Here is a 57,671-nt window from a genome sequence, read left to right as displayed (position 1 = left end):
TGGGGTTTTGAACACGGCATAGAATGTGTAATGCCCAGTAATTCGTTCACCTAACACGCCTAACACTAACTCTCCACTACCAAGCTGAGTAATCAATTCTGAGCTTCCCATATGCAGCAGAACAGCCTTGTAGTCTGCGGGAGAAACGTTTTGGAAAGGCCCTTCTTTGCAGAGCAGGTTGTACAACTGATCCGCTCTAACGCCTCCCCACTGTGCAATTACCGCGAGGATTTGATGTAGTAGTGTCGAAAAGTGATAGAGCGATGTATCGGCCGGCTCATACCACTTACTGCTGATAAGCAGCCTTATCATTGCAAGAGACTGTATTAACTCTAAACGCAACTTATCAATAGGGTTTGAATCTTTAGTCAGCTCGTCTTCAGCAATCAACATCCTGAGAATTGAGGCGCCACCTCGGCGTCCTGAGCGCCCCATTCTTTGGCGAAGACTCGAAACAGAGTGAGGGGCAGTAACTTGGATAACGGAATGCACTTTCCCTATATCAATACCGAGTTCCAAGGTCATGGTGCATACCGCGGTTGTTGGATATTGTTCTTGCTGAAGACGCTTTTCGAGGCTTTCTCTAAGTTCTTTGGAGAGCGAACCATGGTGAGGGAAAAATTCATTCGGTACATATTGTTGGTCACACATGTCGCTTAACGTCGCCGCTATGCTTTCCGTTCTATTGCGGCTGTTGGCAAAGACAAGGTGGTTTCCACCGCGGCAAAATTTTAAGAGATCCTGGCAAATTTTGTATTCAGCATTGGTGGGATCTTCTACATCTACCTGCGTAGGATTAATGTAGCCTTTGACCTGGACTTTAAGTGTCGAGACAGAATTTGAGTCTCTAATAATTTTGCACGGTAACGATTGGTTTGGGCGCAGAGCCAAAGGGACTTTCTCTATTTCACCAAGCGTAGCGCTTAACGCCACCCTTGGAATGGGGGACTTTAATCTTCCTAAAAGATGTTCAAGCCTGTGGAGCAATGAGAGCAAATGGTGCCCACGCTCCGAGCCTAAAAAGGCATGGAACTCGTCAATGACAACGTATTTTAGATGAGAAAAAGCCGATTTAACCCAGCCGGCATCACGAATGAGTAGCGACTCAAGTGACTCAGGGGTGATTAAAACAATACCAGCAGGAGAGGTTTTCAGCCTATTTTTTTTGCTTTGTGGACTATCTCCATGCCAAGGTGTTACCGGCATATCAAGTAAGTCTGATAAGCTTTCCAAACGCCGGTCTTGGTCGTTTATTAGGGCTTTGAGTGGGCTGATATATAGAATACCAACCCCTTCCTGTTGTTCTGCAATAGCACTTATTGCAGGGAGAAAAAACGCCTCGGTCTTCCCCGCAGCAGTTGATGCACTGATTAAGACATCCGTTTTTGCAGATAAAATAGGCTCAATAGCAAGGCTTTGAATTTCTCTGAGGCCGGACCAGCCTTGCTGAAAAATCCAACGTTGAACTCTGACATCAAGCCTCTCATGGTCATCCCTCATAGCTTAAAGTCAGCCAGATCATCCTCAGTGTCTTCGATATCGAGCTCAACATCAGAAGGTTTTTCTTCTTCAATAGATACAGACGCGACGAGGCTATTCCAAGCTATGCTCGGATTCTGATCGATGACCGCAATCATATCTAAAAATGCCTTAATTGTGTTTCTGGGCGTTCTGAAATATGCATCACCGATAGTTTGGCTACAGTGTTTCAGAAACGCCTTTAACGATTCATCAGGAACAAGATACTTACTTTCATCACCTTCAGCGTAAACGTGACGCAAGTTCTTCAGCAGGATATAGAGCTCTTCTGGTGTTAAACTCGCCAGATGTAATGCAGGGGAAGAGTAATCGATAACACCGGCTTGTTTAGCAAAGGTGTTGCCAGCAAGCCTGGACTGTAAAGCCTCATAGCTATAGAGGCCTTTCCTGGGATCAAGAAGGAATTCGGGAGTACCACCAAGCAAGAAACCTAAATGCTCCGCAGTTCCTTGAAGACAGTCATTCAGGATACGTAAAATCTGTTCGTAGTTCGATGTTCTTGCTGTGGTGTTGTTAAGTTTGTACAGGTTTACCATCTCGTCAAGGTTTACTAATAATCCCTGATAGCCGGCTTGTAGAACAAACAAACTCATCAACTTGAGCGAGTCATAAAATGATGCATCAGAGATGATGGTTCTTACACCGAGGTCGTTGCGAGCATCGGTTTTAGTGGAGTATTCGGCGCGAAGCCATTTAATTGCATTTGATTTAAGGGTCTCGTTATCCGCTTCATGACCGGTCCAATAGGCCTCGATAACCTTGGCAAAATCATAGCCACCTACAAGCTCTGATAAAGACGCTAACTTTTCATGAATGACGGTATTGATGCTCTTACCTGTGCTATCGGCTTCCATCCGGGCTTCAGTAATAAACTTCTCGACGACACTTGTAAGAGCATTACCGTCAGGCTTATTACGCGTAGACATATTACGCATCAGCTCTGAATAAAGGTTTCTTGCCTGGCCGGCCGAGGCGTGGATCCGCCTGTCAGGTGATAGGTCTGCGTTTACGGTAACCAGCTTTCTTTCCAGCGCAATAGCTCTGACAACGCTCAAGAAAAAAGTTTTACCAGATCCATATTCCCCAATGATAAGCCTGAAGGCAGAACCTCCATCGGATATCCGTTCAATATCTTGGATCATGGCTTTGAGTTCATTAACCCGGCCCACCTGAATATGTTGGATCCCGACTTTGGGTGTCACACCTGATTTCAGTGACTGGATAATTGCGTCTCTTTCTTTTGCTCTAATTTTCTTAGCAATCATCATTTATCCTTTTAACTCTTCAACAATTTCGAGATCAACATAGATGTCACCATCGTCATCTAACACCGGTGCATCAACTTTTTCATACGCCCAATTGTTGATAGTTTCGATTGCACCATCAACCATTAAATTAAATTTGCTACATAGCTCGTGCACTTCTTTACGCGGCCAAATCGTTTTAGTTATCAATTCATCAAACAACGCTTTATGAGACATATCAAGGCTATCTTGCTGAGAGGATGAAGCAATTATTTGCTCTGATTCAGGCTCATCATCCACTGCAAAAATACTTTCTAACATTAATTTTGCGTCACTGGTATCACTCTCATGCATTGCCAAAATGTCTTCATCCAACTGAAACACATCTTTGGTTTTGCTTATATCTTGCTGCGGTGATAGCGGGCCATTTTGGGTCGTGGTCAGGTGATGAATATCGCTCGCTACGAGTGATTTATCCAACCCCAAGGATGTGTAAAGCTTTTCAATTTGTTTTATTTCGTGAGCATCTACCTTACCGTCTGCAAGGGCAATTGATATGATAAATTTCTTTAGGAACTGAATCTGAGTCTCGTTTAATTGCTCTATTCTAGCGCTCAATCCCGCTGTGTTAGCAGGGCTATTTAAGCGCCACGTCAGATAAGCAGATAATGAATTCTTTTCAGTTGGTGACAACTTATCATCATGCTCGATAATTCTTCGTAGTGCTCGCTCTTCGTCAAGTGCTATAACACCATCAATAGCAGCCACCATTGCGCCGAGTCTTAAGGCAAGCATTACCTCATGGAACGCAGGAGTAGACTCAAAGAACGCTCCATGGCCCAGTGAAAACAATACGATATTTCCGTCAGATTTGAATTTGGTCAGGTGAAAACGTTGGTCTGGTGCAATACCTATATCCGCCTTCGCAGCGAGATTAGTAAGCAGATCAATCTCCTTTTTGTTGAGGTTTTTTGGTAACGGCATACCAGTGTGAGACCAAAATTCTTTAACAGTTGTCAGCCCTTTTTGATCAGCAATAATTTGCTCAGCCCATTGCTTGAAAGAACCAATTACGGGAGAGCCAGACTCGTTCGCCAGCTCTTTGGGCAACAGCATTAATGCAGCGATATCATGCTTGGAAGTATCGGCTTTGCCTAAGTATCGGCTATAGCTATTTAACTCTTCAGTGCATTGCTCAGCGATTGGTATGAGTTTGTTCAGGGGCGCTTTAAGTACGCTGGGATCGGGTAAATCTTCTAAATTCAAGTCAACACTATGTATGCCGTTGCTTGCAGCATGGTAGGACAGCGTGAGTTTAGTTTTGTTGGGTTTTACCAGTATTCCGTCACCAAATTTGTCTCTAAACCTTATTTTAAATAGTCTCCTGAACTCGTCTTCGCACCTTCTAGCAGGCGTTTTCAGAGAGTATTCGAGTGTGTTTTTCAGCCAGTCTAGTGCCAGATCAGCGTTAACAGGTTGGCTATTAGCAATGGCGGTTGCCAGCTTAACTTTGAATGACAATCCATTGTTCGTCTCTGGAATATCTTTTGCCCTATGCTCAAGTAAAGCCGGCCTTAATAGAGTCATCAACTCCAGAAAGTTTGCCGAATATCCCCTGAAAGAACGGTTAGCATTGAACACGCTATTAAGGCGTAAAACCTCGTCAAATATGCCGAGGAACTCATGATCTGAGACCGTGTTATTTGTTTTGTTCTCAATAATGCGTCTTTCGAACCCATAAAAGTATATGAATACATAGCCAACAGGTGTCGTTGGGTCAGAACGGTCCGACGCTAAAAAATCAAGGTAGGCCCCTCTGCAACCTTTTGAAAGGGTTGCATAACTTGGCCAGTAACCGAGTGACTCATCAGTGTATAAATCTGAGCCGGATTTGAATGATTTAGTTAATGCCTGGCGCTTCTCATCGACGAGTGAAGGCTCAACACCATAGCCCGAGAGGGAGTTCAACACCCCACCGAAATAAAACAGACCTCTCGGCATTTGTCTTCCACTAATGGTTAGATGTTCATCATCTGCAACCCAACGACCTTTTTGTGTGTTAGATGATTTCTCCGCTTCTCTTCCATAACTTGAGTAGACCGTGAATGTTGCGAATTCATCATCTCGTGCACTGTCAGACTCAGAATTGACTGACGAACGAGCATTAGTTGAATAGTTATTGTTGCTATATGTTTTGACTGGTTTTCTGGTGTTGGTGCGAACGGAAGACTTTGATGTTGGTTTTCCAGCCCCGAGTTTATAGAGAAAATAAATAACAATTGCACCTATAATGAATTCCATTTTCTTGTCCTTATGGTGGCCGTGAATTTTTGTTGTGTCCAAATTAGGGCTTAAATTCCCTAAGAAAACAACTAAAAAAGATCTAAATCTTCTATCAGATTTTACCTTAACTGGCAATTTGACAACCTGGATGCAATAGCTGCCTGTAGAGACATTTGAACAAGTTGTACATTCTTGCTACCCAAGGTATTTTCGCTATAAAAGCGAGTAGAATGGACTTTTTGAATTACACCGTTCTCGATTAGTGTCTATTCATTTATAAGTTAGTGGACACCCAGAATCCCTCCTTCTAAACTGTCTATTAAATCGTTAAAAGCCTATATACGAGACATATTGTCTACATATCGATTTAGGAGACAGATTATGCGCCTTTTCGGTTATGCTCGCGTATCAACCAGCCAACAATCCCTCGACAACCAGGTGAATACCTTGTTGGAAAATGGTGTAGAGCCACATCGAGTCTTCGTGGACAAAGCCTCTGGCAGTCATCTCGAGCGGGATGGACTGAAGACGTTAATGATTAAAGTGGAAAAAGGTGATGTGGTTCTGGTCAAGAAGCTAGACCGACTGGGCCGGGACACATCAGACATGATTCAACTGGTTAAAGAGTTTGATAAAAATGGAGTCGCGATCCGTTTCTTGGATGACGGGATTAGTACCGAAGGTGAGATGGGGAAAATGGTTGTTACAATACTGTCAGCCGTTGCTCAAGCTGAACGCCATCGTATTTTGGAGCGCACTAATGAAGGCCGTCAGGAAGCTAAAGCAAAAGGGGTTAAGTTTGGCAGGAAGCCAAAAATTGACTCAATGAAGGTTCTACAGATGAGGGCGGAAGGCAAATCTGCGATTGAAATATCACGTGAGCTTTTAATTGGTCGCTCCACCGTTTACAAAATATGTAAGTGATTATTAAATCTTACTTTTATCCTCACTCTGACAAGTATTCAGTCAATTGCAATGTGTGAACAGGGTTAGCATACAGCTTGCTAGCAACATACCCAAAATAAGAACTAGACAAATGTAATGAAATAGTTGATTTTATTCAATCATCTCCAGCATGCATTTAATGGTCAGACAGACCGTGTGCGGATGCGAGTTAAATGGAATTGCCAAGCTAATAATAGGGATAAGAAATGGGCGAATACGGAGTTCCAGTCTATTGTCGTAATTCAGATATATTATCTGCTGAAAGCCTAAAATGTTGTTATCGGAGAGTAAGTTCCGGTAACGGCTATTATTCTTCGTCATTCACCTCGCAGCGGGATTGAACTGATGACAGGAAAAAACACTGATAAATTTTCAGCTGGCGAACAAGGCTTAGGGTACATTTATCAAATACGTCTCGCGCTATTACAATTGCTTCAATATCCAGAGGATACTGCGGTACATCTGGAGAAGGATGACGACCTCGACTTCATCGATGATAAAGGTGGTAAGTCGTTAGCATCATTAAAACATAAAGCGATCAACGATAGACTAACTGACCTCTCAACTGACTTCTGGAAGTCAGTCAATATTTGGTTGGCTCGGTACAAACGGGATGGGTGTGCTAAATCGAATCTACGATTCTTTTTATTCACTACGGGCTTAGTGTCATCTGACTCGTTTCTCACTCGATTTCTTCCCCATCAGGCGGTTACCACAGATGATATCAGGACGCTGACTGAGCTGGCGGATGCAGCGCTTGTCACTTCTGCATCAAAATTAATCACGCCGATTGCAGAGGCTTTCAATGAGCTTAACAGTCTCGAAAAACAGGACTTCCTCGAACGTATCCTGATCCTTGATAGTAGCCCACGCATCAGTGACATACCTGCACTTATAAAAGACAAACACATGAGGAGCATCCGCAGGGAGCATCGACCGTTTGTTTTCGAGCGACTGGAAGGATGGTGGACCGATGCAGTGATCCATCAATTGACTGGTGCCAATCCGGAAGGAATCTTCGGTTATGAGTTGTCGGATAAGCTTTCAAACATCGCAGAGGAATATAAGACTGATAATTTACCAATTACCTTCCGAGGAACGGCTCCTTCAGAAGAAATCAATACTGATACTGACCCCCGTCTGTTTGTCGCGCAATTACGCGAAATAGGAATCACTCCAAAGCGGATTAAGAATGCGATTTTGGACTACTACCGAGCGTTCTCACAACGATCGGCTTGGGCTAGAGAGAACTTGTTGGCATTGGGTGAAGTTGCAGAGTACGAGGATCGCTTAGTTGATGAATGGGAACGTTTCAAGGATTTTGCATATGAAAAGCTAGAAAACGATAGCCCTGAAGAAGCTCTGCGTGAAGCGGGTTCGAATCTCTATGCATGGGCTGAATTCGAGGCCGGTAACATTGAATCCCTGCGTATCCGTGCCCGGGTGACAGAGCCATATGTACTTCGAGGTAGTTTCCATATATTAGCTGATGGTTCGCCGAGCCCAAGAGTCTACTGGCATCCAAAATTCCTTGACCGTCTGAGCACGGTGCTAGGAGTTGAGTCATGAAGAGATGGGATCAGCGCCCGATTGAGATTCGCAACCTTTTCAACCCTGCATTCTGTGGATTGGTTTTGTTCCGCGCGCTGCACGGCTACGAGGAAGAGGATACCCGAGGTATGCCTTTCTCCCTAACACTGCTGATACTCCCGCTTTGTCTGCACAAGGACTCAAGGGAGGTTTTTGGCAGCAATCCTCGGAGCTATCTGCTCAAGACTGTGGAGAGAAACCAACAAATGATGGTTGGTTTAGCCGATCGAGTGACACAAATGATGCCCTTTGCTTTCGAAGCGTTTGGGCTGTTGATGGAAAAGAAGTGCATCATTGTCACAGAAGACGGCCGTATTAAAACGGTACCCAAGATGGTGCGTAAGACCGTCGACGGGACTGCTGAGAGTGTCGCTTGTCAGAAAGTGGCACGCATCATCGGAAAAGAATTCGCACGTATCGCTGACCGAGCAACTGTTTATACAACTTTTGGAATTCGACCATGAAGATTCGCTCTATCCATGTATACAGCCATGATGGCCAACGTCGTGACCTTAATTTTAAGGTAGATGGACTTAATGTTATAACTGGTCGCTCTTCCACAGGTAAATCAGCGCTTTCTGAGATCATAGAGTATTGCATGGGGCGCTCATCGTTTAACGTTCCGGAAGGCATTATCCGAGACAAGGTGGCCTGGTTTAGTGTGATCTATCAGTTCGATAGAGAACAGGTGCTAATTGCTAAGCCAACACCATACAGTGGAGGTGCAAGTTGCAGTACAGCAATGATTCGACGGGGTATTAAATTGCAGGTGCCTGCATTCGATGAGTTGATGGTAAATACTGATGACGATGGTGTCGTCGAACTGTTATCTAGGCTACTGGGCATTCCCGAGAACCGAACTCAGGTTGCGGTTGAACACAGCCGTAATAGTTTCGAGGCGAACATTAAACACACCCTCTATTACCTGTTTCAAAAGCAAGGGCTTGTTGCGAATAAAGATCAACTTTTCTACCGGCAGAGCGAGCAATATCAGCCACAGACAATCCGAGACACTCTGCCGATATTGCTAGGCGTGTCTTCGAGCAATCGTTATGAGTTGGAATCTAGGTTACGGATAGCCCAACGTGACCTGAGAATAAGTAACAAAAAGTTGGAGAAAGCCAACGACTTAGTCGATTCGTCGCATGAGCAAGTACTGAGCCTATACTCGGAAGCTAAGGCAGTAGGGATTATCAGGAGCTCCTTCGTGAGTTCTAATATTGATGACATTATCGAGGCATTCAGGTCTGCTCTTAACTGGATACCCGAAATAGTGCCGGGCGATGATAGCAGTCGTATTTCAATTTTGGAGGAGGAACTTGTTCAGTTGCGTCAAGATCGCAGAAATATTCAGGCGCGAACCGACGCCGCTCAGATATTTGCCAAAAGAGCAGGTGGTTATGAGAATGAAGCCGCTGAACAAATAAACCGACTTACCTCGATCAAGGCACTACCAAGGAACTCTGACAGTGGGGATTGGCAATGGCCTTTCAGTGAACAAAACTTAGCGCTTGAGTCCCCAATCGCAGTAGTTCTGCTCGCTGAGCTGGAATCCCTCGACAAAGAATTGCAAGTTGCAATTGGCCAACGTCCCAAACTCGAGGCCTATTTGACGGAGTTAAGAGTTAAGGTAGACGAGATAGTCAGCCTTATCCAGCTGAAAGAATCAGAGCTATGCGCGGCTATTGCCGCCAACGAAGTTATAGCCCAGATGGGTAGTCGGAACAATGCTGCGGCGCGAGTTGTCGGCCGTATCAGTCTGTTTTTAGAGACACTGTTGCCAAATGAGGATATAGCAAAACTAGAAGCCGAAAACCGCCGCCTCAACAATAAAGTCAAACAGCTCGAGGAGGAGATTGGCGCTGACGACAGTAATGAACGCCTCGACTCGATCCTTAACAGCATCTCAACTCAAGTCTCGCAGTACATTAAGAAATTCAACGCTGAGTTTGCTCCTTATCCGGCAAGATTTAACCTATCTCAGTTAACGATTATCTTTGATCGGCCTGAGCGCCCAGTGCCAATGAGCAGAACTGGGGGCGGTGAAAACCATCTTGCCTACCATTTGTCGGCTTTGCTGGCCATGCATGTATTTGCTGCGCAGAACAATTGCCCAATTCCACGCTTTATGCTGATCGACCAACCAACTCAAGTCTACTTTCCGTCTGAACAGGTATACAAAGATGCCGACGGTTCAGTACTGAACACAGAGAGGGATGCCGATCTAAATGCGGTGCGTCGGTTGTTCGAATTGTTACTTAAATATACGCAGGAGGACGTTCCAGGCTTCCAACTAATCATTACTGAGCATGCGAATCTGCGTGAGCAATGGTTCCAAGATTCTCTGGTTGAAGAACCATGGACGAAGCCACCAGCACTGGTTCCTGCTGATTGGCGAGACATGTAACTCCTATTCAGAAAACATAAAGAAGGTGTCGAAAATGTCTGAACTAGAATATCTAATTGAGCAGGAGCAAGCTCATGCAGCACTACACGCAAACCATTGTTCTGATTTAATTAAAAAAGAGGGGCTCGCTTCTGCTTTACTGTACTGTCAGCTGCAAGGTATCGATCCGCCTCAATGCTCTCTGAAAGCTGAATCAAGTAATGCCAGGATGTTGAGGGAAAAAGCAGCAAGAATGCTAAGTGATATTAGGTGGTGGGAAAGACGATTAGGCACTAAAGCCGGGCGCGATTTTGAATATCAACAAATATTAAATGGAAAAGTAACTAACATTATTTCAGATGAATCGTTGGAATACGATTTAACTAAAAAGCGTCGTTAATTTTCGGCGCACCTGCGCCCATAAACATAATCAGGTGTACTGTGATATGACTAATCGAACTTTGTTTGAAATGTGGGGACCATTTCGGCAATCCATAATACGCAGTCACAAATTTTATGTTGAACAAGCCCACAGACGATTGCTCTCTCAGTTCGATAATATTAATAAGGATGCTGATCAAGCTGCTGAGGATTGGTTAGAAGCTCAGTCGTGTAATTTTGACCCTGAAAGACACGATCCTGCGGATTTCTACGAGCGTGCCAATGATGTTGGAATTGAATTTTACCAATTACTTGTCGACATGCATGAGAGAACTCGTCTCAGCGTAGTCGCTGGCATTTATCATGAGTGGGACAAGCAATTTCGTAAGTGGGTTTATGACGAAATTAGCCATTGGTATCGAGGTGAAATTGTTTTGGCAAAAATATGGACTGTCGACGTTGGGAAGCTATTTGAACTATTTTCTGCTCTCGGGTGGGAGATCCGTGACAAAAGTTACTTCCAGAAACTAAATACTTGTCGCTTAGTGGTGAATGTTTTTAAACACGGTGATGGAACATCTCTTGCCGAGCTTCAGCAGCACTATCCTGAATATTTGCACAACCCCTTTGACAGCTTTGGTGGACAACTCTCTGATGTAACACATCTTGATCACACAAATTTAAGAGTTAGTGATGAACATATTGATGAATTCTCTGAAGCAATGATTGAGTTTTGGTTAGATTTGCCAGAGCGAATTGTGAATTCGCCCTCAGCCTCACTACCAAAGTGGTTTGAGAGTGCAATCTTAATCGATCAAAAGAATGAAAATAACAACAAATAAATCTCAACAGTACATGAAGCAGTACTTGTTTGCGTGATTATTGAAGTTGCAACTGTCTAGAGCGTGTCGAGGGGTAATTATGGCAAGAATAAGAAAAATTGAGATCGCTAACTTCAGAGGTATTAAACAGCTTGTTTGGTTTCCATCACCAGGAATTAATTGCCTTATCGGAACAGGTGATAGCGGCAAATCCACAGTGCTCGATGCTATAGACCTATGTTTAGGGGCTCGCCGCAACATCCAAATATCAGATGCTGACTTTTTCGGTTTGGATATTACCAGCCCAATCAGCATAACTCTGACTCTGGGAGGGTTGGAAGATAACCTGATGTCACTAGAGAGTTACGGTTTATTTTTACATGGGTATAACTTAGCTACCGGGAATATTGAAGCGGAACCGTCGGTTGATTCAGAAGTTGTCATTTGCCTAAATCTCACTATTGGCAGTGACCTGGAACCGTCATGGAGTTTACTTTCAGAGCGCGCTGCCAAACAAGAAATTGTAAAGTCCCTTACCTGGAAGGATCGTGTGGCGCTAGCTCCGACCCGGATCGGTGCACTTGCGGATTATAATCTGGCGTGGCAACGCGGTTCGGTTTTGAATCGAATTTCGGAAGAGCGAGCGGATGCATCTTTAGCTCTGGTGAAAGCGGCTCGGGATGCCCGTAGTACTTTTGGAGACCAAGCAGAGAAACAATTGGCTGAAGCTCTAGGGGTGGTTTTCACAACGGCTCAGGAGCTGGGGGTTGGCATTGGTGCCAAAGCAAGAGCTCTGCTCGATTCTCATTCAGTGTCATTTAGCGGAGGAACTATTTCTCTTCACAGCGAAAGCGGAGTTCCGCTTCGCAGTCTGGGTATCGGGTCCACACGATTACTTGTTGCCGGTTTGCAGCGTAAAGCAGCTAATCGTGCGTCGATAGTGCTATCTGACGAGCTGGAGTATGGACTGGAGCCGCATCGCATCAATCGTTTCCTCAGTTCTCTCGGGGCAAAAGAAGATGCGCCACTTCAAGCATTTCTGACAACCCACTCTCCCGTTGCACTTAGAGAACTTTCGGGTAAACAGCTCTTTGTGCTTCGTCGTGGTCCTAACGGACATGAAATACGAACAGTAGGAGTTGATAACGATACTCAAAGTACAATTAGACTTTTTCCTGAAGCATTTTTGGCATCTTCAGTGATCATCTGTGAGGGCGCCAGTGAAATTGGCCTCTTACGTGGACTGGATTTGAATCGGCTGGAGCAAGGTGCGGTTTCTATGGCAGCGCAAAGCGTTGCATTGATAGATAGCGGGGGTGGTGAGGCCGATCGTCCCTATGCTCGTGCGGCCGTTTTTCAGTCTCTAGGATACAGAGTTATGGTTTTCCGTGATGATGACGTTAAACCTACACATGCTATAGAACAAGCCTTCCTACAAAAAGGAGGGACTGTTGTTAAGTATCGAGAAGGTCGTGCATTGGAAGACGAATTGTTTGGAAGCCTCTCTCCAGAAGCGTGCCAGCAACTTATCGTTTACGCTGACGAGCTTCATGGCGATGTAATTCACGAGCATTTGCGCACGGCGTCCAATAACTCAATTACAGTACAATCAGTCTGGGATGAGGTTCAGAGTTCAAAAGCGCTTTCCGCAGCATCTAGAGGTTATTTAGGAAAGGCGGCTCGAATCCGAAGGGCTGGCTGGTTTAAGTCAATTTCTTGGATGGAACATGTCGCGCGGACGATTGTTGCGAAGGACCTCAACAAGTGTGACCCAAATTTTTCATGGATGGTGAATCAAGTCTTCACATGGGCGGCCAATGGAAAGCAGTGAAGTAAACTTACTTACCGTTACACGTGGAGCGATTGCCGCCCCCGCTGGATGTGGCAAAACTCAGTTGATTGCTAAAGCTTTGGCAAATCACCGCGGCAATAAACCTATTCTAGTTCTCACCCACACAAATGCAGGTGTGGCAGCTCTACGTGGGCGGCTTGAGCGTGCGAGAGTGCCTACCGGCGCCTATAGACTCTACACGATTGACGGTTGGGCAATGCGGTTGATTGCCAATTTCCCAGCTCGCAGTGCTCATGACCCAGATATTCTCAGACTCTCCATACCTGCTCGCGATTACCCGTCAATTAGAGATGCAGCATGGGCACTACTACAGACTGGCCATGTGAATGGAGTTGTAAAAGCTTCTTATGCACAGCTCATTGTCGATGAGTATCAAGATTGCTCGGTGCCTCAGCATAATATTGTCTACTTTCTTTCTCTTATTCTGCCAACCTGCGTACTGGGCGACCCAATGCAGGCAATTTTCGGTTTTCGTGGCAATACATTGGTGGATTGGAATTTACAAGTTTGTGCGCATTTCCCTGTCGTTACTGAACTTACCACACCTTGGCGCTGGCGAAATGCCGGCGCTGAATCGTTTGGGCAATGGCTTCTGGAGTGTCGACGACGCTTGATGGCAAGTGAGTCAATTGATTTACTAACTGGGCCTCCTGAACATGTCACGTGGATTAAGACTACATCATCGGACGAGCACTCTCTTCGGTTGGCTGCTGCCCGAACGGCATCGCCAATTGCTGACGGGCGTGTGCTTATTATTGCTGATAGTCGTAACCGTGCAATTCAGCAGAACTTTGCCAGCCAAACGCCTGGTGCTTCTACAGTTGAAGCTGTCGACCTTCAAGATATGATTTCGTTCGGAAACAGTTTTGATGCCTTATCACCAAATGCTTTAGGGCAGTTACTGATGTTCGCTCAAAGCGTTATGACTAATGTCGGTGTCTCGGAATTAACTCGGCGTTTAGACTCATTGAGTCGTGGAACCGCGAAGAACCCACCCTCTATCGTGGAGAGTAATGCTTTGTCATTCCAGCGCATTCCATCGGTTAAGGCTGCAATTTTATTACTCTCGTCGTTACTCGAAACGGCTGGTGTTCGGGTTCATCGCCCAGCCATTCTTTACGGTGTACTCAAAGCTTTGCGAATTGCCGAGGCTGGCAACATACCACTTGCTGAAGCTGTATTACGAGTGAGGGAAGACAATCGTTTACTAGGCCGGCCGTTACCAAATCGCGCAGTTGGCAGCACATTACTACTCAAGGGATTGGAGGCTGAAGTTGCGGTGGTATTGCATACTGATGGGATGAGTGCACAGCATTTATATGTAGCGATGACGCGTGGTTCGATGAAACTCATTGTGTGTAGCGCCACTCATTTGCTGGGTTAGGCAGTCAGGAGATAATTTCAAAGGGTTCACGAGATGAAAAGAAATTCATTTCTTTGCCCAACTCACGCAATTGCATTAGTATATTTAACTGAATCCAAAGGATAAATTTAGGCGTACTGTTAAAGTGTAAAGTTTTCAGCTGCTTTTAATCAGTATCTTGACACTTTTTCTGCTGGAGTGATGTTAATGCGATTTTTGTCTAATGACAGGCGGTATGATTGTATGGTGCTCAATTTAATTAGATTTCACAGCCAAGCATGTCACACACACACTGAATCTTTACACAGAAGTTCCGGCACTTCCGTTCTAATCAAAGCTCCGCTTAAAGAAGCTAAAAATAAAGCTCTGTTGTTACAGGGCTTTTTTATTGCCACTTAGGTCACCCTTGAAACCGCTGCCGCTAACCCCCACTACCGCTGTAGTTGTATACCACTTGGTATGTAATTGCCTTATTCACAGCATAGCGGAGAGTTGATGATCCCTTTATCCATTTTAGACTTAGCCCCGGTGTCGGCCGGCAGCACGGTGGCCGACAGCTTTGCCGCCAGCAAAGCTCTGGCACAACATGCCGAACAGTTAGGGTATCACCGCTACTGGCTGGCCGAGCATCACAATATGCCGGGCATTGCCAGCGCTGCTACGTCGTTATTAATCAGCCATTTAGCTGCTGCCACCTCGCGTATCCGCTTAGGTGCCGGTGGCATTATGCTGCCGAACCACTCGCCGCTGGTTATTGCAGAGCAATTCGGCACTTTGGCAACCTTGTACCCCAACCGCATCGACTTAGGCTTGGGCCGCGCGCCTGGCAGTGATCAGGCCACAGCACGGGCGTTGCGCCGGCATAAAGTGGAAACTGAAGCACAATTTCCGGCCGATATCGCCGAGTTGCAGCAATATTTTGCTGCCGCCAGGCCGAATCAGTTAGTGCAGGCCGTGCCGGGGCAAGGCCTTAATGTGCCGTTATGGATCTTAGGCTCCAGCCTGTATGGCGCCCAATTAGCCGCACAGCTGGGGCTGCCCTATGCATTTGCGTCGCATTTTGCTCCGGGCATGATGCAGCAGGCAGCAGAACTGTACCGGCGTGAGTTTAAACCGTCGGCGCAACTGGATAAACCCTACCTGATGCTGGCACTGAATGTGTTTGCCGCAGACACTGCAACTGAAGCCAAACGGCTGTTTAGCTCGTTGCAACAGCAGTTTGTTAACCTCGCGCGCGGTACCCCCGGCTTACTGCCGGCGCCGGTGGACAGCATGGACACTATCTGGCAGCCGCATGAAAGAGCCTATGTGCAAAGTGCGCTGGCCTGCTCTGTAGTCGGCGATGCCACCGCGGTGCAGCAAGGCATCAAGGATTTTATCGCCAAACATAACCCGGACGAGCTGATGCTAACCGGCATGATGCACGATCCGATAGCACGGCAACACAGTTACCGGATAGCCGCAGAGCTTATTCGCAGTTAAGGCTGCTAAGCAATTGCGCTAATTTGCGCTGATCGACGGCGAATTTACGAATACCTTCGGCCAGTTTGTCACTGGCCATGGCGTCTTCATTCAGTTGCCAGAAGAATTCCGCTGCGCTTAGCGGTTTTGCGGCTGCTGTAGCATGCTGCAACGGCATTTGCAGCGCTGCCACTAACGGGGCATCGGTGGCGGCTAATTCTTGCAGCAGGTTAGGTGCTATGGTGAGCAGATCGCAACCGGCCAACCGGCGGATCTGCTCAACGTTACGAAAGCTGGCACCCATGATCACAGTGTTGATGCCATGCTGTTTATAGTACTGATAAATGCGCTGTACCGATTGCACCCCGGGATCATTGGCGCCGGAAAAGTCCTGCTCCGGCTGGTGCTGTTTATACCAGTCGAGAATACGGCCGACAAAGGGCGAGATCAGCGTTACGCCGGCGTCGGCGCAGGCTTTGGCCTGGGTAAGGCTGAACAGCAGTGTCAGGTTGCAGTGAATACCTTGTTTTTCTAACTGCGCCGCGGCCTGTATGCCTTGCCAGGTGGCGGCCAGTTTAATCAGCACCCGCTGCGGCGCTATGCCGGCGGCCTGATAACGCTCGATAATCCGCAGTGCACTGTCGACGCTGGCGCTGGTATCAAAAGACAGATGGGCATCTATTTCGGTGGACACCCGGCCCGGGATATAACGCAGAATGTCGACGCCAAAATTTACCGTAACCTGCTCGCAGGCCGCGCTGATATCGTCGCGGTGCTGCTGCAGCGCAGCATTAAGCAAGGGACGGTATTGCGCTTGCATACCGGCTTGTAAAATCAGCGACGGGTTAGTGGTGGCATCTGTCGGTTGCAGGCGGCGGATGGCGTCGATATCGCCGCTGTCGGCTACCACTGTTGTCAGCTGGCGTAGTTGTTCAAGTTGGTTCATTGCCGGTTCCTGTTGCTAAAGTGCGTTGTGGCTGGTTTAGGGTAAGCGCGGGCTTTGTGGCGGGCCCAGATAGCTGGGCTGTAAGCCGCCGGTATCAATCAGCAGCTTTTGTAACACCAGGGCCGGGTCGCGCAGATACAGCCTTAACTTGTGCTGGCCCGGGCTGTCTACCCTTAGTGTGCTGCGTACTACCCGCACACCGTCCAGCACTTCTTGTTGCCAGAGTTGTTGGTTGTGGCCGTCCAGGCTGTCCAGCCATTGCGGTGCGGCATCATTCATTGCCACACCAAAACGCAGGCCGCGGCCCGGTACCAGATCCAGCGTGGGGGCAACAATGCTGTGCAGGGTAAAATTGCCGCTGCTGTGAAAATACAGCGGATACTCCAGATAAGGTGCCTGCGTTACATCGCTGAGCTGATAATCCAGCTTAGTCATCGCTACCATGGCCGCGCCGGTACGGCCAAGGCCCGGAACTTTCTGCCACCAGGCGGCGCTGTTATTGCCAACAACCTTTGCACTGGCCGCGTCCAGCGCAATATAACCATCGGCTTCAACAAAGCCGCCTTGTGGTGTCGTTGGCGGTTTTACTGCTGTTACCTGCACCCTGGCGCCGCCCCAACCGGTGCCCTGAATATGCACTTCGGCCTGGTTTAGCCCGGTTTGGGCTTTGCTCCAATCAATGGATACGGCAATGTTTTGCTCAACAGTAATTTGGCCGCTACTGTGGCTTAGTTGTATCCAGTCGGCCGAAGCCTTGGCGCTGAAGTCAAAAGGCTCTGTGCCTTTGTTAAATACCTCTATAACCCGCTGTGGCTGGCCGTGCGGATAGAAGCTGTCCAGCATGAGTTGCCGGCCGGCGTACTCACTGATCGGCCACGACAGCGCCGAGCCTTCGGCGGCTACGCCCATATCGGCCACCGGCAGCGGTGTTGCTACCGAGACCACCGGCATTAAGTTGGCCGGTGGGTTACGCCAATAGGTAAAACCGATATGCGGTTGCGACATCATATGGTTCCAGCGGCCATCGCCGAGGCTGTGATACAGCTGTGTCAGGCGGGCATCTTCGGCAAACCAGAACTGTACCTGCTCTGCCCAATAATTGCTGCTGGCACGGCCCTGGTCGCCATGCAGCTGGTTCATCGCCACAGCGCGGTTCAGCTCAAACACCGCCCGGCTGGCTTTGAGCGGGTGTGCCACCAGCTGAATATAGGCATCCTGCAGCGCAGGGGCTAATTGCTGCTGTACGCGGTCAGATTTTTCCACCAGTTGCGCCAACTCTGCGCTGATGCGCTGTGCTTCGCCATAATGAAAAATACTGTAGGTGTCAGGCTCTACCGCTTCCGGTTTACGCCGGCCGTTATGCAGCGTGTAGCCTTGCAACAGTTGTGCAATAGCAGCCGCATGCTGTGGCCCAAACTGCTGTGTGGCCCAGTCGATAGCAAATTGCTGCAGGTTATCGACATTAAAGGCGGCGGGGTTCCACGCCATGCGCAGGAAAAAATCGATGGGAAACTCCATCGGTTTTAAATCGCCGACATTGGCTATCCAGATGCGGTCGGCTTGATACTGCCACGCCAGTTGCATTTGCTGCCAAATCTTCGCCAGCGGTACGGTATTAATCCAGCGGTAAGAGCGTGGCTCACCCACATAATCAAAGTGGTAGTACACCCCGGCGCCACCGGCGCGGTTACGCTCTTCGGCAGTAGGCAGGCGGCGGATATTACCAAAGTTATCGTCGGCCCATAGCAGGGTAACGTCGTCCGGCACCCGCATGCCGCGCTCGTAAAAGCCCTGCACTTCTTTATACAGCGCCCACACCTGGGGCACGGTTTCAATTGGCCTGTCGTTGAAGGTTTCGCGCAGAATTTGCCGTTGATCGGCGACAATTTGCTGCAACAGTTCAATATTGTCGCCTTCGCTCATCGGTTCATCTTCCTGGCCGCGCATGCCCAGGGTAAAAATGCTTTCCAGGTTTTTATGCCGCTGTGCGCCTTGTTGCCAGAACTTATAGATATTGTCGCGGTTGGTAGAATACTCCCAGGGCCCTTCGCCGTAGCGGTTCCACTCTTTGTCGGCGCGCAGCATCGGCTCATGATGGCTGTTGCTCATTACTATGCCCATTTCATCGGCCAGTACGGCATTTTGCCAGTCATCATCGGCAAAGGCGTTATTCCACATCGCCGGCCAGAGAAAATTGGCTTTTAAGCGTTGCAGCAGTTCAAACACCTGCAAATAGAATTGGCTGTTATAGCCGCCGTATTTTTCTGTTACCCAGTTGGTCAGTGCCGGGTGTTCGTCGTTAAGAAAAATACCGCGGTACTTTACTTTGGGCGCATCGCTTACCAGGGTGCCGGCTTTAATGTGCAACTGCGCACGTTTGGCCGGTGGCACATCGGCCCACCAGTACCAGGGCGACACACCGATAGTTTCGGCCAGGTCGTATACACCATAAATAGCGCCGCGTTTATCACTGCCGGCGATGACCAGGGCTTGCTGTACGCCGGGCAGTGGCTGTTGCAGCAGCTGGATCTGATAGGCATCCCACTTACCCTTAATGGTGCTGATATCCAGCTTACCGCTGGCTACCAGTTTATCCAGCAGCGGGTTATTACCCAAGCTGCCGATAATCAGCATCTGCTCTGCGTCTGCGCTGTGGCTGGTGCGCAGTTGCTTGCCGCTCACGGCTTTTATATCAGCCAGCAGGCTGCTTACTGCCCGCTGCACACCTTTATGCTCTGTTGCACTTAGCTGAATTACCGCCCGGCTGTTGCTGCCCACCAGCGCAAAGTCATCTTTACCCGGCGTTGCCGCCAGATAATTGCCGGCCAGGGCAACGGCGCTGTGGTTTAGCAATAGCGCCGTTAGCAGTGCAAACACTCTCATTGGTCGGCTCCGGTTTCCAACCGGCTATGCAGCCCCAGCATAGTACCGACAAAACCGGTAGCCACTTGCGTACTTAGCAGCATAGCGTCTTGCGGCGCGGTTAATGGTTGCCAGTCGTTGTTACCTTGCGCATAGTAAAAGGCGATTTCGCCGGCATCGCCACTGATTTTTAAGCGGATATCGGTCGCGGTGCCGGCCAGCTGCTGCACGGCGATTTGCTGCGCCTTAGCGCCGTTGGCCTGCTCTAAAAACAACTCTGTGCCGGCGGCCTTGTTGCGCACGCCAAAATAGTAGTGATATTGCTCATTCTGAAATGCCACTATACCGGCAGAGAGCTGACCCTGCGGCAGCGTCAGACTGGTGCTGGCATCAAAATGCATATGCTGCTGGCGCCGGCTGATAAATGCCGGTTGCGGCAGGGTGTCCAGGCCTTCGGTTTTGGCTTGCAAGCTAAGCTGTTGGCCGTTCAGGCTAAGCCAGCTTTGGTCAAATCTGCGCAGGCTGTTCCAGTGTAAATTCAACCTTGTGCTGTCAAACTCATCGCGCCAGCTAACGTTGCCGGTTAACGGCTCTGCTACCGGCGCGGCTTGCAGGGCCGGTGCCGCCGGGCGGTACGGAATGCTCTGGCCGGCCGGCAAAATATGCGGCCAGCCATCCTGCCAGCTTACCGGCAATAAAAAGGTTTCGCGGCCGGTATTGTAGTAGCGCTGCTGATAAGCGCGGCTGGCCAGAAACACCGCCCACCAGCTGCCGTCGGGCAGTTGCACAAAATCGGCGTGGCCGGCGGTGGTGATGGGATCCGGCCGGTCAGGTGCCAGGTCGCGCTGGGTTAAAATCGGGTTGCCGCTGTAGGGCACAAAAGGCTCGCTCAGGCTGCGGCTACGGAAAATTACCGCCGAATGCTGATCAGCGGTACCGCCCTCAGCGCAGAGCAAATAGTACCAGCCGTCATGTTTATATAAATGCGGCGCTTCAATCCAAATCGGCTTGGTGCTTAAGTCCACCCCGCCATTGACCAACAGCCGCTGTGAATCCGGCACGATTTTCTGGCTGTGCGGATCGTACTGCCACAACCAGATGGCCTTATGACCCTCGTACAGTGATTCGACGGGGTCGCCATTATGGGCAATATACACCTTGCCATCGTCATCAAAGAAAATATCCGGGTCGATACCTTCCACTTCAGGCAGCCAGATTGGGTCGGACCAGGGGCCGGCCGGGTCGCTGGCGGTAAGGATAAAATTGCCGCCGCGGTCTACTACAGTCGTGATCAGATAATAAGTGCCGTCATGGTAGCGCAGCGTGGGCGCGAAAATGCCGCGTGATACCTGCAGGCCGGCCATATCCAGTTGCGAGGGCCGGGTGAGGGCATAGCTGAGCAACTGCCAGTGCACCAGATCGCGGCTGTGTAATATCGGTAAACCCGGCGTATAGGTAAAAGACGACGCCACCATGTAATAGTCATCGCCGTTACGGGTAATGCTGGGGTCGGGGAAAAAACCGGCAGCCACCGGGTTTTGGTAGCTGTCCGGCGGTAATGGCGCGTTAAACAGCGGATCACGGCCCTGATAGTCAAACCAGTCAAATTGCGCTGCGGCAACCGGTACCACCGGCTTAGCGGGTTGTGCGTTGTTGGCTGGCTGACACGCGTTGAGGCAAAGCATCAGCCCCAGTGGCAATAACAGCGCCGGATAGTTGTTTGTCATCTGATGTCACTCCTGTGGTCAGCGCCCGGCAAAGCAGTAACGGCGGCCCGGCAGCGAAAAGGTAGTGACATTAAAAGGAAAAAGGCCATATTCATCAATGGCCTTGTTGTTATGAAAATACATCTGCAGTGTGCGTTTTTTACGCAATCCCGCAGTTCAGTCGTTCACTGCCATGCGGTTTACGCTTTCACTGCGGGCGCAGCGGTATTCTTTCGGCGTTTGGCCAAAATGACGCTGAAACACGGCATACATATATTGCAGTGACGGATAACCACATATTTTGGCAATCTCTGTCGGGTTGGCCTGAGTTTCTTTCAGCATCTTGCAGGCTTTAGTCAGCTTCTGGTTATGCAGCTCGGTATGAATAGAATGGCCGCGTTCAGAGCGAAAACGCTGCTCCAGATTCGAGCGCGAGATGCCGACAAAATCGGTCACCTGTTCTACCTTGGCGCCGCGGGTAGCGTTGCGGCGGATATAGTTCATTGCCTGAATTACATAAGGGTCACGCAGCGCTTTAAAGTCGGTAGACTGGCGCGAGGCCACGCCAACCGGTGGCACCAGCAGGCGCTTTTGGCCAACGTCGATATTGTTCAGTTGAGTATGCAGCAGCTTGGCCGCCTTGTAGCCCATTTCAAAGCAGCCCTGGGTTACCGAACTTAAGCTGATACGGCTGAGAAAACGGGCAATATCGTCGTCATCTATGCCGATAATGGCGATATTGTCCGGCACCACGATGCCGATATGCTCACAGGCTTGCAGCAAGTGGCGCGCGCGGGAGTCGGTTACGGCAATAATGCCGATAGGTTTGGGCAGGCTTTGGATCCAATCGGTCAGCCGGTTCATCGCATATTGCCAGGTTTCCGGCCGCGTGCAGTGGCCCTGATAAATCTGGCAATCGTAACCGTCCTGCGCTGTCAGTTTACGTACCGCGTTTTCCCGCTCCTGTGCCCAGCGGTGTTGCTCATCGGTTGGCACACTGTAAAAGGCAAAGCGGTCGAGGCCTTTACGTTTTAAATGCTCGTACGCTGCCTGTACCAGGGCGTAGTTATCTGTAGCGACATAGGGTACTGCCGGGTAATCGGCCGGGTTAGTGTAGGAGCCGCCCACCCCAACCAACGGTTTGTCAGAGCCGGCCCGCGCGCGCTGGATATTCATATCATCGAAGTCGGCAATAATGCCATCGCCGCCCCATTCGTGGATATGTTCTAACCGGCAGAGGAAGTCTTCTTCCAGATACAGGTCCCAATCCACTTTGGATGATTGCAAATAATGGCCTATACCTTCTATTACCTGGCGGTCATACACCTTATTTGCGTTAAACAATAACGTAATGCTGTGTTTAGCCTTGAACATATCCCCGTCCTTTATGTTTTATCTTTTATCTTTTTTTTTATTTTTTTGATCAAGCGGGTTTAATCTTAGACCGGCCTGCATTTAAGGCAAACCGGAAAACATAATTCGGCACGGAATTATGAATTTTCGTAATTGCTGACTGCGGCCCGCTCACCAAAGATTAAGCCATTCAGGCTCACAGCAAACACAGGCAAAATATGTATATCGGCATAGATTTAGGCACCTCCGGCATTAAGGTGATAGTGCTGGGCGACGACGGCAAGGTAAAAGACAGCGCCGGGGCAGAGCTACAGCTTAGCCGGCCTTATCCGCTGTGGTCGGAACAAGATCCGCAGCAGTGGTGGCTTGGCCTGCAGGCCTGCATGGCGCAGTTAAGCCAGCGCGGCGCGTTACAGGCGGTAAAAGCCATTGGCCTGACCGGGCAAATGCACGGTGCGACCTTACTGGATGGCCACAACCAAATTATCCGCCCGGCAATACTGTGGAACGACGGCCGCGCTTTTGCCCAGTGTCAGCAACTTGAGCAACAAGTGCCGCAGCTGCAACAGCTTACCGGTAATCTGGCGATGCCGGGTTTTACCGCACCGAAACTGCTGTGGCTGCGCCAGCATGAACCGGAGCAGTTCAGCCGTGTTGCCAAAGTGCTGTTGCCAAAAGACTATCTGCGCTTTTGTTTAAGCGGAGATTTTGCTTCTGATATGTCTGACGCCGCCGGTACTTTATGGCTGGATATGGCCAAGCGCGACTGGAGCGACGAGCTGCTGCAAGCCTGTGGTTTGAACCGTAGCCAGATGCCGCAGCTGTATGAAGGCAACCAGATCACCGGCCGGCTGTTGCCGGAACTGGCGCAGCGCTGGGGCATGGACGAAGTGCCGCTGGTGGCCGGTGGCGGCGATAATGCAGCCGGCGCTATCGGTGCCGGTATTGTCAGTCCGGGCCAGGCCATGCTGTCGTTAGGCACCTCCGGGGTGTATTTTGCCGTCAGCAATGGTTTTGTTGCCAATCCGCAATCGGCGGTACACAGCTTTTGCCATGCGTTGCCGCAGCGTTGGCATCTGATGGCGGTTACGCTCAGCGCCGCTGCCTGTTTGCAATGGTATGCCGATAACGTCGCCGGCGTACCGGTGGCAACCCTGCTGGACGAGCTGGACTCAGCCGGCACTGATGCTGCAGGTTATCCTGCCTTTACCGACATCGCGCAACTGCCGTTGTTTTTACCGTATTTATCCGGTGAACGCACGCCGCACAACAACCCGGATGCCAAAGGCGTCTGGTTTGGTTTAAGCCACGCTACCGATCGCAAAGCCCTTACGTACTCGGTGCTGGAAGGCGTCAGCTTTGCGCTGGCGCAGGGTGCAGCGGCACTGCATGCCTGTGGCGGGGTGCCGGGCGAGATTAACCTGATTGGCGGCGGGGCCCGCAGCCGGTATTGGCGCCAACTGTTGGCCGATGTACTGAACCTGGCGCTAACCTTTCGTGAAGGCGGCGAAGTGGGGCCGGCGCTGGGCGCGGCACGGCTGGCGCAATTGGCGCTGCAACCACTGCGCAGCCTGGCCGATATCTGCCCGCCACCACCAGTGGTAAGCCGGCATCTGCCGGACAGTCAGCGGCATGCTGCGTTGGCAGCACGCTACAGTAAGTTTATTGCTTTGTACCAGGCGCTGGAGACGCATTTCTGAGCACAGCCGTGGTTAGTGACGAAAAGCACAAGCTGGCTTTGAAAAAACATAATTGTGCTAACTGCCGGCAGTGCCCAACATTACAGCGGTAGCTTAGGTATGAAACAGGAGAGCAGTGTGGCTCAGTACTTTGATCAAATTGACAAAATTGCCTACGAAGGTGCAGACAGCACTAACCCGCTGGCGTTTAAACATTACAACGCCGGCGAAAAGGTGTTGGGCAAAACTATGGCCGAGCATCTGCGCATGGCGGCCTGTTACTGGCATAACTTCTGCTGGAACGGCCAGGATGTGTTCGGCCAGCCTACGTTCGGCCGGCCCTGGCTGGCGGCCGGTGATGCCATGCAGCAGGCAAAGCACAAGGCCGATGTCGCCTTTGAGTTTTTCAGCAAGTTAACTATTCCGTATTACTGCTTCCATGATATCGATGTCGCGCCTGAGGGCAGCAACATTAAAGAGTATGTCAATAACTTTGCTGCCATGGTCGATGTGCTGGAGCAAAAGCAGGCGCAAACCGGCGTTAAGCTGCTGTGGGGCACGGCTAATTTATTCAGTAACCCGCGTTATGCCGCCGGCGCCGCGTCTAACCCGGATCCGCAGGTGTTCAGCTATGGTGCCACCCAGGTGTTTCATGCGATGAACGCCACCAAGCGGCTTGGCGGGGAAAACTATGTGCTGTGGGGCGGCCGTGAAGGCTACGAAACCCTGCTCAATACCGACTTACGCCAGGAGCGTGCACAGCTCGGCCGCTTTATGCAAATGGTGGTGGAGCATAAGCACAAGATCGGCTTTAACGGCACCTTGCTAATTGAGCCCAAGCCGCAAGAGCCCACCAAGCACCAGTACGATTACGACTCAGCCACTGTGTATGGCTTCCTGAAGCAATACGGCCTGGAAAAAGAATTCCGCGTCAATATTGAAGCCAACCACGCTACCTTGTCCGGCCATTCGTTTCATCATGAAATCGCCACGGCTATTTCGCTGGGCATTTTCGGCAGCATCGACGCCAACCGCGGTGATGCGCAAAACGGCTGGGACACCGACCAGTTCCCCAACAGCGTGGAAGAGCTAAGCCTGGTAATATACGAAATTCTCAAAGCCGGTGGTTTTTCTACCGGTGGGTTTAATTTCGATACCAAACTAAGGCGCCAAAGCTTAGATCGTTACGATTTGTTCCACGGCCACATCGGCGGTATGGACCATCTGGCCATGGCGTTAAAACGGGCGGCAAAGCTGGTAGAAAAAGACTTCCTCGGTGCAGCCGTAGCACAACGTTATGCCGGCTGGAGTGACAAGCTGGGTAAGGCAATTCAGGGCGGCGAACATTCATTACAAACCCTGGCCGAGCTGGTGCAGCGCGAGCAGTTCGATCCGCAACCGGTAAGCGGCCGCCAGGAACTGCTGGAAAACCAGGTTAACCTGGTGCTGTTTCGCTAAAGGTTTTTAACTCCCGTAGTCCTGTGTGTTGCCCGGCTTGCCGGGCTTTTTTCTGTGCATCCCTGGTAACCCTGAATTCAGAAGGCAATTTTTAATCCTTCAAATCCAGAACATAGGCTGCGCCTGATGCATTACCGTTATCGTTACGATGGGGGACAGCAATTATCGCGCTCTTGTCTGAAAGGGCGACATTCCAACCGAATCTGTCTTCTGGCACACCATCACCGGCTACTATTTTGCTTGTATAACGCCATTGGCCTGTTTGCTTTTTAAACACATAAACAGCGCCGGCATTATCACCAATAGCGTCATGGTGGATAGCACTGATTAAGGCTGTCTCTTTGCTTAGCGCCACGCCATTAGCGAATCTGTCACCAGCTTTACCATCAGGTGCAACTAACTTTTGTGTCTGCGTCCATTTACCTTTTGTTCGCTCAAAGATATAGGCAGAACCTGCGTCTTCACCAACGCCCTCTACATCGTCTCTTCTGGCAGAGATCAGTGCTGTATCGCCAAACAATGCCACTCGCACGCCAAAGATATCTGTGTCTGCGCCATCCTGAGCCATAAGCTTTGCTTGATGCTGCCAGTGTTTTCCGTCAAATTCATAGACATATACGGCACCGGCTTTTTCTGCCCGTTCGTCATTCAGGTCAGCGCCAACTAAAATGGTATTACCGTCAATGGCGACACTGATGCCGAACAAATCACCTTCTGCGCCATCTGATGCAGTGAGTTTGCTGTGAAACTGCCATTTGTCGTTTTGCCGTATGTAGACGTAAGCTGAGCCTGAGTCTTTATCTGGTGCGTCGCTATGCGGCGCGCCTATGACAAGAAAATGCTCTGTAAGCGCGATGCTCTGACCAAAAGCGTCGCCGGCTTTGGCATCTGCAGCGGTTAAAATTTGCTGTTGCGACCATGAATTGGCCAGCCTCTCAAACGCAAACACTGCACCGGCATCTTCAGCTTTATCGTCTCTTTTTATCGCACCTAACATGGCTATGTGGTTTTTTAATGCCACATTACCGCCAAGCGTGTCACCGGCATAAGCGGGCTCGGCAACCAATTTTGCTTGCTGTTGCCAACCTGCAGCGCCAAGCGAATAAACGTAGGCTGCCCCTGAGTCCTTGATATTTTTAGCATCAGCTTCGAGCGCACCTACTAACGCTGTTGTGCCATCTATCGCGACACTATAGCCAAATTGGTCTTCGGCTTTACCATCGTCAGGTAACAACTTGTGCTGCTTTGCATAAATTTGGCAAGTTATTACCAAGGTGAAACAGCATAGGAATTTAAAGATAGAACCAAGCTTCATAAATACTTTTTTTTGTTCGATATTGGCATAAGACCACTTTATGCAACTGGTAGCAGCTTAACAAGGGATACTTGACGCAGTGAGAGACGTCAGAGATATAAATAAAGCTGGTTACGCAAAAGCCGTCGCCGAGCCTGCAATGTTATGGGTCGATAGCGATCGATAGGGCCAGTGTCATTGATAATTCTACTGTTAACATGCCGCTATTAGGAATCAATGACACTGACCCTTTTGATTCTTTTGATTCCGCTCCAGCCGCCCCACAGCTTTGCGTTAAAGTTCAAAAGCAAGCATTGACTGGAGCTAATATAAACTAGCGTGACTTAACACGAAGTGGAAATGATAGTTTCATCTTTTGGCGTACATAATGCCAAAGAAATGAATAGCTATCAGCCACCAAATTAACTGTTTAAGGAACATGTGGATGTCATGAATTCCCGGAAAAACTTGATAAAAAGCGTCTTTGTCTGGTGGTAGCTCAATCCCTAAAACGGTAAGAGGTATTTGATAATTATTAATTAGGATTAATCCCGTCGCCGCCAAAAGAAAAATGCATGCGTAAAGGCTAACGTGAGTCGCTTTGATAAAAATCGAGTGTTTTTTGGATGCAGGATTGACGCGCTCAATCTTGGTTTTGGTAAGGTATGGAAAAATGAGACGCGCAATCGTGAAAATCACCAAAATAATGCCTAAAACAGCATGAAGTTCAACAGCGTCCTGCCTGTGTTCAAGTTGCCCTTTGATATCCCAGTCCACATTATGGAGCTGCGACGATAAATTCAGCAGCATAAAAAGCAATAATAAAGCTGATATCCAATGAAGCGCTCTATCGACAATATACGACTTAGATTTCATTATTATTCCAACCGGGTACGAGTGCTAACTTTACGATAAGTGCCATGGAAACTCCGTTTAAACACTGACATGCTAAATGCGTTTAGTCAGTAAGTAAACGCATTGTGAAGTGAGTAAGTTCTGATAACTAAAATTTCGGACGTCGCTAACGTGATGCTGGATAGGGTAGTCGGACAATAACACCTGCCTGGTTATTCCGTTTTACGGTGAAGCATGCCGTGCATCTTTAACCAGCTGACGAATGCATTAAACCAACCGGTACTGGTCGTGTCTTTCGGGTACATGCCAAAGCCGTGACCGCCCTGCTCATAAAAGTGAAACTCCACCGGTTTCTTCGCCGCCTGCCAGCTCTCGATCAGGCCAAACTTACTGCTGGCAAAGAAGGGATCGTCTGCCGCAAGCGCGACAAATAAAGGCGGAGCATCGGCCGGCACCGTTACTGACGTTATCGGGCCATAAATATTGCCGATAAAGGCAGGTTTAGCCTCCTCGCCGACGAGCGCAGTGGCCATCGTTAACATGGCACCGGCCGAGAAACCCAGCATACCAATACGATCCGGGTCGATTTTCCACTCAGCGGCCTGGCGCCGAATCAATGATAACGCTGCACGGGAGTCTTCAAGCTGTATCGCAAGCTGCATTTTCATCTGCTCCGGCTCAAGTACCGGTGCACTGCGCCCGGTGTTAGAGAACATCTCGTCCATTGCGCGTTTAAATGCCTCCATTTCTGCCGGTGTCTGGTTTAAACGATACTTCAGCACAAATGCAGCAATGCCCTGGCTGGCAAGGGCCCGGGCAACATTCCAGCCTTCGTTTTCCATTGACAGGGTGCGAAAGCCCCCGCCGGGTGCCACTATTACCGCCGCGCCAGTGGCGTTTGCGGCATCAGGCAAAAAAGGCGTAAGCGTAGCCACAGTGACATTACGCACAAACCGGCTGCCATACTGCGAATGCCATGCTTCCTGCTGCCGGGCGCCGGGCAGTGGCCCGGTACCAAGGTCGACAGCATCAATCTGGCCGGGAGGCGCAATCACCGTCATGCTATCGTCCGGCTGAGCCAGCGCTTGTGTTGCAAAGAAACACACAGCGATCAATACAACTATGTTGCACAACTCAAGCCTTACACCCAAGTGGTTACAGCAAGGCTCACTGAGCCGGTTTGTAGTCATTTTCATACCAACGGTATCCTTTATCTGGCTATTCTCTGACTGACAGACGTCTATCACTTCGCTGTTCTGACAATAGGTTTAATGCTGCCATCGGCGTTAAAATACACTCTGTCTACAGCGACTGATCTTCTGTAGTTGCCGCCGCCCGGCAGGTCGGCGTTGTGGTAGGCGAGGTAGGTGTGGCCTTTAAACTCAAACAGCGCCGGGTGGATGGTGGTGGTGCCGGGTAAAGGTGGCATTATTATGCCGCGGTACTGCCAGGGGCCGGTGGCATAGCTGCTGGTGGCGTAGGCGATACTCTCCGGAAAACCGGCGGCATACAGCAAATAATAAATGCCATTGTGCTTTGATACATAAGGCGCTTCTTCAAAATTTGGCAAGCTATCTACGGTATGGATTTGCACCTTACTGACATCGCGGTTTTGCATCTTGCCGCTAGCATCAAGGGTGAAGCTCTCGCCTTTTAACTGAATTAAATTGCTGTCCAGCTCTACCCACCATAGCTGCTTGTTACCCCAGTAAAGATAAGCGCGGCCGTCATCGTCAATAAATACTGCAGGGTCAATATTGCGCCAGCTGTGATCTTTATACTGCGCGGTATCTTCGGGCAAAATCATCGGCATGCCGCGAGGGTCAACAAAGGGGCCGGCCGGGTTGTCTGACACCGCTACGCCGATGGCAAAACCAAATTCGCCGCCGGTTTGGCCGCCTTCTACTGCGGCATAAAAAAAGTACTGTGCTTTGCCTGCTGCATCTTTGCGCTGTATCACATGGTGGGCGTAGGCATTGCCGGTTTTTGCATTACCGCGCGCCCAGGCAAAATCAGAGTAGCGCAGCACTGCGCCTTTATTTTGCCAACTGAGCATATCGCTGCTGGTCCACAGGCGATAATCGTACATGCGGTAATCGTTCACCTCTAAAGCCTGTTCGTCGTGGGTGCTATACAGGTAGACAGTATCATCCACCACCATCACGGCAGGATCTGCGGTGTAAATGATGTCGCCAATCTGGTTGGTCGGGTCTGGCGTGTCGTACTTAATAATAGGGTTATCAAAGCTGGATGGCGCGGCAGTTGAGCTGGCCGTTGCGGCAATTTCTGCTGGTTCTGAGCTACAGCTAAATAATGCCGGCAATAACAGCAGCAAAAATACCAGTGAATAAATTTTTTCAGACATTAGCATGGCTTCCTGTTTACTTAGCTTTTCTCTACCTGATAACGAATATGCGCCACAAAAGGCTGCTCTGGCCCGGTTAAGCGCAGCGGAAACTGGCTGTGGTTCGGTGCGTCTGGGTAAAACTGTGGTTCCAGGCAAATGCCCTGACGCGCTGTAAAGGGCGCGGCCAGATAATCGCCGCTGTACACCTGCAGGCCGGGGTAGTCTGAACTGACTAACAACCTGAGCTGCTGATCGGGGCTGGTCAGTATCGCGGCGGTATGCTGTATATTGGCGCTAACCACCAGATTGTGATCAAGCTGCAGCGTGCCGATGGTTTTACAGTGGCGAAAATCCAGCGCGGTTTCGTCTACCGGCAGTAGCTCACCGGTAGGGATTTTATCTTTGTTGGTCGGGGTGTATAGCTCAGCGTTAAGCCACAGCTGATGCTGGTTTATCGGCTCTGCTTTGCCTGACAAATTAAAATACGGGTGCAGGGTTGGCCCGGCCAGCGTCAGCTGCGCTGACTTAGCCTCAAGCGTGACATCCAGTGAGCTGTCAGCATTAAGCTGATATAGCACGCTGAACTCTGTCGGGCCGGGGTAGCCGCTGTGGCCATCTGCTAAGGTGCAGCCTAGTTTTACGCTGGACGAGCTGTGCTGCAGGCATTGCCACTGCATCCGCTGCAGGCCGTTTGCACCGCCGTGCAGATGATGCCGGCCTTCGTTTAACTGCAGCTGATAGTGCTTTTGTGCCAGCTGCAGCCTGCCGTTACCGATGCGGTTAGCGTAAGGGCCAACCACAGCACCCAGATAGGCGTTATCTTGCAAATAGCGCTGAGCGTCAGAATAACCGAGGATTAGCTCGCGCTGAGTGTTACCCAAGCGCACTGCCCAGCTTTGCATGCGGGCACCGTGCTCAAGTATCGTCAGGCGGTCACCGCTGGGGTTGGTTAAGGTAAATTGGCGCACAGGCTTAGTTACTCTGGCAAATAACCCAGCCTAACCTTGTCAGGGCAGCGGCAGTATTGCGTTAGCTGCCGCTGCTATTACGGAATTTGCTATGAAATTTGTTATTCAGGCCGCGGCGCCTTAACCCTGCATATCTTCCAGCTCAGTGCCCTTGGTTTCATGCACCATTTTGGCGACAAAGAATATCGAACAGAATGCGCCCAGCGTATATAAACCGTAAGCTCCGGCTAAACCTATACCGCTTAGCAACAGCGGAAAGGTCATGGTAATAAGGAAGTTACTGCTCCACTGCGCCAAACCACTTACCGCCAGGCCGGAGCCACGAATTTGATTGGGGAACATCTCGCCCAGCATTACCCACATTACCGGGCCCCAGGACATATTAAAGAAGAACACATAGGCATTGGCACTGATCAGCGCCACTATACCCCAGTCGCCCAGCAGCAGGCGGCCATTGGCGTCCTGATCGGCATTGCTAAAGGCCAGCACCATCAGTGCCAGCGTAATGGCCATACCAACCGAGCCCCATTTCAGCAACGGCTTGCGGCCAATTTTGTCGATCACCAGCAAGGTGATAACACAGGCGGCAATACTCAGGCCACCGCTGATCACGTTGATTAGCAAGGCATCCGACTCGGAAAAGCCCACCGCCTGCCACAACACAGCGCCGTAATAAAACACCACATTAATACCGACTAACTGCTGAAACGTTGCCAGGCCAATACCAACCCAGACAATACGGCGTAGTTTGCCGCTGTTGTTGTCTATTAAATCGCGCAGCTGTGGTTGATGATTACCTTCCAGCGATTGCTGGATCTCGGTTAATTTACGCGTTGCTGCAATGTCGCCATATAGCCGCGTTAACACCGTTTTCGCCAGCGCCGTTTTACCTCTGAGTACCAAAAAGCGCGGGCTTTCCGGAATAAACAACAGCATCAGTAAAAACAGTACTGCCGGCAGCAGTTCCATCCAGAACATCCAGCGCCAGGCGGCAAAATCCAGCCACAGCACCGCTGTAGAGGCGCCGGCGAATTTTGCCAGCAGATAGTTGCTGATAAAGGCCATAAACAAACCGCAGATAATGGCAATTTGCTGCACTGTAGTCAGCATGCCGCGATAGCGCGCCGGTGCCACTTCAGAAATATAGGCCGGTGCCATTACCGACGCTGCCCCAACCGCCAGACCGCCGAGAATACGGTAAAACACAAATTCCACTGAGCTGTCTGCCACGCCCGAGCCCCAGGCGCTGATGACAAAGCACACCGCTGCCGCTTGTAATAAAGTTCTGCGCCCGGCGATGTCGGCCAGCCGGCCGGCAAAAAAGGCGCCCACCGCACAGCCCAGTAACATGCTGGCAACGTTAAAGCCGGTACCGGCACTTTGCGAATTAAATGCCTGTTGCAGGCCATCAACGGTGCCGTTAATTACGCCGCTGTCATAGCCGAACAAAAAGCCGCCTAAGGTTGCCACTACGGTAATAAACAAAATAAAGGCTTTATTATCTGCGGTTTCGCTCAGGCTGGCTGGCGTGCCTGCAAGGGCCGGGCTGGTGCTGGTGTGCTGCAAAATAGTTACTCCGCTCGGTAGATGTCAGCTTGCAGCATAAAGTCTAATTGCTTGCAAAGCAGTCTGCTTGTTAAAAAACATAATTCTTTCCGTACATTTCATTAAGCCACTGAGCAGCCGGGCATTGTATGGTAAGTTTCAGTCGAAATATTAACCAGACAAGGTTAACAATGATAGCAAGGTCACCGCCACCGTTATTTAGCTGGATTAAGCTGCACTGCTGGCTGGCGCTGTGGTTGCTGTTAAGTGCTTGCGCCACCGGTACCACAACTGCGGTTAACTCCGCTGCTATTGCGCCATCCGGCAGTGCGCTAAGCGGGCAATACCGCAATCTGTTTGCCGAACTGGGTTATACCGGGCCGGCGATAGACGCCAGGATTAACCGCGCCTTTAACCAGCTGTTTTACGGCGATGCGGCAACAGAGGCCGTGTACTTTCCGGCCGGCAGCAATGCCGACGGCGACAAAGCCTATATTCTCGATGTAAACAACAACGATGTGCGCTCAGAGGGTATGTCATACGGCATGATGATTGCCGTGCAACTGAATAAACAGGCCGAATTTAATGCGTTGTGGAACTGGGCGCACAGCCATATGTACCAGGCCGACCCCGGGCACCCGGCGTACGGTTATTTTGCCTGGTCGGTACGCAGCGATGGTATAGCGCTGGATGAGATGCCGGCGCCGGACGGCGAGGAATATTTTGCCACAGCGTTGTATTTTGCCGCCGTACGTTGGGGCGACGGCAGCGGCATTTATCAGTATAAAGCCCAAGCTGATCAGTTACTGACGCAGATGCGCCACCGCCGCTTGATCACCGGCAACACGCAGCGCGGCAGCCAAACCGGCACGAATTTGTTTCATCCGCACTATGCTATGGTGCGCTTTACCCCGGATTTGGCTAATGCTGAGCATACCGATGCGTCGTACCATTTACCGGCGTTTTATCAAGTCTGGGCCCGCATGGGGCCAGAGGCCGACCGTGCATTCTGGCAAAAAGCCGCCCGGGTTAGCCGTGATTATTTCAGCAAGGCCGCGCACCCTGCAACCGGCCTGACACCGGATTACGGTAATTTTGATGGCAGCCCCTGGGCCGCGCCGTGGCGGCCGGAGTCGGCCGATTTTCGCTTCGACGCCTGGCGTACGGCGATGAACTGGTCGGTAGACTGGAGTTGGTGGCGCTTTGACACCAGAGCAGTTGAGCTGAGCGACCGGCTGCAGGCGTTTTTTGCCAGCGAAGGGTTAAATAACTATGGCGGCCAATATAGCCTGGAAGGTAAAAAACTAGACCCGCAACAAACTACCGGTCCAACTGCCGGCATAGTGGCAATGAATGCGGTAGCCAGTTTAGCCGCTTCGCAGCCGCGTGCGGCTGACTTTGTCCATGCACTATGGCAGCAACCGGTACCAACCGGGCAGTATCGTTACTACGACGGCATGCTGTATCTGTTGGGACTGCTGCACGTCAGTGGCCGGTTTCAGGCCTGGTTGCCACCACAGCAAACTGATAAAACAGAATAAAAAAACAATAATTAACAGGTAGACAACGATGCAGACAGCGAGCAGTACGACAGAAAAACTCAGTGTGACAGAAAAAATCGGTTATAGCCTCGGTGACCTGGCTGCGAATCTGATTTTCCAGACATTAATGACATTTTTGGCGTTTTTCTATACCGATGTCTACCAAATTGCACCGGGTGCTGCCTCTGCTATCATCTTTTTCGGCGGCATAATCGGAGCCTGCTTTAATCCGGTGATGGGGCTGATTGCCGACCGCACCCAAAGCCGCTGGGGCAAGTTCCGGCCATGGATCTTATGGACGGCGGTGCCGTTTGGCGTAATGGCGTTACTGGCCTTTAGTACGCCGGATTTCAGCCCGCAGGGCAAAATTGCCTATGCTTTTATCACCTATGTGCTGCTGGTGTTGGTGTATTCGGCCAATAACCTGCCGTACTCGGCGCTCAGCGGCGTGCTTACCGGCAATATGGCCGAGCGTAACAGCTTATCGGCCTACCGTTTTGTTGCGGTGATGGTAGCGCAGTTTATTATTCAGGTGCTGTTGCTGCCGCTGGTGCTGATCCTCGGCGATGGCGATAAAGCTGCCGGTTTTGAAAACACCATGACGCTGTTTGCACTGGTTGGCATCGTATTTTTTCTGATCACTTTTATAACCACCAAAGAGCGGGTGCTGACCATCAGCAGTGGCGCGTCCAGCATCCGCCAGGATATCGGCGATCTGCTGCATAACAAACCGTGGTTTATTATGTTGCTGGTCACGGTGCTGGTGTTTATTACTCTGGCGCTGAAAGGCGGCATGTATATTTTCTACTTTGAACATTACCTTAGCGAAGCGCATATCGCCGGCTTTTTGCAGGATATCGGCTTTAACGGTTTTATTGCCGGGTTAAATGCGCTGCTGACCGGCATCGGCTTAAACGAATTTCTCTGGCCGAAAGATGCCGCAACCTCGGGTTTCAGCCTGTTTAATGCCGGTGGCATTATCTGCATGATTATCGGTATTGGTTTTTCCAAAACCCTGGCAGATAAGTTTGGTAAGCGTGATGTGTTCGCCGTGGCGCTGTTTATCTCTACGCTGTTTATTTTGCTGTTTTACCTGCTGCCACCCAACGCCATTGGTCTGGTGTTTTTAGCGCAAATTCTGCACGGCTTTTTCTACGGCATCACCATACCGCTGCTGTGGGCGATGATTGCCGACGTTGCCGATTATTCCGAGTGGAAAAACCAGCGCCGCGCCACCGCCATTATTTTCTCTGCGATGATTTTCGGCCTGAAGCTGGGGCTGAGCATTGGCGGCGCTTTGGTGGCCGGCATTCTGGCGCATTACGGCTATGACGCCCTGCTGGCGACACAGGCTGCCGATACCATTAACGGCATTAAATTGTCGGTTAGCCTGTACGCCGCCTTGCCATTCTTGCTCGGCGTTGGCTGCATGCTGGTGTATGAAATTAATAAACATACAGAATCGCAGATTGAACACGAGCTGAGCGTGCGCCGTGCCGGTGCCGGCCTGGTGCAGGGAGAATAACCGCATGACCGACACTGATTATAAAGCGCTGCAGGCGCGGGCTGTTTCGCAGCCGCTGGTAACGCATATTTATACCGCCGACCCGTCGGCCCATGTGTTTGACGGCCGCATTTATATTTACCCGTCGCATGATATTGAAGCCGGCATTGCTTTTAACGATAACGGCGATCATTTTGCTATGCAGGACTACCATGTGCTGTCACTGGACGGCCCGGATGCGGTGGCAGTGGATCACGGCGTGGCGCTGCATATAGACGATGTGCCCTGGGCGCAGCGGCAAATGTGGGCACCGGATGCGGCAAAAAAAGGCGATACTTATTACTTTTATTTTCCGGCGAAAAACGCCGCCGGCCGCTTTCAGTTGGGTGTGGCAACCAGTAACAGCCCGACCGGGCCTTTTAAAGCGCAGCCCGAGCCGATACAGGGCAGCTATTCTATAGATCCGGCGGTTTTCGCCGACGATGACGGCAGTTACTATCTGTATTTTGGCGGTATCTGGGGCGGCCAGTTACAGCAGTACCGCGACAACCGCTACGCGGCGCACCATGCCGAACCCACCGCTGCTGAACCGGCGCTGGGACCCAGGGTGGCCAAATTATCTGACGATATGCTGCAGTTTGCCGAAGCACCGCGCGAAATTAGCATTCTGGACCAACAGGGCCAGCCGCTGTTGGCCGGCGATACGCAGCGGCGCTTTTTTGAAGCCTCCTGGCTGCACAAGTACCAGGGCAAATATTACTTTTCTTACTCTACCGGCGATACACACTTTATTTGTTACGCCACCGGCGACAGCCCCTATGGCCCCTTTACTTATCAGGGCCGCATTCTGGAGCCGGTGGTCGGCTGGACCACGCATCACTCAATTTGTCAGTTTAACGGCCGCTGGTATTTGTTTTATCACGACTCGGTGTTATCCGAAGGCGTCACCCATTTGCGTTCGGTGAAGATGACCGAACTGCAGCATGATGCCGACGGCCGGATCCAAACATTAACGCCGTACCGCGAATAATCGGAGGCCTTATGCGCAAGTTATTGCTTGTTGTGTCGTTGTCTCTGGTGTCACAGTCTGCTGCTACGGCGTTAGCGGCGCAGCCCTTGCCGTATCAGGATGCCAGCCTGAGCACAGAGCAGCGGCTGGACGATTTGCTGCCAAGGATGACGCTGCAGGAAAAAGTCGCCCAGCTGCAAACCGTATGGCAGCAGCGCCGTGGCATGGAAGGGCCGCAGCAACAGTTTTTGGCCGATCAGGCGGCGCAAATTATCCCGCTCGGTATCGGCCATATTGGCCGGCCCAGCGAGTTTAAAACGCCGCAACAAAGCGCCGAATTTAATAACGCGTTGCAACGCTGGTTAAAACAACATACGCGGTTGGGGATCCCGGCGCTGATGCACGAAGAAGCACTGCACGGTTACGCGGCCTTTGATGGCACCAGCTTGCCGCAGGCAATAGCGCTGGCCAGCAGCTGGTCGCCACAGATTATGCATGATGTGTATGCGCTGGCGGCGCGCGAAATGCGTGCTACCGGTGCACACTGGGCCTTAACGCCAATTTTAGACATTGCCCGCGACCCGCGCTGGGGTCGGATTGAAGAAACTATGGGTGAAGACCCTTATCTGATGTCGGCACTGGGCGTGGCCGCGGTGCGCGGCTTTCAGGGCAATACCGGTAAAACCGGCGCCTTTGCGGGCGACAAAGTGGTGGCCACGTTAAAGCACCTTACCGGCCATGGCCAGCCGCAGGCCGGGGTCAATATCGCACCGGCGCAGATAGCCCCGCGTGAGCTGCATGAAGTATTTCTGCCGCCGTTTGAAGCGGCAGTAAAGCTGGCGCATGCCGGCAGCATAATGGCGTCGTACAATGAAATTGATGGTATTCCGTCGCACGTTAACCGTGGCCTGCTGCAGGATGTCGTGCGCGGCGAATGGGACTTTAACGGCGTTATTGTCAGTGATTATTTTGCCATTGAAGAGCTTAACAGCCGCCATGGCCTGTACGACAGCGACGCGGCGGCTGCCAAAGCCGCCTTGCTGGCCGGGGTAGATATGGAAACGCCGGACCCGAAAATCTTCCCGCAGCTAACGGCATTGGTGCAAGCCGGCCGCTTAGACGAAAGCGCGATAGACACTGCCGTGCGCCGCGTGCTGGCACTGAAGTTTCGCCTGGGCTTGTTTGATAACCCTTATGTCGATGCCAGTCAGGCTAATGCGCTGGTGGGCGCGGCGACAGAGCGTGACTTTGCCCGCCGTGTGGCAGAGCAGTCGCTGGTGCTGCTGAAAAATGACGGCATCTTGCCGCTAAATGCAGACAAAATCCGCAAGTTAGCGGTGATAGGCGCGCATGCCGATGAAACCCTGCTTGGCGGTTACAGCAGTATTCCGCGCCAGACAGTAAGTATTTTGCAGGGCTTACAGCACAAGCTGCAGGGCAAAGCGGAGGTAGCATTTGCCCGTGGCACGATTCTTACAAAACAGCTGACAAAACAACTGAGCAAGCCGTTAACCCAGCCAGAGCAAGATACTAACCAGGCCTTTATTACCTCGGATATCCGCCAGCGCAGCCAGGCCGCCGGCAGTTTTTCCATGCAGCGCTGGAATCATGATGCTATAGCGCTGGCCGATGATCATGACCGCAAAGGCTTGTTGGATGAAGCCGTCGCGCTGGCCAAAACCGCCGATGCCGTGGTGCTGGTATTGGGTGAAAACGAAGGCTTATCGCGCGAAGCCTGGGCCGAAAGCCATTTAGGCGACCGCGCCAGCCTGCAGTTAGTTGGCAATCAGCTGCAGTTGGCCAACGCCATCCTCGCTACCGGTAAACCGGTAGTACTGGTATTAACCAATGGTCGGCCACTGGCACTGGGCGAGCTGGCCCAAACAGCACCGGCGATTATCGAAGCCTGGTATCTGGGCCAGGAAACCGGTGCGGCTATTGCCAATGTATTGTTTGGTGAGGTGAACCCGTCCGGCAAGTTACCGCTAACCTTCCCGCGCAGCGCCGGGCATATTCCGGCTTATTACAACCATAAAGCCTCGGCTAAGCGCGGCTATCTGTTTGACGATATCAGCCCGCTGTACCCCTTTGGCCATGGCTTAAGTTACACCGCATTCGATTACAGCAACTTGCAGATAGACGACAGCCGCGCCCGCGCCAACGGCGAGGTGCAGATCAGCCTGACGCTGCAAAACAGCGGCCAGCGCAGCGGTACTGAAGTGGTGCAGCTGTATATTAACGACCCGGTAGCCAGCATGACACGGCCGGTGAAACAATTGGCCGGTTTTGCGCGGCTAACACTGGCCGCCGGTGAGCAGGCCACAGTGCGTTTTACGCTGCCGGTAAACCTGCTGGCATTTTTCGATCAGCAGATGCAATGGGTGGTGGAGCCGGGTGAAATTCGCTTGCTGCTGGGCAGTTCGTCGGCGGATATCCGTTTACACGGCAATGCCGTTATTAAAGGTGAGGTTACCGATGTCAGTAACAATAAAGCCTATTTAACCCGGGCCTGCATCGTTAACACTAATCAGGAGACAGTATGCGACAGCTTAACGCAGTAAATATCAGCCGCCCGGACACCGCAGCTATGCTGCTGCTCTGCAGCTTAGTGCTGAGCGGCTGCGGCCAACAGCCGGCCAATAACACTCAGACGGCAACAGCGCCGCAGACAGCAAAGATCCAGCCGGCAAACTGGCCACTGCAGCAAGCGCCGATAGCGCGCAGCGCCGCCATTGAAGCTAAGGTCAGTGCATTGCTGGCGCAAATGAGCGCGGGGCAAAAAGTCGGCCAGCTTATTCAGGCTGATATTGCCTCGGTTACACCACAACAGGTGCGCGATTACTATCTGGGTTCAGTACTGAACGGCGGCAATTCCGCGCCGGGCCGGGATAACCGCGTCGGCGCCGCGGCCTGGCTGGAATTGGCCGATGCCTTCTGGCAAGCCAGTACCGACACCAGCGATGGCCGGCCTTATATTCCGGCTATTTGGGGTACCGATGCGGTGCATGGCCACAGCAATGTCAAAGGTGCGACGATTTTTCCGCATAATATTGGCCTTGGCGCCATGCATGAGCCGGAATTGCTGCGTGCTATCGGCCGCGCCACGGCGATTGAAATGCAGGTGACCGGGCTGGACTGGACGTTCGCGCCGACCATAGCGGTAGCGCGTGATGATCGCTGGGGTCGCACTTACGAGTCGTACAGTGAAGACCCGGCGTTAGTGGCCAGCTATGCGCCCTATATTTTACAGGGCATTCAGGGTGAGCCCGGCGCGGCTGATTTTCTGCGTGGCGAGCATATGCTGGCCACGGTAAAGCATTTTCTCGGTGATGGCGGCACTGTTGGCGGCAAAGATCAGGGCGACAGCATCGATAGCGAAGCGCAGCTGCGCGATATTCATGCGCTGCCGTATTACAGCGCCGTTAAGGCCGGTGCCCGGGTGGTAATGGCCTCATACAACAGCTGGCATGGCAGCAAAATGCATGGCTTTGCGCCAATGTTAACCGACGTGCTGGTTGGCCGCATGGGCTTTGACGGCTTTGTGGTAGGCGATTGGAACGGCCACGGCCAGATAACCGGCTGTACACCAACCGATTGCGCCGCCTCGTTACTGGCCGGGCTGGATATGTATATGGCGCCGGACAGCTGGCAAACGCTGTATGCCAACACGCTGGCGCAGGTAAAAGATGGCCGTATCAGCATGGCGCGGCTGGACGAAGCCGTTAGCCGCATTTTACGCATTAAAGCTGAGATGGGCCTGTTCGACCAGGTGAAGCCATCAGCGCGGCCACTGGCCGGGCGTTATGAACTGCTCGGCAATGCACAGCATCGCGCGCTGGCGCGGGAAGCGGCGCGTAAATCACTGGTGCTGTTAAAAAACAATCAGCAGTTGCTGCCACTGCAGCCAACCGGCCGCGTGCTGGTAGCCGGTGACGGCGCTGACAATATCGGTAAACAAAGCGGTGGCTGGACGCTAAGCTGGCAGGGCTCGGGCAACAGCAACAGTGATTTCCCCAATGGCGAATCGATATACAGCGGCATTAAACAAGCAGTAGAAGCCGGCGGCGGCAGTGTCGAGCTAAGTGAAAACGGCCGTTTCAGCGCTAAGCCGGATGTGGCGATAGTGGTGTTTGGCGAAGAGCCTTACGCCGAGTTTATCGGCGATCGCAGCCATCTGGCGTTTGACGATAACCGTGGCCTGCAAATTTTAACCGCGCTAAAAGCGCAGGGTATCCCGACGGTAAGCGTGTTTTTGTCAGGCCGGCCATTGTGGGTAAACCCCGAGCTGAATCAATCGGATGCCTTTGTCGCGGCATTTTTACCCGGCACTGAAGGCGGCGCCATTGCCGATCTGCTGTTCCGCTCACCAACTGGTGAGATACAGCATGATTTTCAGGGCAGGCTATCGTTTTCCTGGCCGGATAACGCCACCGGCGAGCCGCTTAATGTCGGCGATACAAACTATAAACCGCTGTTTGCCTATGGCTATGGCCTGAATTACAGCGATAACACAACGCTGGCCGCTCTGCACGAACAGGCCGGTATCAGCGCTGCAGAAATGCTGAATACCAGCCGTTATCTGTATGCCGGTAAAGCAGTAACGCCGTGGCAGTTACAACTGCTGGATGAAGGTAAGGTTACTGTAGTGACTGATGCTTTGCACACCTCTGCCAATGGCGCCTTAACGGCGCAGGCTACCGACCGTTTGCAGCAGGAAGATTCGGTGACACTAAGTTTTATCAAGTCGGGTGCGGTGGCATTGGCACTGGCTGACGGCGCTGTGCTGGATTTGGCCCGCCAGGCTAACGGCGATATGGCGCTGGAGCTGGAATACCAGGTAGTGGCGCTTGGCGATAACAGCAAAGTCATGCTGGGTATGCAGTGCGGCGAGAATTGCGCCAGTGCGCTGGATATCAGTACACAGCTGGCGCAAATGCAGGGGAAAGGCTGGCACAGCATTAAAATTGCGCTGCGCTGCTTTAGTGAAGCCGACAGCAACTTTGCTATCAGCCGGGTAACGCATCCGATGCTGCTGCAAAGCAGCGCCGGTGTGGTATTGCAACTGGCCAATGTGCGGCTGGCACAGAATGAAGGCAATGCTACCTGCGGGAATTAAACCGCAGTGCCAGAAGGGTTGGCTGTACTGACTGAGGAGAACAGGTTCTACCCTAAGCCAACCGTTGCAGGCCAGGATGGCCGAATCGAGCCCCCAGGGATGGGTTTACGGCGTGTTGGCGTGGGTAAACCTGTTCGGGTGTATACACCTTTACCACGCCGTTCCCATTTACCAGTTAAACAGCGTGCCATCTTCCAGCCGGTTTACCGGCAGATAGGCACGCTTATATGGGTATTTTGCTGCCAGTTTTTCGTCAATATCCACACCATGGCCGGGGCTTTCGCCGCAGTGCAAAAAGCCCTGCTCAAAATAATAGTCGTGTGGAAATACTGCATCGGTTTCATCGGTATGGCGCATATATTCCTGAATACCAAAGTTTGGCACCCAGCTATCAAAATGCAGTGCCGCGCCCATAGTCACCGGCGATAAATCGGTCGCACCGTGAAAGCCGGTTTTAACATGGTACAGCTCGGCCAGCGCGGCTATACGGCGTAAATGCGTAATGCCGCCGGCGTGCACCAGGGTAGTACGGATATAATCAATCAGTTGCTCGCTGATCAGTTGCTGGCAATCATGAATGGAGGAAAACACCTCACCCACCGCAAGCGGCGTGGTGGTGTGCTGGCGTATTAACCGGAAACCCTGTTGTAACTCGGCTGGTACCGCATCTTCCAGCCAGAACAGCTTATATGGCTCCAGCTCTTTGCCCAGCCGCGCCGCTTCTATCGGTGTCAGCCGGTGGTGTACATCGTGCAGCAAGTGCAGCTCGTCACCAAATTGCCGGCGCAATTCGGCAAACAGTTTGGGCGTATGGTTCAGGTATTTACTGGTCGACCACAGGTTTTCTGTCGGCAGGTCGGCATCGGCCGGTTCATAAAACAGGGTGTCTTTTGATACGCCATAGGTCGAGGCTAATCCCGGCACGCCGGACTGGGCGCGAATGGCCTGATAACCCAGCTCGCGGTATTTCGCCACCGCCTCTATTGTCTGTTCGATATCGTTACCATTCGCATGGCCATATACCAGCACCTTGTCGCGGCTGCGCCCGCCGAGTAACTGATACAGCGGCATAGCGGCAGCCTTGGCTTTAATATCCCACAGCGCCATATCCACGGCGGCCAGCGCGGTCATATTCACCGGGCCACGGCGCCAGTACACACCGCGGTAAAAATATTGCCAGATATCTTCAATCTGGCCGGCATCGCGGCCTATCAGGCAGGGCAGCATATGCTCATTCAGCATGCTGACGACCGCCAGCTCACGGCCATTTAAGGTGGCATCGCCGATACCATACAGGCCCTGATCAGTCTCAATTTTCAGCGTGACAAAATTACGCCCCGGACTGCAGACAATAACGCGTGCGGCTGTGATCTTCATTGCGGTTTTCCTGTTAGCGAAAAACTCAGGCTAGCATGCACCGCTTAAGCTGCAATTGAGAAAGCCGTCGCCGGTTTTACGTTTTTTACTAAGCGCTTAGCCATTATTGCGCAAGGGCTTGGCGTGATAAAACAGCATGTTAGGCTAAGCCGATAGCCTTGCCGGAGATGGTTGATGAATAAAATAGTCCTTACTGTAGCCTTAAGTTGCAGCCTGAGTGCGCAGGCCGATATTCGTTTACCAAAATTAATCAGCGACAATATGGTGTTGCAACGTGATACGGCGCTAACCTTGTGGGGCTATGCCGCGCACGGTGAGCAGGTAACAGTGCAGCTAAATGATACTGTGCCGGGCCAGGCGCAGGTTAAAAACGGTCAGTGGCAATTTACCTTGCCGGCGCAAAGTGCCGGTTGTGGCCACAAGCTGCGCTTTAGTGGCGCTAATCAAATCACGCTAAATGACATTTGCTTTGGCGATGTTTGGCAGGCTTCCGGCCAGTCGAATATGGAACTGCCGATGGCGCGTCTGGCCGAGGCGTATCCGCAGGACTTAGCCAGCGCCAGTTATCGGCAAATTCGCCAGTTTACCGTGCCGCAGCAGTATAACTTTGACGCACCGCAGCAAGATCTCAGCGCCGGGCAATGGCAGCCTGCCACCACAGAGCATATTGCCGGTTTTTCGGCACTGGCATTTTATTTCGCCCGCGAGCTGTATCAGCACAATGGCGTACCCATCGGCATTTTAAATAATGCGCTCGGCGGCTCGCCGGTCGAGGCCTGGCTTAGTGAAGAGGCGCTGCAGGCGTTTCCGGATGCACTCTCACAAGGCCTGCGCTTTCGTGATAAGCAGCTGATTGCCGACATTACCGCCGCCGATCAAGCAAAAAACAATCAATGGTATGGTGATTTAGCCAGCCGCGATGCCGGCCTGAACAGCGACACGCCCTGGTATGCGCCAGAGTTGAATCACAGCGACTGGCAAAGCTTTAGCGTGCCGGGCTTTTTGCCGCAGCCCTTTACCGGGGTGTGGTGGCTGCGCAAGAATGTACAGCTAAGTGCAGCGCAGGCAAGCGCTGCTGACACGCTGCGGCTGGGTTCTGTTGTCGATGCCGACGAGGTGTATATCAACGGTGTTAAGGTGGGCAATACCACTTATCGGTATCCGCCACGGCGTTATGCGCTGCCAAAGGGGCTGCTGAAAGCCGGTACTAACCTGATAGCGGTGCGGGTTATTGCCACTAACAGCAAAACCGGGCTGATGCCGGATAAACCGTACTGGTTAGGCACCGACGAGCAGCCTATAGCGCTGAGCGGCCAGTGGCAGATGCGCCTTGGTGCCACAGCAGAGCCGCTGCCGGCTGATACCTTTATCCGCTGGCAACCGCTGGGGCTGTTTAACGGTTTAACCGCGCCGCTGACCAAGCTGCCAATCAAGGGCGTGATCTGGTATCAGGGCGAATCGAACGTCGGCCGCGAAGTACAGTACCAGCAGCGTTTTCGCGCCTTAATTCGTGACTGGCGGGCTAAGTGGCAGCAGCCACAGTTACCGTTTTTATATGTGCAACTGGCGAATTACCTGCAGAAAAACCCAGAGCCAACCGACAGCGGCTGGGCCGCACTGCGCGAAGCCCAGCGCCGGGTGCAGGACGAGCCCCATACAGCCATGGTGGTAGCGATAGACGTAGGTGAGTGGAACGATATTCACCCGGTAGATAAAAAAACCTTAGGCCAGCGGCTGGCGCTGGCGGCCAGAGCGGTAGCGCTGGGCGAGGACGTGCAATATCAGGGGCCGCAGTTGCAGTCGGTGCAGGCGCAGGGCGATAAATTACTGCTTAGCTTTGATCAGCAACTGGTGCTTAAACCCGGCCAAAGCTTTGCCATCGCCGGCAGCGACGGCCACTACCGCTGGGCGCAGGTAAAGCTACAGGGTAAACAATTAGTGCTGTCGCATGCTGATATCACAGCGCCGCTGCAAGTACGCTACGCCTGGGCCGATAACCCGGATGCCGTGCTGTATAACGCCGCAGGCTTACCGGCTTCGCCTTTTGCTGCTCAGGTTTCCCGGCCAAAGTAAGTTGCTTACCCGGCCATGGCCCCGGGTTGCAAATTTACTTATCGGGGTTTCCATAAGCCGCGAATTCATTCAGCTGTATTGCTTAAAGCATATTCCGATTGCAGTAAGTGGCTTTTTCAAACTCGCTGACATTCATAGCAATATTGGGAACGTGAGGGAACATAGCCACTAACTTCTCAACAACCGATTGTGACAACTTTGCCCGCTGCTCAGTGCTGCGACCTTGCATAATGCTTGAAAAAACGTGGATGAAAAGCTCACGCTTTCCGCCAACCAGATACTTACTGTAAGGATTAACCCGAACTTTAATATCACCGATATCAAACAAATCAGAGGCAACAGCAACCAAATGAATTTGCTCTGCAATATATTCCTCAGGGTGACTTTCCAGCACCTCAACCGAGCAGTCGACGATAAAATGTGGCATTGTTTTTCCTCTATATGTTGGATTGCTAAAGCCTCGCGCGAACTTGTGAGCGTAGCAGCGGCCAAAGGCCGCGAATGACCGTTTGTTATCTGATAGTCTAACCATGTGCTACAATGTATGACATTGCAACACACTTTGGAGTAGTTATCATGAAAAGCGAAATGCTTAGCACACGCATCGATCATGACACAAAAGTCGCATTTACCAACATTTGTGACGATGTCGGGCTAAGCCCGTCTCAGGCACTGAAGCTATTTGCGCGTGCAGTGATCAATCATGGCGGTATACCGTTTGAGATTAAAGCTAGCCAACCAAATGAAACCACTGCAGCTGCAATACGAGAACTGGCAGCAGGTAAGGGCCAGCAAAGCAAATCTCTTGATGCGATGTTAGATGAGTTAACCGAAGGCAAAGTACAAAGTGCTCACCCTTGAATATTCAACTCAGTTTAAAAAAGATTTCAAAAAAATTGCTAAGATGCCTATTCCCGACATTCTGGAAGTTGGGAATATCATCTCTCAGCTGCAGCGCGGCGAAGCACTCGCCGCAAAAAATGTTGATCATCCTCTGACTGGAAATTGGCTCGGCTTTAGAGATTGCCACATCAAGCCAGACTTAGTTTTAATCTACAGAATTGCTAATAACACCCTGCAACTTGCCCGAATTGGCTCTCACAGCGAAATTTTCTAGTTACACCAAAGATCACAAACGCTCGCTTAATCTGCCCCTACTTATTTTAGAAGCAATAAAATAGCTGGTTATAATTGATGACGAAGAAGCAAAACCAGCTATTTTCTGTCCTTTGAAAGGCTTGTTAGCTGCAAATAGCTGAGTAGTCTTTAAGCCCTAAGTTCCAAAGGTTATCTATGTTATTAAGGTATGTGGATACCTGTTTTCCTGGGGCATTGATAATTACTTGGCTAGATATACAGACCGAATCAGTTTCACGATCGTAGTAACCAGCTTCAACGCACCAAGGGTCGTTCGAATCATTTGCTATATCTTCTAATCTGGAGCGAAAATAAGCGTATGAACCGCTAGAATAATAAAATTCTTTTTCAACAATGACGGTTACTACGCCTTTACGCTCCCCAATAAATAAAACGGGAGCTAACAATTTTGAAATATATAACTTCTCAATTATATCTATTACTCTAATGTCATGATCTTCATCCCAAATAATAGCGAAATCATGAATTTTGAAGTGATTAAATTGCTCTAGTAATGAGTCATTACTCTCTGTCGCTCGCAATATTGAATAGTGTGTTCCACGTCCTAGGTTTCCAATTGGAGTGACTTCGTCGTAGATTGTTGTAAATAATGTCGAATAAGATGTGTTCATATTAACCTCAATTTCACTTGATGTTGCAGTTTCACCTGCGGAATAAGTGATTACCTTTCGAGTAACCACAGGTCATTAATTAGGCTATACATAATCGCCGATGTTGGCAAGTGTAGCTAACGTAAAGTTCAATTGCCGAGTGCTGGCGAGGACATTTTTGGAACCAAAATTCGTGACAGTACAAGGTCAACTGCAACGCCTTATTAACCCGGCGTAAAAGCACCTATCTGAGTAGGCATGACAAACGGCATATCATCATCAAATGCACGGGTACTAATAAATGTTATTACTTCACATGCTTTATCAAAAAGACACTTCGCATTTTCTAGAGAGCAGTTTGCTTGCCAACTAGCTTGTAAAGGGGGAACCATTTCTGATGAAAACGCATCGTTGTTGCTACTTATAATCGTAAAAGACTGCTTTACAAACTCGGAGCGTCCGTGAGCTAAAGAGTTACGAATATCAAAAATTCGTTGAACCATCGCATCATGCTCCAATTTCAATGCATCCTCTGTGTAGAGTACATCTGATAACGCAGCAAATTTCGCTTTAGGAGAGAATCTAATTTCGTCATCTATATCGTAGAATGATTTACTTTTACAAAGCTTTGTAAATCTCTCTTTCTTTTTTTTATAAAGTTGGTTGCAAAGTGCAGTGATCAAGTTTTCTGATTGTGATTTAAAACCGTACGCAATGGCTAATTTTTCATAAATATCTGTACTTCTTTCTGTTTTCAGATCTAACTGTTCAAACAAATTATCCGGCGGGCTATCTAACAACTTTTCCACCTTTGATTTGCTATCAAAGATTTGCTTGCAACTTAAATTGAAGTAGCTTTCAAGCATAAACGCAGTTAATGAAATAGCAGTAATACCACCACAAGTCTCACCGTATCCGTCATATTCGAATGAGCGTCTAACCGACTCATAAAACCAACAATGAGAATGAATATCCCCTTGAAGATGACCGCTATATGACAAATTTAAATCTCCGATTAAGGGCTAACGTCGCATTCACCGGCTTGTCCGGTGCAATGCTTTGTTAAATTCATTTCGCCCATGGGGCCATTCTCAAAGTAAAGGACGCATTTTTTATGCCGACCTTGTGCTCTAACCTGGAAACAATATCACCCACAAATTCGAGTGCTACAAGATAATATTTGAAGGCATCGATAGGCGTTTTTATCATTTCCGCATATCTTAGCTTTATAGCATCTTTGTCAGAAGGCAAATCTGCCAAACCAGATGAATCAACACCACTCTCAAATTTACTCAAATGCGTGATTAGATCCTCAAGGTTGTGGCCATGCTTGCTGCTTCCAGATTTTGAATGGATCAATACTTTAATTGATTTCTCCATCGCTAAATGGAACTCCCAACACGCTATAGAGGCTCGCTCGTTTTTTAAGCTCAGCATGTCACTAATGCCTTTTTCGAAGTGGCTCCATATTCCCTGAGCCATATCCGAGGCCGGTTGGTTGACATTGCTCGCCATGTTCAAATCTAAATTGATTGAGCGAGTTAGAGCAACTACCCGTTCGATTTGAGAACGAAGCTCACAAACTGAACTTTCTTCCATCTTGCTAAGCTTAAATTTTGGCTCGATTAAATCTTCAAGATTTTCCGATTCTTGCAAATGATCAGGAAATGTCATCTTCGCCAATTTCCCTTCTTCCAAGACTTCATTTGTAGTAGCAGGTATATTCAGTTTCACAGGTTGTCCGTAAGCTAAAACAACCCCAGAATACACATCACTCCCTAGTCCTTTGGCAAGATCACCATATTTTTCAAAGTACCAGTCATTAAATAGAGGAAGTATACACTCGCGATAAACCTCGCTCTTAAGTAATTCCTCGTTAGACTGAAAACTGGATTTCTGAATAGCAGTCTCAACAAACAACTTTCCTGCGATAAAGAATCTCTTATGGATTGGAATATTCTGCTCCGCTAACATTTCATCGATATGTGGCATATGTTCGTCGATATGGTCTTTCAAATCATTTGACATACAAATGCCTACTCCATGAAATTTAACGATTATTCGGCGGGCGCCCCGCTTTTAAATACGGGTTAACCCGCCTTTGTAAATTTAATGTACAGAACACTACACCGCTTCTATAAAACACACAATAACTTATCGGTACAGCTGATTGGCGACAGATACCGATTAATCCGTTTATGGCTGCAGGTCGATAAAGCTGCTGATGGTTAACCGCCCCTGTGCCGGATCAGCTGACAGGTTGGCACCGGGCGGGATTGAGCCGCTGTGCAGTGCGTGGCGGCGGTAAATAATCAGCCGGTTAAATACGCCTTCTGCCGCTGCTATTTGGGTAAATAACGGCGTGTCGCCGTTAATGTAGCCGGCATCGCGGCCGGGAATATTCGGGCCGCCATTTTCCGCTTCCATTGCACGGAAATAGACCGGTGCGCGGTTGTTATCGATAGTTTCAAAGCCGGTTTTGCGGTGGCGGTAAAAGGCGGTGCCGCCCTGATCATCGTGAAACAAATAGTGCACCGCTGCCAGCGCATGGCGTTCGGTGGTATCAAAATGCGGAATGCGCTGCAGCAGCTTTAGCTGATCCGGTGGTGTGGTAACCAGCGAATAATGGCAAACGGAAAAGCTCAGTGTCCCGGCCGGCAGAGCAAAAAACTCGCTGAGCAGCGGCGCCAGGCTTTGCAGCAGCACTTGTTGATACGCCTGCGGCGCCGGCGCACGCACGCCGGGGTAATACGGCGAATTGGCGACAAAGCGCCGCTGGCCGGCATCGGCCAGCAACAGCTCAGGTTTGGCAATAAAGTTATCGACAATCAGCAGTGGTGATTGCTCGTGGCCAATATGCCGCTGCTGCAGTTGCATAGCGGTATGGCTTTGCAGCTTAGTGCTCCCGCCTGTCATCTCAGTTACCATCTCAGTTGCCATCGGCTTTGCAATAGCGCTGAATAAAATCGCGGTGCGATGGCAGCCGTTCTACCACCTGGTTGATGGTGTGGCGGATGCTGTGCAGATAACGGCTCAGTTCGGTTTCGCTTAGGCTGGCCACTATCTGATGATAATTATCCGGCAGCAGGCGCTGGCCCAGCATTACATGCACCCAGGATTCGAGCCGGAACAGCTCTTCACCGCTTTGAAAGGCGCGGCCGCTGTCTTTAAACAGTGCCATACGCTGCGCCAGCGAATCCGGAATGGTCATGGTGCGGCAGTAATTCCAGAACGGGCTGTCGCTGCGCTGTGTCTGGTGATAATGCAAAATAATAAAGTCGCGCACCAACTCCAGCTCGCTGATCGACTGGCGGTTATACTCATCGCTCAGCACCTCGCTGCAGCCATGAAACGGAAACATCCGCAGCAGGCGGATCACGCCGTTCATAAACAGATAAATACTGGTCGACTCCAGCGGCTCGATAAAACCGCTGGACAGGCCCAGTGCTACACAGTTTTTATGCCAGAACTTCTTGCGCCGGCCGGTTTGATAACTGAGCACTCTGGGCTGCATCAGTGCCGGCGTTTCCAGGCCATCCAGCAAGCGTTGCCGCGCCTCGTCGTCAGACAGATAATCGCCGGCATACACCAGGCCGTTGCCGACACGGTGCTGTAACGGAATTTTCCACTGCCAGCCGCTGTCATGCGCAATGGCGCGGGTATAAGGTGGCAAGGTGGCCGCCGGTTCGGTTTGTACTACCACGGCTTTATTGCAGGGCAGCCAGTGGTCCCAACGCTCAAAGCCGGCATGCAGGGTTTGTTCTATTAACAGGGCGCGAAAGCCGGTGCAGTCGATAAATAAATCGCCACTGATTTCCTCACCGCTTTCCAGCACCAAAGCGCGGATATCGCCATTAACTTGTTGTTGCACTTGGGCAATTTTGCCCTCAATTCGTGTGGCACCCTGCGCTTCACTAAAGCGGCGTAAAAAGCGGGCATAGCGGCCGGCGTCTAAATGATAGGCATAGCTGATGGCCGAACTGTCTGATTTACCGAACTTATGCGCTTTGGCCGCCTGCAGCTCGTAGCAATATTCGCCCAGCGGCGCGGTAATACCCATGCGCAGGCCATGCAGATAATAATGCTGAAAATCGGCGAGAAAGCTGCCCTTGCCGGTGGTGCCAAAGGGGTGAATGTATTTATCGCCAATTTGGCCCCAGTTCTCAAACGAAATACCCAGCTTAAAGGTAGCGTCGGTGGCGCGCATAAATTCCTGCTCGTCGATACCCAGCAGATTATGAAACAGCTGCACCGGCGGTATGGTTGACTCGCCCACGCCGACGGTACCAATTTCCTCTGACTCCACCAGTACCACGTCAATCAGGCCTTTTAAGCGTTTCGACAACGCCGCGGCGGCGACCCAGCCGGCAGTGCCGCCACCGGCGATGACTACTTTTTTTACGCCCGGCTGTTTTTCAGCTTTAGTGTGCACAGCATTTTCCCTCATATCAGCGGTTTAACCGATTTAATAACATGGCCCTTAGCTGGCGCGCCTGCATCTCATCGAGCTCGCCCAGCACGCCGCGGGCCTCTGCCGGCAGGTGTTGCCCGGCCTGCTGCGGGTTATCAAACACATAGTAATTCAGCACCGCCTGCCAGGCTTTGCGCTCCGGCTCCGGTTTGTCACGCAAACACAGCAGGGCGTGATACAGCAGGTTCATGCCTGAGCCGGTATAGCGCGGCGCTGTGCTCCACCAGTAGTTGATCAGGATATTAAAACTATTGAGTGCTTCTACCTGATGCCACCACATGCTTGGCAGATACAGGGCGTCGCCCGGCTCCAGTTCTGCGATTTGGCCGGCAGCGATGGCAGCGGGGAACTTCGGAAAACGCTGTAAGTCCGGGTTGGCAAAATCGACCATGCTGATCACCTGGCCGCCCGGTGTCGGCTCCAGCGGCCCCGGGTATAAATTGCCGATTTGCTGCGGTGGAAATAAGCTAAAACGGCGCTTACCCAGCACACAGCAGGCGAGGTTTTCCGAGGCGTCATAATGACAGGCTGCCAGCGAGCGGTTGCCGAGCCAAATACTGACGCGATCCGGCTCAGTGGCGTAATCCAACGCTGGTTTGGGCAGGGCAATATCGTTGTGCTGGCGCAGGTCAGGAAAATGCGTTTGCAGCAAATTAGAGGCAATGTACACCGACGGCGGTTGCGGCTGGTCTTGCCAGGCCAGTATAAGCTGCAGCACTTCATCCACGCGGCCCATCCGCGTGTCGTAGTTCAGCCGGGTGCAGCTGGCGTCATAAAAATAGCGGCCATTCAGGCCGGGCTCGCCGTAATACACCTGGGTGGCTTTGCCATTGTAATGCTGTTGCAAATAAGCGGCCGCCAGCGCCGGGCTGTCTTGCCCCTGCTGCACTAACGGCCAGTGGCTGACCACGCCTTTTAACACTACCGGCTCATTGGCGCTTAACAGCTGTGGCGGGATAACGCCGGGTTGGCAGGCGACTGCCGGGGTTTGGCGGCTAATGTTTAGCATAGTGGCGGCCGTTACAGCGTACTTTGCTGGCGCAGCAAAGTGTTTTTGCGGTCAATTAAGCTGCGGATATTGCTGATCGAACTGACCATAGCATAGGCTAATTGTAAAAAGCCGGCCTGATGTAACTGTTCCAGCTCTGTGGCGCGCAGTGCGGCCAACCTGGTGGTATTGATACAGTAATTACCGTTTAAGCGGTGCTTGTCGCCGTTATCCAGGCTGAATTCAATATTGACCGGCTCTATCAGCTCCAGCTGGCTGAAAGCGGCAAACATCGGTGTGGCGATGGCCAGCCCCTGATGGATAGCCTGCAACCTGGCAGAGATATGTTGCAGATAAGGGCTGTTGCCGCCCTGGGGTAAAAACAACGCCTGGCCGTGCTGCTCGCTGACTTTGGCGTGGTCCATATCAATATGCACCACCGGATTAGCGGCTTCATCGTCGCCGGGCTGGCGCTGAAAACCAATTAAAAACGGGCCTTTTTCAATGCTGGCCGGTATATAGCGGGCGTCCCAGCCGCAGGGATGCCGGCTGTCGAGGTATAAATTTTCCCCTGCGGCAAAGCCCAGTAAGGCTATGGCCTGATAGTGGCCGTCGGCGCTGTCGCGGCGCAGCAGTATCGGGTACTCTTTTTGCAATTCGGTAAATTCGGTAGGAAACACCGGCACGCTGGCCAGGTTGTCGGCGTATTCTGCGCTAAAGTGATGCAGTACGCGGGTATGCTGGTGGTCGATATTGTTCAACAGTACATGTCGGGTCATGCGTTACATCCTGTGTCGGGCTTAGTTGTAACTGTTGCAGCTTAACGTACAACTATTACAGCGTTACCGCCAGCCCCGGCTGGCGGTAATCTCTCTATCAGAAGTCGTAGCGTACGCCAATCTGATAGCGTGGCCCTAAGTCTGTCAGGTACCACAACATGGCTTTATTCCTGGCGTGCGAGCGGCTGTTCTCACCGGTCAGGTTGATAGCTTCAGCAAATACTGTCAGTTGCGGGTTAATGTCGTAACTGACATTCAGATCAATTTGCCAATAAGCTTCCTCATACCTGGGGTTGTTTGAACCGCCTTTGTTGACTTCAGCCAGATGCTTGTCGCGCCAGTTCCACGCCAGCCGCATTTGCCAGCTGTCTTTCTCGTAAATGCCGATCAGGTTAGCGGTGTCGCTAAGGCCAATCAGAGCAAACTGCGATTCGTTCGGATCAGCATTGTTATTAAAGCCAACGTCACCGCGTACTATGGTGTAGTTAGCCTGGACGCCAAAACCGCTTTCACCGAAGAAATGCTGTACAGCAAACTCAGCACCGTAGATTTTCGCGGCGCGGTTGTTGTCCGGCGTGCTGGTACGGAATATTACTTCCGGGTCTTCGTCTGTCGCCCGTAAATCGAAGCCGGCGTTATTAGCGAGGAAATCTATCTGTGCCTGAGTGCCGGTAAATTGCGGATTGGCGCCAAATTCAGCAATCATATCCGGATGGGTGCGGTATTCATTAAATACCATCATCGCATACAGGTAGGTGTCATCCAGCGGGAAGCCGCCATCCTGTACTGCCTGGGCCGCTGCTAAAGCGCGTGGCCCGGAGGTAACATCGCGGATACCCAGCAGTGGTTGGTCAACCTGACGGCTGCCGATAAAGTTAACCACGTTTTTCTGGAACACCCCGGCCGAGACATAGCTGAACGGGTTGTAATACCACTCTAATGACAAGTCAAAGTTAGTCGATTCCAGTGGCAACAATGCCGGGTTAGAGGCATCGGCAACCGGTTGGGCACCTAACAGGGTGGAACCACCGCCGCCGCCAAAGTCAGACGCCGATACGCCTAAGCTACCCAAGCCGGCACGGGCAATAGTTTTGCTGAACGAGAAGCGGCTAATCAGATCGTCACTAAGATGCAGGCTGACATCGAGGCTTGGCAGCAAATAGTCATAATCATTTTTTGCATTCGCAGGCTCCGGCGGTACGGTGGAGTCGACATAAGCAACCACATCGTCGTTATCCTCCCACTGAAAGTACACGTCACTTACTAAAGAGCTGGACTTAGAATCGGTTTTTTCGTAGCGCAGGCCGGTTAATACATCAAACGGCATACCGCCGAGCTCTCCTTCCAGCGCGACCTGGAAGTACACTGCCATGGTGTCTTCTTCTACAATGTTGTCGTAGGATAAAGCACTTTCAACAGTAGAAGGAATACCCGGATACAGCGCTTCGGCAGCGGTATACAAGGCGCGCGGATCGGCAATAAAGCCATAGCCGCCCGCCAGGGTGTCGTAGTCATCGAACTCGCCGGGTAAATCAAAGGGTTGGATCAGATCACCAAATTCGCCGGGGTTGCCAACGTTCCAGTTACCCAGCGCGATATTGTTACCGGCGGTTTGGATGGAACGCGACTCCATTTTGCGCATTTCGACGCCGAAATCAAAGCGGCCGTCATCCAGTTGATAACTGCCGTCCAGTTTAACCTGGTCTATGTTACTTTCCTGGCTGGCATTACGAATCCGCGCTATGGAAGAGCCGACATCACCGGCATCTACCATGCCGTTGGCATTGGCGCCTTTATCCGGCAGGGTGTCGTCATACACGTTCAGGTAAGTGGGTAAGTCGGCGCCCCAAAACCATTCACGCGAGGTAACAATAGGCGCACCCAGGCCAACGGCCAGCTCACCGGAATTGCGTGGCCCGGTGCCGCGGCTGTATAACTCGGAGCTGTGTGCATCCAGCATCAGTGTCAGAGCGTTATTTACCTGATATTCCAGGTTTAAGCCGGCAGATTTCAGCGTATTGGTTTGTTCACGCCATTGCTGCTCATAGCCTTCATCGACGGCACTGGCATAGGTTTCCTGAATATAAGACGGCGTTTTCACCGTATTATTGTCAAATTCTACAATTTGCGTGTTACTACCTCTTTGCACCCAGTTGGTAATTTCACCACGGTGCTCTACCAGGTTATTTTCGGCAAAGGTATAGTCTACGGTGGCAGTAAAATTGTCGGATGGCCTGAACTGTAAGGTCAACTGGGCATTATCACGGGTGCGTTCGGTATTGGAAAACGCATAACGGATATCGTTTGGCCGGGCATACAGCTGGCCTTGCTCCGGCGCATTAACCACATTAGTATCAACGTTATTCCAGGTGCGGTCAGCATCGGCAATATCATCCCAGTAATCTACTTCCCAGTCATTCACTGTGGCGCCGGTATAGCCGGAATCGCGCTGTTGGTGGCTGGCAGAAATACTGACACCAAATTTGCCGTTGTCCAGCACGTGACTGAAAATACCGGATATTTCCGGTGTTACATCGTCGCCGCTGCGGTTGGTGGTGTCATGCACGGCTTTTACGCCGACACTGGCTACGGTTTCACCGGTGTCCATCGGCCGTGCGGTTTTCACATTCAGCGTGGCACCTATACCGCCGGTGGCAATATTGGCTTTGCCGGTTTTATACACTTCTACCGCGCGGATACTTTCTGAGGCCAGGTTAGAGAAGTCAAACGCCCTGGCGCTGCCGCCGCGGGTGGTGCCGTCGGCACCGGAGCCGGCACCGTAGGTGGTAGCTGAAGGCATAGTACGGCCATTCAACGTGACCATATTATTATCACCACCAAAACCGCGCACTGTTACCTCGGAGCCTTCGCCGTTAGTACGGCTGATAGACACCCCGCTGATACGCTGCAGTGATTCGGCCAGATTGGTATCGGGGAACTTACCTATATCTTCGGCGGAAATGGCATCGACCACCCCCATGGAATGGCGTTTAATCGAGGCCGCTTCCTGCATACTGGAACGCACGCCTTTTACCTGAATTACTTCAATGTCTGCTGCCGTGACGGTTTCCGTCTCCGGCGCTTGTTGCGCATACAGCGGCATGCCCGCTGCGCTACCAAGCAGCAAAGACACCGCTTGCGCCAATGCTGTTTTGGTAAACCTTTTCCTGTTTTCCATTTTTTCTACATCCCCTCGTGATTTGTTATAAGTCATTCAAATCAAACCATCGGGCAGAAACGCGGTCATTTATCACTGTTGTCAGGCTCTGCCGGTATGTTTGTTTGTGCAGGCGCTAAACTCCCCGGCCTCCTGCACATCCATGCCGACCAGCCAAGCCCCCGACAATCATTGTAGTAATCTTGTTACATTGGTGAAGTTGTCAAAATGCGTTACCTTCTTGCTTTTTTTTATATTTTCAGCAGATGCGGCATCAACACCAGTGTTTACGGTGCCTTAGGCCAGGCAAACAGCGCCTGCCCGGGTGGGTATTGTTGTAGTGCGGGGAAATTCAGGTAGTTAGCAAGCCGATAACGCAGTGCGGTTATACCGATCGGGCCGTACCTTTTCGGGGTAATGCAGTAGTGCTTAGGGTGACGCGGTTGCCACCGGCTTTTTTGCCCTGGTACATGGCTTCATCGGCTAACAACAGCAGTTCTTTTTCGGTGTTACTCTGTTGCGGGTACAGCGCTACGCCAATGCTGGGCAAGATGTGCAGCAATTGGCCGGCCAGCGCAAAAGGTTGGTTTAACGCCAGGCGGATTTTCTCTGCCAGCTGCACTGCAGTGTTGTCACTATCCACTTGCTCCAGCAGAATCACAAACTCGTCGCCGCCAAAGCGCGCTACCGTATCGCTGTGGCGCAGGCAACTGAGAATACGCTGTGCGGTAAGTTGCAACAGCTGATCGCCAATATGATGGCCGTGCTGGTCGTTTACCGGTTTAAATTTATCCAGGTCAAGGTACAACAAGGCAAACTTGCCTTGCTCACGCTCTGCCCGGGCTTTGGCAGATTGCAAACGGTCAGCAAACAGTTCGCGGTTGGGCAGGCCGGTTAATTGGTCGTACAGCGCATTGTGCTGCAGCCGTTCCAGCATTTGTTTACGTTCTATTGCCACCGCCACCTGCACCGAGACAAACTCCAGCAGTTCTATTTCACTGTTGCTGTAACTTGCTGCTTCGGCGTCGTT

Annotated in this window: 43 protein-coding genes (2 of these 43 only partly in view); 19 read left to right on the top strand and 24 right to left on the bottom strand. The window is 51.1% G+C overall.

Annotated elements, in window-relative coordinates; translation table 11 throughout:
• The 3 genes in view from Q8O77_RS19110 to Q8O77_RS19100 are tightly spaced (each overlapping or abutting the next) and all read right to left on the bottom strand, a layout consistent with a single transcriptional unit that may run on beyond the window.
• Positions 1 to 1,500: the 5' portion of a DEAD/DEAH box helicase gene (locus Q8O77_RS19110; protein WP_019677469.1), read on the bottom strand. The gene continues 699 nt to the left of window position 1, outside the view; only the first 1,500 of its 2,199 coding nucleotides appear in the window; it begins with the start codon at positions 1,498 to 1,500; its stop codon lies beyond the left edge, outside the window.
• Complete coding sequence (locus Q8O77_RS19105) at positions 1,497 to 2,807, bottom strand: ATP-binding protein (protein ID WP_019677468.1); 1,311 nt, start codon at positions 2,805 to 2,807, stop codon at positions 1,497 to 1,499. The genes Q8O77_RS19110 and Q8O77_RS19105 overlap by 4 nt, the downstream gene beginning before the upstream one ends.
• Positions 2,808 to 5,084: a TerB N-terminal domain-containing protein gene (locus Q8O77_RS19100; RefSeq protein ID WP_019677467.1), complete on the bottom strand. Its 2,277-nt coding sequence runs from the start codon at positions 5,082 to 5,084 to the stop codon at positions 2,808 to 2,810. It abuts the gene before it with no gap.
• A gap of 363 nt (positions 5,085 to 5,447) precedes the next feature.
• Between Q8O77_RS19100 and Q8O77_RS19095 the strand changes: the two genes are divergently transcribed.
• The 9 genes from Q8O77_RS19095 (at position 5,448) to Q8O77_RS19055 (ending at position 15,886) form a co-directional block, all read left to right on the top strand.
• Positions 5,448 to 5,990, top strand: a complete 543-nt coding sequence (locus tag Q8O77_RS19095) for a recombinase family protein (RefSeq protein WP_019677466.1) — start codon at positions 5,448 to 5,450, stop codon at positions 5,988 to 5,990.
• Between the two features lie 366 nt (positions 5,991 to 6,356).
• Positions 6,357 to 7,580 carry an ABC-three component system protein gene (locus Q8O77_RS19090; protein WP_019677465.1) on the top strand — a complete coding sequence of 408 codons (1,224 nt, stop codon included), beginning with the start codon at positions 6,357 to 6,359 and terminating at the stop codon, positions 7,578 to 7,580.
• Positions 7,577 to 8,065, top strand: a complete 489-nt coding sequence (locus Q8O77_RS19085; protein WP_019677464.1) for a three component ABC system middle component — start codon at positions 7,577 to 7,579, stop codon at positions 8,063 to 8,065. Before Q8O77_RS19090 ends, Q8O77_RS19085 begins: the two co-directional genes overlap by 4 nt.
• Positions 8,062 to 10,008: a DUF3732 domain-containing protein gene (locus tag Q8O77_RS19080; RefSeq protein ID WP_305557034.1), complete on the top strand. Its 1,947-nt coding sequence runs from the start codon at positions 8,062 to 8,064 to the stop codon at positions 10,006 to 10,008. Before Q8O77_RS19085 ends, Q8O77_RS19080 begins: the two co-directional genes overlap by 4 nt.
• A 34-nt stretch (positions 10,009 to 10,042) precedes the next feature.
• Positions 10,043 to 10,387: a hypothetical protein gene (locus Q8O77_RS19075; protein ID WP_019677462.1), complete on the top strand. Its 345-nt coding sequence runs from the start codon at positions 10,043 to 10,045 to the stop codon at positions 10,385 to 10,387.
• Positions 10,388 to 10,433: 46 nt separating this feature from the next.
• Positions 10,434 to 11,210, top strand: a complete 777-nt coding sequence (locus tag Q8O77_RS19070; RefSeq protein ID WP_019677461.1) for a hypothetical protein — start codon at positions 10,434 to 10,436, stop codon at positions 11,208 to 11,210.
• A 79-nt stretch (positions 11,211 to 11,289) separates the two neighbouring features.
• Entirely contained in the window at positions 11,290 to 13,020 is a 1,731-nt protein-coding gene (locus tag Q8O77_RS19065; protein WP_305557030.1) for an ATP-dependent endonuclease, read from the top strand.
• Entirely contained in the window at positions 13,007 to 14,425 is a 1,419-nt protein-coding gene (locus Q8O77_RS19060) for a UvrD-helicase domain-containing protein (protein WP_019677459.1), read from the top strand. The genes Q8O77_RS19065 and Q8O77_RS19060 overlap by 14 nt, the downstream gene beginning before the upstream one ends.
• Positions 14,426 to 14,899: 474 nt before the next feature.
• A complete protein-coding gene (locus Q8O77_RS19055) occupies positions 14,900 to 15,886 on the top strand; it encodes an LLM class flavin-dependent oxidoreductase (protein ID WP_305557029.1) in 987 nt (328 codons plus the stop codon).
• On the opposite strand, the gene tal is transcribed toward Q8O77_RS19055, so the two are convergent.
• The 4 genes from tal to Q8O77_RS19035 all read right to left on the bottom strand — a co-directional run bounded on the left by tal (position 15,873) and on the right by Q8O77_RS19035 (position 22,753).
• Complete coding sequence (gene tal / locus Q8O77_RS19050; protein WP_305557028.1) at positions 15,873 to 16,811, bottom strand: transaldolase; 939 nt, start codon at positions 16,809 to 16,811, stop codon at positions 15,873 to 15,875. The genes Q8O77_RS19055 and tal overlap by 14 nt on opposite strands.
• A 36-nt stretch (positions 16,812 to 16,847) precedes the next feature.
• Positions 16,848 to 19,694: a glycosyl hydrolase 115 family protein gene (locus Q8O77_RS19045; RefSeq protein WP_305557026.1), complete on the bottom strand. Its 2,847-nt coding sequence runs from the start codon at positions 19,692 to 19,694 to the stop codon at positions 16,848 to 16,850.
• Positions 19,691 to 21,400, bottom strand: a complete 1,710-nt coding sequence (locus tag Q8O77_RS19040; protein WP_305557025.1) for a glycoside hydrolase family 43 protein — start codon at positions 21,398 to 21,400, stop codon at positions 19,691 to 19,693. The genes Q8O77_RS19045 and Q8O77_RS19040 overlap by 4 nt, the downstream gene beginning before the upstream one ends.
• A 156-nt stretch (positions 21,401 to 21,556) precedes the next feature.
• Positions 21,557 to 22,753: a DNA-binding transcriptional regulator gene (locus Q8O77_RS19035; protein ID WP_305557024.1), complete on the bottom strand. Its 1,197-nt coding sequence runs from the start codon at positions 22,751 to 22,753 to the stop codon at positions 21,557 to 21,559.
• A 197-nt stretch (positions 22,754 to 22,950) separates the two neighbouring features.
• Here Q8O77_RS19035 and xylB point away from each other — a divergent pair, with 197 nt between their 5' ends.
• On the top strand, positions 22,951 to 24,432 hold the full coding sequence (xylB, locus tag Q8O77_RS19030) for a xylulokinase (protein ID WP_305557023.1): 1,482 nt from the start codon (positions 22,951 to 22,953) through the stop codon (positions 24,430 to 24,432).
• A 117-nt stretch (positions 24,433 to 24,549) separates the two neighbouring features.
• Positions 24,550 to 25,869: a xylose isomerase gene (gene xylA, locus Q8O77_RS19025; protein WP_305557022.1), complete on the top strand. Its 1,320-nt coding sequence runs from the start codon at positions 24,550 to 24,552 to the stop codon at positions 25,867 to 25,869.
• A 91-nt stretch (positions 25,870 to 25,960) separates the two neighbouring features.
• Here xylA and Q8O77_RS19020 read toward each other — a convergent pair whose 3' ends face one another.
• The 6 genes from Q8O77_RS19020 to Q8O77_RS18995 form a co-directional block, all read right to left on the bottom strand.
• The gene (locus Q8O77_RS19020) at positions 25,961 to 27,184 is read right to left on the bottom strand and encodes an FG-GAP repeat protein (RefSeq protein ID WP_305557021.1); all 1,224 of its coding nucleotides are present in this window, start codon (positions 27,182 to 27,184) and stop codon (positions 25,961 to 25,963) included.
• A 348-nt stretch (positions 27,185 to 27,532) separates the two neighbouring features.
• A complete protein-coding gene (locus Q8O77_RS19015) occupies positions 27,533 to 28,039 on the bottom strand; it encodes a cytochrome b/b6 domain-containing protein (protein ID WP_305557020.1) in 507 nt (168 codons plus the stop codon).
• 191 nt (positions 28,040 to 28,230) lie between these two features.
• Positions 28,231 to 29,079, bottom strand: coding sequence for an alpha/beta hydrolase (locus Q8O77_RS19010; RefSeq protein WP_305557019.1), 849 nt, complete (start codon positions 29,077 to 29,079; stop codon positions 28,231 to 28,233).
• 182 nt (positions 29,080 to 29,261) lie between these two features.
• Entirely contained in the window at positions 29,262 to 30,383 is a 1,122-nt protein-coding gene (locus tag Q8O77_RS19005) for a glycoside hydrolase family 43 protein (RefSeq protein WP_305557018.1), read from the bottom strand.
• Positions 30,384 to 30,403: 20 nt separating this feature from the next.
• On the bottom strand, positions 30,404 to 31,333 hold the full coding sequence (locus Q8O77_RS19000; RefSeq protein WP_305557017.1) for an aldose epimerase family protein: 930 nt from the start codon (positions 31,331 to 31,333) through the stop codon (positions 30,404 to 30,406).
• A 120-nt stretch (positions 31,334 to 31,453) separates the two neighbouring features.
• Positions 31,454 to 32,899 (bottom strand): sugar porter family MFS transporter, encoded by a 1,446-nt coding sequence (locus Q8O77_RS18995; protein ID WP_305557016.1) that lies wholly within the window; start codon positions 32,897 to 32,899, stop codon positions 31,454 to 31,456.
• 170 nt (positions 32,900 to 33,069) lie between these two features.
• On the opposite strand from Q8O77_RS18995, the gene Q8O77_RS18990 reads away from it, so the two are divergent.
• Genes Q8O77_RS18990 through Q8O77_RS18970 form a run of 5 tightly spaced genes read left to right on the top strand, consistent with a single transcriptional unit; the run spans position 33,070 to position 42,048 of the window.
• Positions 33,070 to 34,419: a glycosyl hydrolase family 8 gene (locus Q8O77_RS18990; protein WP_305557015.1), complete on the top strand. Its 1,350-nt coding sequence runs from the start codon at positions 33,070 to 33,072 to the stop codon at positions 34,417 to 34,419.
• 28 nt (positions 34,420 to 34,447) lie between these two features.
• The gene (locus tag Q8O77_RS18985; protein ID WP_305557013.1) at positions 34,448 to 35,944 is read left to right on the top strand and encodes an MFS transporter; all 1,497 of its coding nucleotides are present in this window, start codon (positions 34,448 to 34,450) and stop codon (positions 35,942 to 35,944) included.
• A 4-nt stretch (positions 35,945 to 35,948) separates the two neighbouring features.
• Complete coding sequence (locus Q8O77_RS18980) at positions 35,949 to 36,953, top strand: glycoside hydrolase family 43 protein (RefSeq protein ID WP_305557011.1); 1,005 nt, start codon at positions 35,949 to 35,951, stop codon at positions 36,951 to 36,953.
• Between the two features lie 11 nt (positions 36,954 to 36,964).
• Positions 36,965 to 39,493: a glycoside hydrolase family 3 N-terminal domain-containing protein gene (locus tag Q8O77_RS18975; RefSeq protein ID WP_305557009.1), complete on the top strand. Its 2,529-nt coding sequence runs from the start codon at positions 36,965 to 36,967 to the stop codon at positions 39,491 to 39,493.
• Positions 39,472 to 42,048 (top strand): exo 1,3/1,4-beta-D-glucan glucohydrolase, encoded by a 2,577-nt coding sequence (locus Q8O77_RS18970; RefSeq protein WP_305557007.1) that lies wholly within the window; start codon positions 39,472 to 39,474, stop codon positions 42,046 to 42,048. Before Q8O77_RS18975 ends, Q8O77_RS18970 begins: the two co-directional genes overlap by 22 nt.
• Before the next feature lie 168 nt (positions 42,049 to 42,216).
• Here Q8O77_RS18970 and manD read toward each other — a convergent pair whose 3' ends face one another.
• Positions 42,217 to 43,425, bottom strand: coding sequence for a D-mannonate dehydratase ManD (manD, locus tag Q8O77_RS18965; RefSeq protein WP_305557005.1), 1,209 nt, complete (start codon positions 43,423 to 43,425; stop codon positions 42,217 to 42,219).
• A 174-nt stretch (positions 43,426 to 43,599) separates the two neighbouring features.
• Here manD and Q8O77_RS18960 point away from each other — a divergent pair, with 174 nt between their 5' ends.
• On the top strand, positions 43,600 to 45,498 hold the full coding sequence (locus Q8O77_RS18960; RefSeq protein ID WP_305557003.1) for a sialate O-acetylesterase: 1,899 nt from the start codon (positions 43,600 to 43,602) through the stop codon (positions 45,496 to 45,498).
• An 82-nt stretch (positions 45,499 to 45,580) separates the two neighbouring features.
• Here Q8O77_RS18960 and Q8O77_RS18955 read toward each other — a convergent pair whose 3' ends face one another.
• The gene (locus Q8O77_RS18955; protein ID WP_305557000.1) at positions 45,581 to 45,925 is read right to left on the bottom strand and encodes a 5-carboxymethyl-2-hydroxymuconate Delta-isomerase; all 345 of its coding nucleotides are present in this window, start codon (positions 45,923 to 45,925) and stop codon (positions 45,581 to 45,583) included.
• A gap of 113 nt (positions 45,926 to 46,038) precedes the next feature.
• On the opposite strand from Q8O77_RS18955, the gene Q8O77_RS18950 reads away from it, so the two are divergent.
• A complete protein-coding gene (locus tag Q8O77_RS18950; RefSeq protein ID WP_305556997.1) occupies positions 46,039 to 46,359 on the top strand; it encodes a type II toxin-antitoxin system RelB/DinJ family antitoxin in 321 nt (106 codons plus the stop codon).
• Entirely contained in the window at positions 46,346 to 46,615 is a 270-nt protein-coding gene (locus Q8O77_RS18945) for a type II toxin-antitoxin system YafQ family toxin (protein WP_305556995.1), read from the top strand. Before Q8O77_RS18950 ends, Q8O77_RS18945 begins: the two co-directional genes overlap by 14 nt.
• A 124-nt stretch (positions 46,616 to 46,739) precedes the next feature.
• On the opposite strand, the gene Q8O77_RS18940 is transcribed toward Q8O77_RS18945, so the two are convergent.
• The 9 genes from Q8O77_RS18940 to Q8O77_RS18900 form a co-directional block, all read right to left on the bottom strand.
• Positions 46,740 to 47,267 carry a hypothetical protein gene (locus Q8O77_RS18940; protein WP_305556993.1) on the bottom strand — a complete coding sequence of 176 codons (528 nt, stop codon included), beginning with the start codon at positions 47,265 to 47,267 and terminating at the stop codon, positions 46,740 to 46,742.
• A gap of 203 nt (positions 47,268 to 47,470) precedes the next feature.
• Entirely contained in the window at positions 47,471 to 48,247 is a 777-nt protein-coding gene (locus Q8O77_RS18935; RefSeq protein ID WP_305556991.1) for a hypothetical protein, read from the bottom strand.
• Positions 48,248 to 48,314: 67 nt separating this feature from the next.
• Positions 48,315 to 49,274: a HEPN domain-containing protein gene (locus tag Q8O77_RS18930; protein ID WP_305556988.1), complete on the bottom strand. Its 960-nt coding sequence runs from the start codon at positions 49,272 to 49,274 to the stop codon at positions 48,315 to 48,317.
• A gap of 168 nt (positions 49,275 to 49,442) precedes the next feature.
• The gene (locus tag Q8O77_RS18925) at positions 49,443 to 50,162 is read right to left on the bottom strand and encodes a DUF6445 family protein (protein ID WP_305556986.1); all 720 of its coding nucleotides are present in this window, start codon (positions 50,160 to 50,162) and stop codon (positions 49,443 to 49,445) included.
• Between the two features lie 13 nt (positions 50,163 to 50,175).
• On the bottom strand, positions 50,176 to 51,678 hold the full coding sequence (locus Q8O77_RS18920; RefSeq protein WP_305556984.1) for a tryptophan halogenase family protein: 1,503 nt from the start codon (positions 51,676 to 51,678) through the stop codon (positions 50,176 to 50,178).
• A 16-nt stretch (positions 51,679 to 51,694) separates the two neighbouring features.
• A complete protein-coding gene (locus Q8O77_RS18915) occupies positions 51,695 to 52,726 on the bottom strand; it encodes a cupin-like domain-containing protein (protein WP_305556982.1) in 1,032 nt (343 codons plus the stop codon).
• Between the two features lie 11 nt (positions 52,727 to 52,737).
• Positions 52,738 to 53,484: a SapC family protein gene (locus Q8O77_RS18910; RefSeq protein ID WP_305556980.1), complete on the bottom strand. Its 747-nt coding sequence runs from the start codon at positions 53,482 to 53,484 to the stop codon at positions 52,738 to 52,740.
• Between the two features lie 97 nt (positions 53,485 to 53,581).
• Positions 53,582 to 56,662 (bottom strand): TonB-dependent receptor, encoded by a 3,081-nt coding sequence (locus tag Q8O77_RS18905; RefSeq protein ID WP_305556978.1) that lies wholly within the window; start codon positions 56,660 to 56,662, stop codon positions 53,582 to 53,584.
• A gap of 364 nt (positions 56,663 to 57,026) precedes the next feature.
• Positions 57,027 to 57,671: the final stretch of a diguanylate cyclase domain-containing protein gene (locus Q8O77_RS18900; RefSeq protein WP_305556976.1), read on the bottom strand. The gene runs 735 nt beyond the window's last position; the window shows 645 of its 1,380 coding nt (coding positions 736-1,380); its start codon lies off the right edge, out of view; the stop codon is at positions 57,027 to 57,029.

The organism is Rheinheimera sp., assembly GCF_030690345.1.
Lineage (GTDB): Bacteria > Pseudomonadota > Gammaproteobacteria > Enterobacterales > Alteromonadaceae > Alishewanella.
Note: the sequence above shows the minus strand (reverse complement) of the source record. Positions and strands in the feature narration are given on the sequence as shown.

Bases quoted from the DNA above. Each gene is read 5' to 3' on its own strand.
- Q8O77_RS19105 (WP_019677468.1), bottom strand. From the start codon at position 2,807: ATGATGATTGCTAAGAAAATTAGAGCAAAAGAAAGAGACGCAATTATC.
- Q8O77_RS19100 (WP_019677467.1), bottom strand. From the start codon at position 5,084: ATGGAATTCATTATAGGTGCAATTGTTATTTATTTTCTCTATAAACTC.
- Q8O77_RS19095 (WP_019677466.1), top strand. From the start codon at position 5,448: ATGCGCCTTTTCGGTTATGCTCGCGTATCAACCAGCCAACAATCCCTC.
- Q8O77_RS19090 (WP_019677465.1), top strand. From the start codon at position 6,357: ATGACAGGAAAAAACACTGATAAATTTTCAGCTGGCGAACAAGGCTTA.
- Q8O77_RS19085 (WP_019677464.1), top strand. From the start codon at position 7,577: ATGAAGAGATGGGATCAGCGCCCGATTGAGATTCGCAACCTTTTCAAC.
- Q8O77_RS19080 (WP_305557034.1), top strand. From the start codon at position 8,062: ATGAAGATTCGCTCTATCCATGTATACAGCCATGATGGCCAACGTCGT.
- Q8O77_RS19075 (WP_019677462.1), top strand. From the start codon at position 10,043: ATGTCTGAACTAGAATATCTAATTGAGCAGGAGCAAGCTCATGCAGCA.
- Q8O77_RS19070 (WP_019677461.1), top strand. From the start codon at position 10,434: ATGACTAATCGAACTTTGTTTGAAATGTGGGGACCATTTCGGCAATCC.
- Q8O77_RS19065 (WP_305557030.1), top strand. From the start codon at position 11,290: ATGGCAAGAATAAGAAAAATTGAGATCGCTAACTTCAGAGGTATTAAA.
- Q8O77_RS19060 (WP_019677459.1), top strand. From the start codon at position 13,007: ATGGAAAGCAGTGAAGTAAACTTACTTACCGTTACACGTGGAGCGATT.
- Q8O77_RS19055 (WP_305557029.1), top strand. From the start codon at position 14,900: ATGATCCCTTTATCCATTTTAGACTTAGCCCCGGTGTCGGCCGGCAGC.
- tal (WP_305557028.1), bottom strand. From the start codon at position 16,811: ATGAACCAACTTGAACAACTACGCCAGCTGACAACAGTGGTAGCCGAC.
- Q8O77_RS19045 (WP_305557026.1), bottom strand. From the start codon at position 19,694: ATGAGAGTGTTTGCACTGCTAACGGCGCTATTGCTAAACCACAGCGCC.
- Q8O77_RS19040 (WP_305557025.1), bottom strand. From the start codon at position 21,400: ATGACAAACAACTATCCGGCGCTGTTATTGCCACTGGGGCTGATGCTT.
- Q8O77_RS19035 (WP_305557024.1), bottom strand. From the start codon at position 22,753: ATGTTCAAGGCTAAACACAGCATTACGTTATTGTTTAACGCAAATAAG.
- xylB (WP_305557023.1), top strand. From the start codon at position 22,951: ATGTATATCGGCATAGATTTAGGCACCTCCGGCATTAAGGTGATAGTG.
- Q8O77_RS19020 (WP_305557021.1), bottom strand. From the start codon at position 27,184: ATGAAGCTTGGTTCTATCTTTAAATTCCTATGCTGTTTCACCTTGGTA.
- Q8O77_RS19015 (WP_305557020.1), bottom strand. From the start codon at position 28,039: ATGAAATCTAAGTCGTATATTGTCGATAGAGCGCTTCATTGGATATCA.
- Q8O77_RS19010 (WP_305557019.1), bottom strand. From the start codon at position 29,079: ATGACGGTGATTGCGCCTCCCGGCCAGATTGATGCTGTCGACCTTGGT.
- Q8O77_RS19005 (WP_305557018.1), bottom strand. From the start codon at position 30,383: ATGTCTGAAAAAATTTATTCACTGGTATTTTTGCTGCTGTTATTGCCG.
- Q8O77_RS18990 (WP_305557015.1), top strand. From the start codon at position 33,070: ATGATAGCAAGGTCACCGCCACCGTTATTTAGCTGGATTAAGCTGCAC.
- Q8O77_RS18985 (WP_305557013.1), top strand. From the start codon at position 34,448: ATGCAGACAGCGAGCAGTACGACAGAAAAACTCAGTGTGACAGAAAAA.
- Q8O77_RS18980 (WP_305557011.1), top strand. From the start codon at position 35,949: ATGACCGACACTGATTATAAAGCGCTGCAGGCGCGGGCTGTTTCGCAG.
- Q8O77_RS18975 (WP_305557009.1), top strand. From the start codon at position 36,965: ATGCGCAAGTTATTGCTTGTTGTGTCGTTGTCTCTGGTGTCACAGTCT.
- Q8O77_RS18970 (WP_305557007.1), top strand. From the start codon at position 39,472: ATGCGACAGCTTAACGCAGTAAATATCAGCCGCCCGGACACCGCAGCT.
- manD (WP_305557005.1), bottom strand. From the start codon at position 43,425: ATGAAGATCACAGCCGCACGCGTTATTGTCTGCAGTCCGGGGCGTAAT.
- Q8O77_RS18960 (WP_305557003.1), top strand. From the start codon at position 43,600: ATGAATAAAATAGTCCTTACTGTAGCCTTAAGTTGCAGCCTGAGTGCG.
- Q8O77_RS18955 (WP_305557000.1), bottom strand. From the start codon at position 45,925: ATGCCACATTTTATCGTCGACTGCTCGGTTGAGGTGCTGGAAAGTCAC.
- Q8O77_RS18950 (WP_305556997.1), top strand. From the start codon at position 46,039: ATGTATGACATTGCAACACACTTTGGAGTAGTTATCATGAAAAGCGAA.
- Q8O77_RS18940 (WP_305556993.1), bottom strand. From the start codon at position 47,267: ATGAACACATCTTATTCGACATTATTTACAACAATCTACGACGAAGTC.
- Q8O77_RS18930 (WP_305556988.1), bottom strand. From the start codon at position 49,274: ATGTCAAATGATTTGAAAGACCATATCGACGAACATATGCCACATATC.
- Q8O77_RS18925 (WP_305556986.1), bottom strand. From the start codon at position 50,162: ATGACAGGCGGGAGCACTAAGCTGCAAAGCCATACCGCTATGCAACTG.
- Q8O77_RS18915 (WP_305556982.1), bottom strand. From the start codon at position 52,726: ATGCTAAACATTAGCCGCCAAACCCCGGCAGTCGCCTGCCAACCCGGC.
- Q8O77_RS18910 (WP_305556980.1), bottom strand. From the start codon at position 53,484: ATGACCCGACATGTACTGTTGAACAATATCGACCACCAGCATACCCGC.
- Q8O77_RS18905 (WP_305556978.1), bottom strand. From the start codon at position 56,662: ATGGAAAACAGGAAAAGGTTTACCAAAACAGCATTGGCGCAAGCGGTG.